Here is a 47,197-nt window from a genome sequence, read left to right on the forward strand (position 1 = left end):
TACAGGCCTGGCTATTCCTGGAAATGTGGCAGGCATGCTAATTCTTTTTTTTCTTCTGGTCACAGGTCTCCTGCCGCTTTCATGGGTGGAAAAAGGAGCTGGGCTCTTTGTAAAACATTTAGGCTTTTTCTTTATACCGATTTGTGTAGGCATTATGGCAATTGGTCATATGGCAATGACACAAATGCTTTATTTGTTAGTTATTATTATATGCAGCACTTTGGCCGGCTTAGTGGCCACAGGCAAGGTATCTCAAATAATTGGGGAAAAAAGGAGGGGAGAAAATGGCTCTATTAATAATAGGAGGTTATATCCTGTTAACCGCGGTAGTTTACTTCGTTACAAGAAAAATGTATAAATCACTGCCGTCCCCATTTACTACGCCAGTCTTCTTAAGCACCATTATAATTATTATGGTTCTGGTTATAACAGGTGTACCTTACAGTGCTTATGAACCTTCTAAAGACGTGATCTCCTATGCTTTAGGACCAGCGACTGTCGCCTTGGCTGTCCCCGTTTATAAAAATAGAAAAATAATAATGAAACAAGGGAAAAACCTCGCTTTCAGTCTCATTGCGGGCTCAACTGCAGCTGTATTAATAAGTTTGGCACTTGCTGAGCTTTTTAATATTACACAGCAAACCTCAACCGCCCTTTCCGTCAAGTCAGCTACTGTGCCAATTGCTATGGAAATTGCTGCCCTGAAGCAAGGGGATATGACTTTAACAGCCGTTTTTGTGATGGTGACCGGTCTGATTGGAGCGATGTTCGGACCTCGCCTTCTAACCCTCACAAAAGTTTCCGACCCGGTTTCAAGAGGTTTGGCGATCGGTACGATTGCTCATGGAATAGGCACCGCCCATATTACCAGCGAGGGAGAAATTCAAGGAGCGGTCGCAGGGAGTGCAATGGCAGTGGCAGGGGTTTACTTATCTTTTTTATTTTGGCTTGTTTAAACCTTTTTAAATCACTCCTGGTGTTATATAGCAGGGGGTCAGACCCCCACAATATGGAAATTATATTTTTCCGATCATGTCCGGATCTCTTTCTATGCCGGGCATGCCGGGAACCCAGTTAGCAGGGACACCTAACCCCGTCTTATCAAAGTAAAGTATTCCTTCAAGAATTCTCAAAATTTCATATACATTCCGGCCGACTTCACGAGGATAAATCATTTTTGATCTGATTATTCCGTCAGGATCGATGAGGACCGTGGCGCGGAAGGCTGCACCTGCCTCCGGATCCAGCACCCTGTATGCGCGGCTTATTCTCTGGTTTCTGTCACTCAGCAGAGGAAACTGCACGCGCGAGGCAGATGAGGACGTCTCTTTAAATACTTTATGGGAATAAATACTGTCTGTACTAATTCCCCAGACGACTGCATTCAGTTTTTGAAAATGCTCATAAATAGCAGCAACTGCTGCTAATTCGGTCGGTCAGACGAAAGTAAAGTCGCTCGCATAAAAGAATAAAATGACCCACTTTCCCCGCGCGTCCCTTAAATTAACACTGCTCATTTCATTGTTAATCAAAGCTGGAGCAGAAAAAAGAGGAGCATAGTCATCACGTGTAGCCGTAAAAGGCAGTCGGCATGTATCCAATGATTCCACTGTCAGCTCTTCGTGTTTATTATTATTATCCATGTGCCCACCCCAAACAATTTGTATTTCCACCCATTATATGCAATGATCATAGTAGCGCTATTAGTCCAAAAAAATTCATAAATAACCACATAGTTTTCCAATAATTAATCACCCGGAAAAATAAATTAAAACTTTTCTTGACACTTCAAATATAGGAGGTGTATGATGAATGTAATCGGTTACGTAATCGATTACGCAGATAAATTAAATATTACAAATGAGGTCCTGGCCTATGGAAAACATAAGCATGAAAGATGTGGCTCAAAAAGCCAAAGTCTCTACTGCCACGGTTTCTCACGTCATTAATGAGACTAGGTATGTGGCAGAGGAAACAAAGAAAAAAGTTTATAAAGCAATGAAAGAACTTGATTACCAGCCGAATTCCGTGGCGAGAAGTCTAAGAAGCCGTAAGTCGAATATTATAGGTCTGCTCGTCCCCCTTGTTGCTTCTGATACATCTAATTTTTTCTTTATGTCAATTGCAAACGGAATTGAACAGGTTTTAAAAGAAAACGGTTACAATTTAATTCTCAGTAACAGCAGTGAAGATCTCAGCATTGAACAGGACCAGATTAAAGTCTTTAACTCCCAGCTGATAGACGGGTTAATCATCGCCCCGGTTGATTCTCAGAAACACGATTATAAAGAAAATCTCCGCGGGAACTATCCGGTAGTCTTTATTGACAGACAGCCTAAGGAACTTACGAGCGATACGGTATTAATTGACAGCGGGGCCGGGACGTATAAGGCTATTGAGCTTCTAATTAGTAAAGGACACACGAAAATAGGGTTTATTACCGGTCCGTTGGGTATTACAACGAGTGATGAGAGGCTCCAGGCTTATAAAAATGCTCTGAAAAATAACAATCTGTCTTATGACGAATCACTGGTTAAAATAGGCAGCGCAACGTTCGATAAAGGCCATTCTTTTACAAAAGAACTGGTTGAGGAAACTGGAGCCACAGCTATTTTTGCTGCCAATAATATTATGACTATGGGGGCTGTGCATTATCTTCAGGAAAAAGATATACCTATTCCTGATAAAGTGGCCATAATTGGATTTGACGATTATGACTGGCTACGGATCACCTCGCCGCCATTATCTGTAGTAAAGCAGCCATCTTACGAAATGGGTAAAAAAGCAGTAGAACTTCTCATAAAACGGATCAACGGTTCAAAGGATCCTTATGATGTTCACAGACTTCCGTCAGAACTTGTCGTTAGAGGGTCATGTTAAGCATTAAAAAACAATGATTAGCATGACTTATTTTTAAACCGTTTGCGTAATCGATTACGCAAACGATTATATTTTACTTTTTATGGAGGTGAACAAGTCGTCCTTGCAGTAACGAATCTATTAAACTATTAGATCAGGGGGAATTAACTATGAAAAGAATGTTTAAAACATTGGCTCCTTTAACTTTGTCTGTGGCGATCATGGCTGCATGCGGAGGAGAAGAATCAGGCGGCGAGACATCGGGTAATGAGGCGTCTGGAAATTCGAACAACAATGCTGACAGCGGAGAACAGGGAGACGTGGTTGAAACAGGCGAAGCTGAACAGGGAGTGGAAGCCTCCGGTGATGAATCTGTCACATTAGATATGTGGATTCACCAGACGGGGGAGGACGAAACTGATTTTTATATTAAACGTATTGATGAGTTTAATGAAGCTAACGATGACATTTATGTTAATGCTGAAATCATTATAGATGATGGAGCCAGTTCATACAGCGACAGTGTTAATGCTGCCCTTGTAGCCGGCAATCTGCCGGACATCCTGGCCTTGGATGGCCCATATGTAGCAAGCTTTGCTGAAGCGGATATTATTGCCTCTGTAGAGGAGTATATAACTGATGAAGACAGAGAGGATTTTGTAGATTCAATTATTCAGCAGGGAACTTATAATGGGGAATTATATTCTTTAGGTGCCATGGAAGCCTCTGTGCCTCTCTATTATAATAAAGATATTTTTGAAGAAGAAGGAATTGAAGCTCCAACAAGCATTGAAGAAGCATGGACATGGGATGAGTTTCTGGAAGTTGCCCAGCAGTTAACAACTGAAAATCGCTACGGCCTAAATCTTTTCATGAACTACGGAGTAGGTGAGTGGCTGACCTTTATGGGAGCGCCGTTTGTATGGTCCAATAATGGCGAGTTGATATCTGAAGACGGCACGACTGTGGATGGTTACTTAAACAGTCCGGAAACAGTTGAGTCATTAGAGTTTGTGAAAACTCTGTTCGAAGAAGAAGTAGTCAGCCTTACTCCGGGAGAGATGCAGTTTGAAGAAGGAAACGCAGCGATGGCTCTGGGAGGACCGTGGATTGCAGTATCTGCAGAAGATGCGGACTTTGAATGGGGTATGATGCCTTATCCTTATAAAGAAGTTCCTAAATCACCTTCAGGAAGTATGGCATACGGAATTACGACGTTGAGTGAGCATCCGGAAGAGGCGTATGAAGTAATGGCCTGGATGACAAATGAAGAGTCTACAATCGGGCTTTCTGAAGTAACGGGGATGCCTCCTGCAAGACATTCAGCATTTGAAGCAATGGATCACTATGATGAACTTCCTTGGTCTGTAATTAGAGATCAAGTTACTGAAACGGCACACGCAAGGCCACAAACGCCAGCTTATCCTGTATTGACAGATGCCTTTGCCCAGGCATTTCATGCAGCTGCATTAGGGGAAGATGTGGAAGAAATTCTGAATCAGCAGGTTGATCGTGTAGAGCGTGAGCTCAGACGCTTTCAAGATTAATTACTATTAAAGGGCCTGAAGTGAAAACTTTCAGGCCCCCCTATTTATAAAAACAAAGACCGCTTGGAGTGATCCATTATGGTGACTCGAAAACGATACAGTTTAAAAACAAGGGAAGGCAAAGAAGCACTCACAGGATATTTCTTCCTGCTGCCGGCACTGCTGCTTTTAGGAGTATTTTTGCTGTACCCGATGGGAGCTGCATTTTATTACAGTTTCACAGACTTTTATATTTTAAGACCTGGTGAAAAGAATTTTATAGCCCTTGAAAACTTTCAGATGATTTTAGGCGACGCTGAATTTCGTCAGGCTTTCAGAAATACATTATATTTTACTTTCCTTGTCGTCCCTATTCAAATAGCTGTCGCTTTAGGGCTCGCACTGCTTGTGAACAAAAAACTGAGATTAAAAGTGTTTTTCCGGACAGCCTATTTTTCTCCGGTCGTGATGTCTCTTGTCGTAGTGTCTATTCTGTGGACCTTTATGTATAACCCGAATGAAGGGTTAATTAATGAAATGCTCGGATTGTTAGGCATTCCCCCTCAGCCTTTTTTAACAAGCCCGGACCAGGCAATGAACTCTATCATTGTCATGAGTGTATGGCAGGGGGCAGGGTTTCAGATGATGATCTTTCTTGCTGGGCTGCAGAACATTCCAGACCATTTGTATGAAGCCGCAGACATAGACGGGGCAAATACTTTTCATAAATTTTTGCATGTTACTTTGCCTGGTTTGAAGAATATTTCCTTATTTATATTTATAACGATCACGATTGCTGCGTTCAAGCTGCTTGTTCAACCGATGATAATGACACAGGGCGGCCCTTTAGGCTCTACGAAATCCCTGGTTTATCATATTTACGAAGTTGGGTTCAATTACCGCGATGTAGGTTACGCTTCAGCTATGGCAGTGGTTTTTACAGTGATGGTATTAACTATCACCATTATCCAGCGAATATTGGTTAAAGAGGAGAGGGGATGAAGGCTATGAAAAAGCCAGTATTAACGAAAAAAATTCTTTTATATGTAACTATGAGCTTTCTGGCTGTCATCTTCCTGTTTCCTCTCGTGTGGATGGTTATGTCATCTCTGAAAGGAGACGTGCAAATTTTCAGGGATATGACTTCCATTAAAGCTTTCCTGCCTCCGATGCCAAATGAAGTGGACGGCAGTTATTTTCAAAACTACATAATGGCCTTTGAGAGAGTTAATTTATTCCGCTACATTATGAACAGTTTAATTTATACCATCGGTATTATTATCTTCGGCCTGATAGTTAATTCAATGGCTGGTTACGCACTTGCAAGGTTCCAGTTTCCTTTGAGGAATTTCTGGCTCGCGGTAATTATAGCTACTCTGATTATTCCTCCGGAAAGTATTTTCCTGCCGCTTTACGTCTTAGTTTTTAATCTTGGGTGGGTAAATACGTATACAGGACTTATCGTTCCGTTCATTGCAAATGCATTTGCTATCTTTCTTTTCCGGCAGTTTTTCCTGGACTTTCCGAGAGAGCTGGAAGAAGCTGCTAAGATTGACGGCTGTTCACAAATTGGTATCTTTTTCCGAATTATTGTCCCTTTGTCAAAGCCTGTTTTTGCAACCGTAGCTATAGTCTTATTTATCAATCACTGGAATGATTTTCTCTGGCCGCTTGTTGTTGCAAATGATGACAGTATGAGAACGATTCAAATCGGTCTGCAGTATTTTATGAATCAGCCGCCTATTCAATGGGGGCAGGTAATGGCAGCTCTTACAGTGGCCACCGTGCCTATGCTGTTAATATTTATTTTCTTGCAGCGTTATTATGTTCAGGGCCTTGCCCATACCGGTTCTAAAAATTAAACTACCGATTTTATTAATCACAAAAGGAGAGCTTTATATGGAAGAGCAACTTAAACACGAGTCACCAGCACAATCGTTATATAATGAGCCGTATCGCCCGCACATCCATTTCACTCCTGAAAGCCAATGGATGAATGACCCGAACGGAATGGTTTATTATGAAGGAGAGTATCACCTGTTTTATCAGTATCATCCTCATGGAAAAACGTGGGGCCCGATGCACTGGGGACACGCTGTGAGTGTTGACATGTATCAGTGGAAACATCTTCCGATAGCCATGGAGCCTGACAGCCTTGGTATGATTTTTTCGGGAAGTGCCGTTGTTGACTGGCACGATACAACCGGATTTTTCAATGGAAGTCATGGCCTGGTGGCTTTATATACAAGCGCAGATGGAGATTTTCAGCAGCAAAGTATTGCTTTCAGTAAGGATAAAGGAAGGACATGGCACAAGTATGAGGGGAATCCAGTCATCCCTAACCCGGGGATTAAAGATTTCAGAGACCCTAAAGTATTCTGGCATGAAGCTTCAAAGAAATGGATCATGGTTCTTGCTGCAGGCCAGGAAATAATGTTCTATAGGTCATCAGACCTTAAAACGTGGGAATATACGAGCAAATTTGGAGAAAATCAAGGTGCTCACGGCGGGGTTTGGGAATGCCCTGACCTGTTTCAGCTCCCTGTAGCCAACTCTGACAAGACGAAATGGGTTCTGGAAGTAGATGTTCAGGCAGGGGCAGCGGCAGGAGGATCAGGCGGCCAGTATTTTATCGGCCAGTTCGATGGAAAAGAGTTTGTTAATGAGGCACCCAAAGAAAACGTGTTATGGGTAGATTATGGAAAAGATTTTTACGCTGCTCAGTCGTTTTCTGATATGCCGGACTCCCGAAGGGTATGGTTAGCCTGGATGAGCAATTGGCAGTATGCTAACGAAGTTCCCACTCATCCATGGCGGAGTGCCATGTCGCTGCCGAGAGAAGTATCCTTGACCGAAGGAGAGGACGGCAAAATTAAATTGCTTCAACAGCCGGCTTCTGAAATTAAGGGACTCATTAACAAAGAGTTTATAAACAGTACGGTTCAGCTGTCTCATGTAGAGAAGATATTATGTCTTCAGCCGGATGCCCCCTTCAGCCTGACATTTAAAATGAAAACAGACGATTTATCCCGTGTGGCTTTTTCTTTCTATAACAGTGGTACAACTAACGGTTGCAATCTCGTTATTGACAAGGAAGCAGGTGAAATTACATTTGACAGAGAAAAAATGAAAATGAGTCATTTCCATAAAGATTTTCCTGCAAAAACATCAGCTCCTTTTGATACAGAAAAAGTGTATTTGAAGATTGAAGCGATCGTGGACAGGGGGTCAGTTGAAATTTTTATTAATGACGGAGAGCAAACACTAACGAACCTGGTACTCCCTGAAGGGGAATCATTTTCAATTTCAGGCGCTAGTAATAATGGAGAGTTAGAGGTAGACTGTAAAGGACATAGTTTTATTTCGATATGGAAATAAGTAGTCATCATATGATGATTACTTTTTCTTTTAGGAAGGTGAATTTATTGGAAATGTCAGGTACCTCAGGTTTCATTTACCGGATGGCCGATTGGTTAATGAAACTTGCCTTAGTTAATTTGCTGTGGATTTTTTTTACAGCAGCCGGACTTTTATTGTTTGGTTTTTATCCGGCTTGGATTGCCGTTTGCAGGCTCATATCTTTATGGAAGGATGGGAAAGAACCCCCCATTGTTAAAACTTTCTGGTCTGTTTACCGGCAGGTTTTTATAAAAGGTAACCTCATTGCTTTTTTAGGTTGTGTTTTTATAATAATTTTAATAGTAAACCTTAATATTATCAGTTTTTTTGAAGGATTTATTTTTTACTTTTTCAGCACAAGCACGTTAATTGTTTTAATGGGGTTTGCGGTGTGGATGATGATTTTTGGGCTGGCAGCGGCTGAGAAAAAAAAAGTAAGTTTTACGAAGGTAAGTTTTATTGAACCGGTTAAACGGATTGTGCTGGCTCCTGGAAAAACACTGTTATTCATTATGGGCCTCTTTGCTGTCTACTTTTTAAATGGATTTATCCCAGGGCTTCTTCCAGTTTACAGCGTCAGCCTTACAGGGTTTATATGCGTGAGTTTGTTCACTGAAGGGTCTGAACTTCCAGCTTAATACAGGAAAAATGCGCCTATGGGCTCGCCCCTGGGCGCATTTTCTATAATTCATCTAAAAACGTTTGAATGGACTTCCAAAAGTCCGGACTTGATTGAAGGTTATTATGATTATAGCCTTCCAGCCAAACTTTTTGGCTTTCTCCTTTCCAGGCAGCCAGGGTGGCTGCTGAATGTTCAGTTGGGATGATTTCATCTTCTGAGGCGAGTAAAGCGAGTAAGGGGCTCTCAATTGATTCAGCTTTATCACTGACCTTAAATGGATGCCTAATAAGCCTCTCTACAGGAATAAGAGGGTACCTGTCTTTCATTACCCGTGTACGTGAATCGTATGGAGATACGAGCACGGTTCCCGCAACGTTTCTTTCTTTAGACAAATGGGTGGCTGGTGCTGTCCCCATACTTCGGCCCATGACAGCAATATGCTCTGAGTCAATCTCTTCCCGTTCAGAAATGAAATCATAGATCGCTTTAGCGTCATGAAAAAGGGCAGCTTCAGAGGGGGTTCCCTCGCTTAATCCGTATCCTCTGTGATTCACGAGCAGGACAGACCAGTCATTCAACTGTTCAAATTCCGGAAGGGTCCTTGAAACCTCTTCGGAGTTACCCCCGAAATAGATCAGGAGCCGGGAAGGGGAGTGATTCGAATTATTTAAGAGCCAGCCGTGCAGGCTGGTACCATCTTCTGTTTCTATAAAAAGCTCTTCAGCTTTTTTATTTTCGGCGTTAATTTCCTGTGCCTTCTCTCTTGATAGGTCCGGTTCCTGGAATAAGTCATTCTCCTGGTTTACGTAAAACAAAAAAACATACAACCCGTAGAGTATGAAAATTGTCAAAAACAAATAGATTATGTATTTGAGTATTTGATTAACAGACATTTATGATCACCTCTATCATAATTACCCATAAATGATACTTTTTAACCCGTAAAAATTAATATCACGGAGACATTAAGGAGCTTGCTGAATCCGCCTCCGGATTAAAAAGTCAGCCAGGAGGGGCTTTGTTAGCTTATACAGCAGATGAGCTGCTTTAACATCAAAAGAAAAAAAGCCATTCAGTTATCTGAACAGCTTTTGATCTCCATCAGCTAATATATTACGTGCAAGCCAATGCGCTCTTTTAAAACGATGTTTATAAAATTTTGCTTAAAAATTCCTGGGTCCGGGGGTGCTGGGGGTTATCGAAAATATTTTCAGGAGAACCTTCTTCCATAACAACTCCTTCATCCATAAAGAGAACTCTGTCGCCCATTTCACGCGCAAACCCCATCTCATGGGTAACCACCACCATGGTCATTCCTTCTTTTGCCAGGTCTTTCATTGCTTCCAGAACGTCCCCGACAAGTTCAGGGTCCAATGCGGAAGTAGGTTCATCGAACAGCATGACCTTTGGGCTCATTGCGAGAGCTCTTGCAATGGCTACCCTCTGTTTTTGCCCGCCGGATAAACTGCCTGGATAAACATGCGCTTTATCAGATAAGCCTACTTTTCCTAATAAATCGAGAGATAATTTCTCTGCTTCCTCGTTTGAGAGATCTTTAACTTTTAAAGGGCCTAATGTTACGTTTTTTAACACGGTCATATGAGGAAATAGGTTAAAATGCTGAAATACCATTCCTACTTGTGAGCGGAGTTTATTTATATCGATTGTAGGGTCTGTTAAACTTTCGCCGTCTATAACAATATCACCGGCAGTAATTTCTTCAAGAAGATTTATGCAGCGTAAAAAGGTACTCTTGCCTGATCCAGAGGGACCAATCACACAGACCACCTCTTTTTCATTAATTTCTGCGTCAATTCCTTTAAGGACTTCCACCTTCCCAAATGATTTATGCAGATCAGTAACTTTAATCATTAAACATCCAACCTCCGTTCAATACGGCGTAAAATAATCATTGCGGGTACAGTAATAATAAGATAAGCGAAGCACAGCATAATATAAGGTATAAAAGGGTCTCCGGAAGTACTTACGTACTGTCTCATTAAATAAGTGACTTCACCTAAGGATATTACCGCAAAAATTGAAGTGTCCTTTAAACTAATAATGAACTGGTTCCCAAGAGGAGGAATCATTCGTTTAAACGCCTGCGGCCATATGATATACCTCATCGTCTGGGTGGAACTTAATCCAATAGAGCGGCCGGCTTCCATTTGCCCTTTATCTATTGATTCCACGCCTCCGCGGACAATTTCAGCAATATAAGCCCCGGCATTTATGGCGATAGCAATAATCCCTGCCGTTAAAGCGTCAAAGTTAATTCCAAAAAAATCAGATACAGCAAAATATAGGAATAATGCCTGAACAAGAATAGGTGTACCGCGGACTAATTCAATATAAACAGTTGCAATTCCGTATATAATTTTACTTTTAGATAAACGGGCAAGTCCAAAAATGCTGCCTAAAATAAACCCGAAGAATACTCCTGTAAACGTGACGATCAATGTTAACTGGAGTCCCCGGGCGATGAAGGGGAGCGTATTGCGGTAATGAGGACTCGTAAATATCTCCGTCAGGTTTTCAATCATTGGATGTGCTGCCTCCTTCTTGAGTATGTAGGATATAAAGCGCCACGAAAACCACATTCGCGGCGCTTTACTGGATAAATTACTAAATTAATTTAATCTTCGTCAGGTCTTTCTCCAAACCATTCTTCATAAATGTCGGCGTAAGTCCCGTCCTCTCTCATTTCTGCAAGAGCTTCATTTACTTGTTCAGTAAGTTCAGACCCTTCAGGGAATGCAATACCGTATTGTTCACCTGTTAATCGTTCGCCAACAGTTTTCATTTCTCCTACTGCTTCTGTATCCATGTAATATAGAACGTTTGGAACATCGTAGATTACCGCATCCACTCGTCCTGCAGTTAAATCTTGATATGCATTTACAATATCAGGGAAAGTCCGTACTTCAGCATCGGTGTTTTCCACTAAATATGTTTCACTCGTAGTAGCAGCACGCGTTGCTACCGGCCTTCCGTCTACATCGTCGATAGACTGTATTTCTTCTTCGTCCGCCCGCACAGCTAAAATTAAGCCTGCATCGTAATACGGATCTGAGAAATCAAAGTTTTCTGCCCGCTCTTCTGTAATAGTCATACCTGCTATTCCAATATCATAACGGCCTGTTCCCATCCCGGAAACAATTCCATCAAATTCGACCACTTCAAGATCAATAGTAAAACCTACACGGTCGGCAATTTCATTAATTAAATCAATATCAAATCCTTCCATCTCTCCAGTGTCCGTATTTAAATATTCAAACGGAACATAATTGGAGTCTGTGGCTACCGTGTATTCCGGCATATCTCCATCTGCAGCTGAATCACCGCAGGCTGCCGCAAAAGAAGCAAGTACCACTAACATAAAAATAACTGACAGTTTCTTCACATTTTTTCCCCCTTAAAGTTTTAGATTAATGTATTTTAAATAGTACTAATATTAGCACTATTTAAAACAGAAAAATTAGTAAAATAGTATTCTATTACAACTTGTATGTTAAAAATGATTTTAGCATAGTTATTCATAGTGCGCTAGTTTTTTTAATTTTCTAACTAAACTATAAAAGAAGTATAGTATTGATATAAAAGCTTTTTCATAGTAATAATTAATGATTTGAAATATTCAGATTTGCCATTAATTTATAAAGGGTGTATTTAAAGTGCTGGGCTGGGACATTTTCAGGCAGCCGGGAAATTAAGGGTTATTGCCTTTTCCCTTTTGAAAAGCACGGGAGTAATCTTTCAAGTAAGGGATTTTTGATCTGGCGTGCTTCAATGTTTCGCAGGTTATGTCCCCGTAAATAATCTTTTCCTTATCTGATGGAGCTTCTGACATGACAGACCCTTCAGGGGACACCAATTTACTTTTCCCGCAAGCGCCATTTCCTGCGGCGTTAACTCCAAATATATAAACGGTGTTATCCAGAGCTCTGCAAGGAAGCTGGATATCCCATCTGTTTTCGGCTTCGAGGCTCCATACTGACGGGGCAAAAATAATATCAGCCCCTTTCAAAGCTAATTCTCTTGCCGGTTCGGGAAATTCTATATCATAACAAATCAGCACACCAACCGTTCCAGAACCTGTTTTAAAAACAGGATATGATTTTTTCCCAGGTGTAAATGTCTTTTCTTCCTGTCCCCATAATAGAGACTTTCGGTATATGCCAAGGAGTTTGCCGTTATTGTCAATGATGGCAGAGGATATAAAATAATTACTCCCGTATCCAGAGGGAGTGTAGCTCATTTCAAGGAAGGGAACAATAAGGACCGATTTTGTTTCCTTAGCCAGCTGTTGGAATGAACCAATCATTCTGCTTTCGGCTGTATCTGCCAGAAGCCGCACATCTTCCCGGTTAAAATGGTAGCCTGAGAGCCATAACTCAGGTAAACAAATAATTTCCGCTCCCTGTGAAGCTGCCTCTTGCACAAGTTTTACTGCTTTTAAATAGTTTTCACTTTTCCAGGAAGGCTTAGACACCATTGGAATGCCTGCTACTTTTGCCATATTAATTCCCCCCGTTAGTTTTTTATAAGAAAGACAGTAAATGAACAAATTTAAAATGTCAAAAGATGTTCCTAGATAGCTCAGTTAATTATCAACAAAAAAAGCAGCCCTGTATCCCTAGTAACAGTAAGAGCTGCTGAGTCAATATAGATTATACTATGATGTTTTTCTCTTTATTATATTGCTTATTCCTGCCGGAAGAAGAAGCATGAGTGGAATAAAACCATACGTGTCTATTAAAACGGGCAGGGCGAGTCCGGACACGAGCATGAGCCATCCGCCTGCTTTAGCATTATTTCCGGCTAATGAAGCTCCCACAATAGCAGCTGTACTGATCATAATAGCACCTAACGTTTCCCCGGCTAAAAACGATTCGCCGTAAACTGCTTCATCTGTTGTACCGTAATACAGCGCATAAAAGGTAAAAATAATACCTAATGAGCCGCCTGTAATACCTAAATAAAGAGTAGTGGTTCTAGTCATTTATAAAAGCTCCTTTACATCTTTACCTGTATTTTTGACACAAATATAAAGGAGTATTCTAAAATGTCCGTGTGGTAACTGAGCAACTGGCTATTTGGGAGTAAAGTTTGCCAGAAAAGCCGTTTTTGAAAAGGAATAAATTAATAGTCCGAGCCATATAAATGAAAAAGAGACCGCATGAACTGCTGTAAAAGGCTCTCCATAAAATATCACTCCCAGTACCAGCATGATGGTAGGTGCTATATACTGAAGAAATCCAATAAACGAAAGAGGAATTTTAAGTGCACCTATACCGAACAAAAGTAAAGGGACAGCAGTTACTGCGCCTGTTCCGGCAAGCAGAAAAGCAGTACTCGGTTCTTCAATGTAAAAGGCTGAGAACGGATTGCCGCGGATCCAAATGATGTAACTTAACGCCGCAGGCATTAATAGTAATGTTTCTATCGTCAGTCCTGTCATCGCCCCGATTTTAGTCTGTTTTTTTACTAATCCGTACATTCCGAAACTAAATGCAAGCACAAGAGCAATATAAGGTACCTCTCCAAATGAAAATGTCATAATACTGACTCCTGTGAGCGCTGAAAATACTGATATTTTCTGCCAGAAAGTCAATTTTTCTTTGAAAAACAGTACCCCAAGCAAAACATTCAGCAGAGGATTAATATAATATCCAAGACTTACCTGCACGATGTGTTCATTTGCAACTGCCCAAATAAAGAGAACCCAGTTAATACTGATAAAGAAAGCAGACAAGGCGATTCCTGCAATAATTTTAGGGTGGGTAATTAAATAGCGGATATCGTAAATGAGCTGGCTCATTTTTCTTACAGCAAAGAACATTAAAATCATAAATAAAAGTGACCAGACTATTCGATGGGCGAGCACCTCAAAAGCTGGAATGTGTTCTGTCTGTTTCCAGTATATAGGGAGAAAACCCCAGATAAGATAAGCAGATACTCCAGCTGACACGCCCTTAGTAACTTCACTTTGTCCCTGGTTCATTCGTTTTCCTCATTTCCTGTCTTCGTTAACAAAAATAAGTGTACTCTTTATTCGGGGCTGATGTAAACGATAAACGTTTTTCTTGTCAGGTCCACCGGCTGAGACTATGCTACTCTATTTATGTTTATTTAAGTAACGTCATTGATAAATGTTTTATATTTTGATATTTTCTGATATATTAGTCTTAGATAAAAAGTTATGACTGGCGATTTGAAATATATAACGGGAGGATAAAGACCTATGCACAAGGTTAATCCGAATTTAAAAAGTCTGATGAATTTACCTGAGCAAACGACAGAAGAACTGAAGAGCCGTTTCAAAAAACTGTCAAAGGATTTGGAGTTCGCCAGAAGTGCCTTTGAATTTGAAAACACTTCAGATATAAAAATGCAAATGGTCTATATTATTGAAGAATTAAAGGGGAGAAGAGATGAGACAGAGGATTAAATTTGTAATTCTCTGTTTTTTCTCAGATTTTTTGTAGCACACTTTATGAGTCTATAGTATCGGCCAGCGCCATTTTCCTTTATTATTTTACGATTTCAGTTTAAACTGTAGTTTGAACTGGAAAAATGATAAAGAAAAAAGGAGGTAAAAGGATGTTCTATACGACTCACTCCCATATTTTTACTTGGGTAGTAGCCATCGTATTATTTATTGCAGCTGTGGCGTTATTCAAAAAAGGAATGGCAAAACAGGTTAAAATCTTACATATGGCATTAAGGCTGTTTTATATCCTGATAATTATAACTGGGGGAATCTTATTCTTTCAGTTTGCAGGGATCAATCATATGCTGTACGGCCTGAAATTTGTGTCCGGACTGGCTGTTATAAGCTTTTCAGAAATGTACATGATTCGGATGAAAAAAGGCAAACCGCTGAATGGAATGCTTATCGGGCTGGTTGTTTCATTGCTGGTAACGTTGTATTTAGGGTTTGGGCTGCCTATAGGGTTTAATTTTATGCCTTTATAAAAAGGTGGTTTATATGAAAATTATAGTCGTCTCAGATACCCATATGCCTAAAAAAGGAAAAATACTTCCCGTCAGGTTAACAGAGGAATTAGCCACCGCTGACCGTATCATACATGCAGGCGACTGGCAGACTCCGGAAGTGTATAACCAGTTAAAAAAATATGGACAGATAGATGGTGTCTGCGGAAATACAGATAATGAACAAATGAGAAGAATAGTACCTGATAAAAAAGCTTTAACTATTGAGGGGTTTAAAATCGGCATTGTCCATGGCCATGGAACCGGTAAAACGACCGAAAAGAGGGCTGCAGAGTCTTTTTCTGAAAAAATGGACTGTATTATTTTCGGCCATTCTCATATACCATATTTACGTTATGTAAACAAGACTCTGTTGTTTAATCCAGGGTCTGTCATGGATAAAAGAAAGATGCCTTACTTTTCATTTGGGATTTTGACTTTGTCAGATTATATTCACGCTGAATTTATTTTCTTTTCATAAAGAGACTGAGATATAAGGATAGTAACCTGAAAGACATCCGAAACAATATTTTAAATATTGGTCGGATGTTTTTTTGTTAAAAGCAGGGATTTCAATCCATTAGATGGGCGTTTGTTTACTGTAAAAATAGAATCGTTTCTATTTAAATAAGAGTCAATTTTAATCTGCCGGTTCACTGTCGGCAAAGGCTTACTCCAAAGACCCAAGTGCAACAATCGATTAAAGGACCTTAGTAACCCCTTCACATCCTGGGCCAGATCCGTGTGGAAGTTCGCTATGTTTTCTTGAAGCGACAGAAAAAGTTAAATCACCGACTTTTAAATGCTTCATAACTCAATTCGATTTATATCGAGAAGTAGTTAATGAGACCGGAGGAAGCGAGACTGTCTCTTCCTCTGAAAGCTGCGCTCTGGAGCAGCATCCGTCGAGACAAATCGGTGAATAGTCACTGAAGCAATGCTCTTTCCTGTGGAAAAGGAAGTCAGGCAAGACCCTGCAGAGCAAAGCTCGAAGCGGCTTGCCGACTTCTCCACGGAAAGCGAGTTTGCGTAGGAATCATCAACTCCTTTATACAGATTAACTAATAAATATAAAAGCGTTCTCTAAATATAAACTCTTTTTCAGTGGCTTCGTTTTCTTTACCCAAGGGCTTCAACTGACTTCCTGAAGGAGGACGCTCTTTTTATAGTCCCTTTTCTTCCTAACAAACACTTTTTGTTGAATGGTGCATAAATTATATAGACGATTGACCATTAAGGGGAGATTATTATGCAGGGAAAAATGCGTCATTACTTTTGGGGAGTTCATACTGCCAGAGGATTCTTTTCTTTATATGAATCAAATTTACAGGATGTAGATGAAGTGGTAGTTATTAAAGGGTCGTTAAGGGTTATTAAGTCCAAAATACTGGAAACAATCGCCAAAGAAAATGCGGCCAAAGGGCATGAAGTGGAGTGTATTCATTGCGCGTCTGACAACAATGCTCTTGATGGTGTAATTATACCCGCTCTTAAAACAGCTTTTACAGTTAACGACCTGGAACATACAGGGCGCACGAAAGTGATTAATTCAGATACCATTCTTAATTTATCCCGGCTTATTGAGAAGGACATCAGACGGATGTATGTACAAAATATCAACAGGATTATTCAAAAAGCACACCGGTCTTTTAAAAGAGGTTTGGAAATCCACGATGGTTTAGAGGAAATATATATAAACAGCATGGATTTTCATAAAGCCGACAAATTGACTGGTTATTTAGTTCAGGAGATAATTGGAAAGAAACAAAACCCTGGAAAAAAAGGTCGTACAAAACACCGTTTTTTTGGTGCGTCAACTCCGCGTGGTGTAGTTGACTATATTCCTGATTTAACAGCAGATGTAAAAAAACGATATTTGATTAAAGGGCGGGCCGGGACTGGGAAATCGACCTTACTAAAAAAAGTAGCTCGTTTTAGCGATGAGGCTGGGTTTGATGTGGAAATGTATCACTGCGGTTTTGATCCCCACAGTATTGATATGGTGATTATAAGAGAGCTCGGGGTCTGTTTATTTGACAGTACCGATCCCCATGAATATTTCCCTGAACAAGAAGAGGATCAAATTATTGACCTTTATACAGAAACAGTCATGCCTGAAACGGATCAGAAATATGCAGTGGCAATCAGCGAATTAACAAAATTATATAAATCATATATGAAGCAGGGAATCACTTATCTGAAAGAGGCTAAAACGGTAAATGACCAGTTTGAGAGAAGTATTTTAAATGAAGCTGAGAATCTAAATGTAAAAGATATTTATGATGTTTGCAGAGAAGTGTTAGAAAAGCAAGGTGAAAGTTAAGATACGGACAGATAATATGAGGAGTTGGGGTAAGAGGTCAGTAACGTGTAGAAGGGAGTCCCCAAAGAATTGGGAACTCTCTTTATTTATTTAATCGTTTTATTACATTTTCAAGTGTGTCAGGCTGAAGAAATTCAACTGGAGAAGCATCTTTATCAAATGAAAATGACTCCCCTTCGATTAGTACTATGTATCTTCCGTTTTGTTTAGCGATATGTATGCTGGCACTGAAATCGGAAAGGAGGCCTTTAATGTCAATATGATCCAATTTTAATTTCAAAGGCATTTCAGGCTGATTTTCAACAAGCGGGGAAGATGCTTCAATCACCTGTTCTTCCGTCCATTTTTCCTGCATTTGTCTCTCGGCAGTATTTGACCAGGCTTCGATATATTCTTCTTCCTCAATTCTCTCTTCACTGTCTTCTTCATACGTTTCAGAAATGTACTGCTGATGAGATTCTATGACACGGTCTTTGACCATGTCCGTAATCGTCTGGGTGTATTCAACATATTTAAGAAACTCTTCAAAATATCTGGAATGGGAGGACTGATGAATTTTAAGTTCCCATTCTTCGGCCATTCCTTCCTCAGGCATATGAGGGTATTGGATGGACTTCATATTTTTAGTTGTAATAGCCATTTCAACTTTTTTAATAAGTGACTGCTCATCGGTAATAGAAGCGACTTTCTGTTCGAAGTCACATTTTAAAACAAATATATAAGGTTCATCTGAAAACTTAGTAAGTTTAGCGCGGAGAACAATAAGAGCCCCGCCCCGAATCGAACTAGTGTTCAAATAGCCTCTGACTATTTTTTCACTTTGTTCTTTGAAAGTATCTAATGAATCTGCCACCCTGAGTCTCTGAAAAAGATTATAATTTGGATTTGAATCAAGCTCGTAACCGGGTTCCACTGTAAAATATCCTATTTTAGTGGGTACTTGCTCGCTCTTAGGATGACGCTCTACTTTCCGTTTAGCTATTTTCCCTAATTCCCCGTCTAAAAAATCTTTTAACGGGCTGGATAAATAGGTCTCTTTATCCAGGGTCTGATAGTGGTTAAATACTTTTTCTGCCTCTTCTCCGCCTCCTGTTACTTTAATTACAAAGAAAGATAAATACTCTATAGTAAAGTCCATTGTGAAACCTCCGGCTCATTTTATCAACCTCAGTATTATAACATAGGCGAATAAAGACTAACGAAAAAGTCGCAATAATTTATTACAATAATTTTCCTTTAACGTAGTCTGAATCTTGTTTTAAAACATTTTAATATTATACTGTTAATTTTTTTATAATCTTATCGTTTTTTAGTGGATTATCACCAATAACCCTAACATTTAAGCGTTTTCTAAAATAAACAAATATTGTAATAAATACGAAAAAATATAATTTTCAAAAAATATTATTTACTTTCTTTTTAGAATATAGTAATTTAGGTAATGGATTTGTAATATTTTTATTATTTTATATTATAAGTTACGGACTATTTAAAGGAGGACTCTGACATGTTAAGAAGTAAAGGCTTAAAAGCAGGGATGTTTTCACTTGCTGCAGCTGTGGCGCTGGCTGGTTGTGCCAGTGAACCGGATGAAAGCGGGGAAAACACTGGGGCAGAAACACCGGAAAATAACGAAAACGAACAGAATGATGGGGGTGAAGCAGCAGGAGGAGAAGGCGGGGACTTAATTGTTGCCGTGTTATCAGATGCAAACTCTTTGGATCCTCATACCTCAAGTGACGTACCGTCCGGTAACATTCAAACCAATCTATATGAAACACTTGTCAAGTATGATGATAATATGGAATTGGAACCGGGACTTGCCGAAGAGTGGGAAGCTGTAGAAGATGATGTGTGGCATTTCCACTTGGTTGAAGGAGCAGAATTTCATGACGGGACGTCATTTAACGCAGAAGCAGTTAAGGTGAATATTGAGAGGATTCTGGATGACGAACTCGCTTCTCCGCGTAAAATTCTTTTTGAAATAGTGGAAGAAGTGAATGTGGTTGATGATTATACAGTTGAATTTGTAACTGAAGATCCATTTGCACCGCTCCCTGCTCATATGGCACACTATGCTGCCAGTATTGTAAGCCCGGAAGTGATTGAAGAGGATTATGCGAATATGGAAGACGGGGCACAGCCTGGCGACTATGTTAACGAGCATCCTTATGGTACAGGCTATTTCAAATTTGAAAGCTGGGATACAGGTGATGAACTTGTATTAACTAAAAACGAAGATTATTGGGGAGAAAATGCGAAAGTAGATACTGTCACTTTCAGTGTGGTCCCTGAGGATTTAACACGTATTGGAGAACTGGAAACGGGGGCTGCTCATATTATTGACCCGGTTACGCCAAGTGATATGTCACGTGTGGAAAATACTGATGGCATTAACGTGTACCAAAGAAATGCCGCAAGTATTACATATTTAGGTTTTAATGTGGAAAAAGAACCGTTTGATGATGAGAGAGTCCGTCAGGCGATTTCTTTAGCACTTAACAAGGAAAATATGCTGGACGGGGTTCTTGAAGGTACGGGAGATGCAGCTCTCGGTCCAGTAAATAATACTAACTTTGGCTACAGCGAAAATGTTGACCAGCTGGAGTACGACCCTGAAAGAGCAAAGGAATTGCTAGCGGAGGCAGGCTATGAAGATGGGTTTGAAACAACCATATGGACCAATGACAGCCGGGAAAGAATGGATATCGCCGAATTGGCGCAGGCTGACTTAGCTGCGATAGGAGTAGATATTGAAATTGAAGTTGTAGAATGGGGAGCCTACCTTGATCAGACTGGTGCGGGCGAGCATGATATGTTTATTCTCGGTCTATCTCTCGGGACAGGTGATGCAGATTACCCAATGCACATGCTTTTCCACTCTGAGAACGTTGGTACAGGCGGTAACAGGTCGTTCTTCGCAGATGATGAGTTTGACGCGATGATTCATGAAGCCCGTGTTGAACAGGATGAGGATACCCGTTTAGAAATGTATGAAGAAGCAACGAACTATCTTCTTGATAAATCGCCGATGGCGTTCTTGTATCACCCTGACCATATCATGGGATATTCAGACAATGTTGACGGTTTCTGGGCAGATCCATCCGGGTTATACCAATTAAAAGATGTCACCATTCAATAGTTACCAAAAAGAGTCTGGCTTTAGCCAGGCTCTTTTTAGTGATTACAAAAGATTAATCAAGTAATGTTTGGACCGTGACAAAGGTATAACCTTGCTTCTGTAGCTCATCGATAATCCTTGGGAGGGCTTCTACCGTTCCATCAAGCATCCCGGGGTTTACATCAATGTTATGTTGAAGAATAATTCCGCCCGGTTTTATATTATTTTTGACTCTGTTGAAAATCTCATCGCCTGAAAGGCCAGTCCAGTCCAAGGTATCAACAGACCACATAACAATCCGAAATCCTTTTTCCTGAAGAAAATCTTCATCAGCTCTGGTTAGTTTTCCGTATGGAGGTCTGAATAAATCAGGCAATCTGTTAACAGCTCTGCTCATACTCTGCTGGGTTTTGAAAAGTTCTTCCCTTACCTCGCTGGACTGAATAGCAGTAAGGTCAGGATGGGTGAAAGAATGGTTCCCTAATCCATGTCCTTCTTTTACAATGCGTTGCATAAGTTCAGGAAACTGATCTACCTGCCTTCCAACAACAAAGAATGTAGCAGGAACTCCTTTATCCTTTAAAATATCAAGTATTTGCGGGGTATATGTGGCGTCCGGGCCGTCATCAAATGTAAGGGCAATTTGCCTGCCGGCTGAATCTCCTGAGCCGATTCTTCTGGCAGTTCTTTTGTTAGGGTTTTGAATCGTTGTTCTTTTCGCACTTGCATCATACTCCACTCTTAACCCCAGTCTTCTTGCGACATCCACTAACGGGACGAATGTCTGGCCGTCTACGTGAATAGAGGGTGTTGCCCACGTATCTCTTTCCCACTGGTCAGTTCCTGCTTTCTGATAATCGATGTATTTCGTTCCTGTCGGGTTGGCAAAACGCGTGCCGCCTAATCGGAAAACTATTGAATCATATTTTTCATTCCAGTTTACTTCTGTCCCTGTATGCTTAAAAAACATAGCAGGCACCATCATATGTCCGTCTCGCATCACATAGTTCGTCTGGACAGGCTGGTTATCCACATAAACTGGCGCTTTAAGTAACTCAGACTCTTTCGCTGATACTGAAGCGGATAGAACAGCCAGCATTGTCAGGAATGTCACTAAAAAGACAACAGCTTTCCTTATTCCTGGCCGGCACAAAGGTCTCATGGATGGTGTTTTTTTCAGCTTCATAATATACTCCTTTTATCATCAGTTTTTTGTAAATTTAATTTGCCCACTTAAAGAAGTTTTTAATATAAAAAAGTTTGTTTGATTAAATCAGCTGGAGGTAATAAAAATGAACAAGTGATGGAATAAATTATTGGGCTTATTTTAAATCCCTTTAGAAAAGAGGTGGATAGAGATTATGGCAGACATAAAAAATGCAGGAGAAGCAGGCCTCAAAAAAGCAGTTTTTGGAATGGGCTGATTTTGGGGACCTGATGCCCAGTTTGGGTGTCATAAAGGGGTCATAAAAACTGAAGCAGGATATACAGGAGGGACAACAGCACATCCTGTATACAGGCAAATGGGTGATCATACGGAAGCTGTTCAAGTGGTTTACGATCCAGCGGAAATAACTTACGAAGAGCTTCTCAATGAATTCTGGAAAAGCCACAGCGGTAAAAAACACGGCTACGGGGGAAGACAGTACATGTCTCTTCTCGTCTGTTTTGATAACTCGCAGAAAAAAACGGCTTTTAGCGTAAAACAGAAGTGGGAGGAGATAAAAGGGCACAAGATTGAAACAGAAATTATTTCACAGAAACCTTTTTATCCAGCGGAAGACTTTCATCAAAAATATTATTTAAAACAGTATAAGTCAGCATTGGAGAAACTGTCTGAATTATATCCATCCCATAAAGGCCTGGTTCATTCAACCTTGGCTGCGCGTTTAAATGGATTTGTTAAAGGCTTTGGTACAATGGAAGGGATAAAAATAGAAATCAGCCAATCGGACGGGGCAGACGTTGAAAAAGAACGCTTGCAAGAAGCCGTTTCTTCAATTAAATGGTGAACAAGGGTTTAATCTCTCCTCTGATCATATTTACCTTCAATAAGGAATAGAGTTAAAAGAAGGTGTTTAATAGACAGCAGGGAGGGCGGTCAGTTGATCATTCATGTGGTGTCGACTGGAGAATCTTTATTTAGTATAGCCCGGGATTATGGGGTAACAGTGCAGGAAATAACAAGTGCTAACAGGCTGGACGACATGACCCCGCTTGTCGTCGGTCAGGCTCTGGTTATTCCAACTGAAGGCAGATTTCATTTGCTTGGGCGCGGAGAAAGCTTACAGATGATCAGTCAGAAATACGGGATTCCGGTCAATCAGTTAGCGGCAGTAAACCAAGTTATTCGGACTGAATTTATCCAACCGGGCCATTCATTGTATATCCCGGATTATATGCGCCAGAAACCGGCGATAGATGTAGGAGCTTATGTTGACCTTAAAATAACAGGTGAGGAGTCAGCACAGGCAGTAGATGAAGTAGGCGGGTATTTAACTTTTTTACAAATTTTCAGTTATGAACTGAATGCAGATGGATCGCTGACACCCTTAAATGACCAGGAAATTATTAATACAGCTTATCAAAATAATGTTGTTCCGTTAATGGTTATTACTAATATTGACGAGGGGGCTTTTAGCACAGAGCTTGCTTCAACAGTGCTGCAAAATGAAGACTTGCAAAACAGGATGCTCGACGAAGCGCTTGCCATAATGGATGAAAAAGGTTATTTAGGGCTTGATTTTGATCTGGAATACCTCGGCCTTGAAAATCGGGAAGCATATAATCAGCTGATGGTGCGGGCTAAGGCTAGGCTTGATGAAAAAGGTTATTTTCTTTCAAGTGCTTTGGCACCTATAGTCGAACCGGGCATGACTGGCGTTCTTTATGAAGGGCATGATTACGCCTTTCATGGAGAAACGGCTGACTTTGTCTTTCTTATGACTTATGAATGGGGATGGACAGGAGGCCCGCCAAGAGCTGTAGCACCCCTTAATGAAGTAAGGCGTGTGGTAGAATATGCTGGTTCGGTGATGCCTTACGATAAAGTGATGATGGGGATCCCGCTTTATGGATATGATTGGACTCTGCCATTTGTAGAAGGAGTATCGAGAGCAAGGGCAATTGACCATCAGGAAGCAATTCGGCTAGCCGGTGATTATAACGCGGCAATAGAATATGATGAAACGGCTCAGTCTCCATTTTTCAGGTATGTTGATGAGGAAGGAGCAGAGCATGAAGTGTGGTTTGAAGATGCGAGAAGCATACAGGCGAAATTTGATCTTGTGAAGGAGTTAGGCTTGCGGGGCGTGTATTACTGGGTGCTAGGTTGGGACTTTCCGCAAAACTGGCTGCTTCTAGAAGATAACTTTCAAATAAATAAACGGGTTTAACCCCTCTGCTCAAGGGTAATTTAATTACTTTATGAGCAGTTTTTTTTATTTTAAAAAGCATGAAGAAGTGTCACAAGACTTGGAAAAGGTCTGATATAATAGAAAATTGAGATTAATTTACAAGTGCTTAATAAGGGGATAAATGGAATGGACAGTGAGACGAAAGAACCGAATAAGTTATATAGACTTCTAATTTGGCTCAAAAGAAGAGCTGTGAAAATACCTGCGTTCGACCACAAACTTACTTACATAATTATTTCTCTTTGGCTTATTACTGCCATTGGAATTATGACAGGGGTGGCGGGTACACCCACCGGGTTAGGCAGGCATATAGATCTTGCCATCGCTTTAACTGCTCATACGCTAATATTTATGCTGGCTGCAGTTATTATCGGTTTTTTGTTCTCGGTACTATATTTGCCTATTCCAAGGTTATTTACAGGATGCTTGCTGTACAGCAGTTATATAACTTACTTTATATTAACTGAGGCCAACCTTGGTCCTTTATTTTCAGGGATTATTACAGGTGTGTGGATGGGTGTCGGTTTATGTGCAGGGTTAATTATTACTCTTCTGAAAAGCAATTTAACAGCCTGGAAAAAAACTGGTTTGTCAGTACTCCCGGCAGCTATTATCTTATTCCTGTTTTTATGGAGGCCGGAGATCGAGCATGCTGACGTAGCTGAATCATTCAGAGATAATGGCTATATTACCCCGCTGTCAGTTGAAAACCCTTCTGAACAGGGTTCGCACTCTGTTACAACATTTACATATGGAAATGGAGAGGACAATCACCGGGATGAATTTAGACATGGGGTGGAGTTAATTTCTGATTCGGTGGATGCCTCGGCCTATATTAATGAATGGAAAAGATACAGGACATTCTTCTGGGGATTTGATGAGACATCCCTCCCCTTAAATGGCAGAGTTTGGATGCCTGAGGGAGAGGGAACGTTTCCACTTGTACTTATGGTGCATGGAAATCATACGATGGAGAATTTTTCAGACGGGGGATATGGGTATCTTGGCGAACTGCTTGCGAGCAGGGGATATATTGCTGTCTCAGTAGATCAGAACTTTCTTAATTATTCTAATTGGACAGGGATTCCTTCAAATGATATGAAGTTAAGAGCATGGTTGTTGATGCATCATTTATTGCAGGTGGAGGCCTTCCATGAAACACCAGATACTCCGTTTTATGATAAGGTTGACCTCCAGCGGGTTTCTTTAATCGGTCATTCCCGGGGAGGGCAGGCTGTGGCTATGGTAGCTGATTATGAAAGATGGTTTTCTGAAGAAGATTCCTTGAATGGTATTGAAGATATCGGGATTGAAGGAGTTGTAGCGATAGCACCGACTGACCGCCAAGTAGATGATATGAGAGCGGAACTTGATAATGTGTCTTATTTGACTCTGCATGGGGCAAGAGACGGGGACGTACACAATTACCATGGTGACAGGCAATATGGACGTGTCTCGATCCCTGGGGATAACGGGCACTTTAAAGCAGGTGTCTATATCGCTGAAGCCAATCACAGCCAGTTTAATACTGATTGGGGACGGATGGATATGAGGCTTCCCGGTGGAGTTTTCCTTAACAGAGCGCAAATGATGAGTGAAGAGGAACAACGGCAGGTGGCTGAAGTATATATATCCGCTTTTCTTGAAAGTGCTGTAAAGGAGAATGACCAATATCTACCGTTGTTCAGGGATGTAAGGTATGGAAAAGAATGGCTGCCGAACACGCAATATATTACGCGGTTTGAAAACAGTGAGTTTATGCCTCTGGTTAACTATAACAGAGCGGAAAGTAAGACCGATCTTGCCGGGGGAGTAACTGCTGTAGGGGTCGGCTTCAATAAATGGGAAATACAAGCAGCTGAAAACCGCTCAGGGAATAAAAAGCGCACCCGGGGAATGGCGTTCAAGTGGGAGGATACAGCCAGATACCATTTATACTTTAATGAAGATTTCCGAGCAGACAACTTTAATAAAAGTTTTGAAAGTATACGGCTGTCTATTGCAAACAAGGACCGTGACATGGAAAAAGATGCAGGGGAAGGCTATCATGTGCCGCAGTTAGATGTGGAAATGGAAACAGTATCCGGAGAGACGGCAAGGGTTTCACTGGAGGCAGTTAAAACGATTGAACCGCCTATTGCTACTCAATATACGATAAACCCGTGGTTTGAAGACATCATGCGTGAAGGGAAATATGAGGAAGCAATCGAACCGGTCTTCCAAAACTATGAACTGCCTGTTAATCTTTTTAAGGAAGCAGTTCCTGATTTCCCAATCGAAGAAGTAGAAAGGATTTCTTTATATTTTGCTGACGGGCCTGGTGAGCTGATGATGGATGAAATTGGCTTTTTTGTCCAGCCTGACTGAATGTTATTGGAGGGGTATCCCAAAAGTCTAATTTTTGGGGCCCTCCTTTTTCGTGCAGTTAAATTTTCAATAAGGAGCGGCAGAACGCATAACGATTGCGTGTAAGTAAAATAAATACACTAATGTTAAGATATGTAAACAATGTTTTGGGTTAATTTTAAAAAAAGGCGGACGAGGCATATAATGACCTTGTTCCCTTTTTTTTCCTATTTAGCTTTCACCCAAACTTTTAGTTACTTTCTTTTTTGAACCTTAACTTTCGCCACACTACCCTGAAACTGAGGATCCTTTTTCTTCTCAATCGGCACCTTTTGTCTTCCTTTTGAGGTTTTTGATTTCTTTCGAAATAGTTGTTTAGAAAACTTGTCCCAACTGTCGTACATATTGGCGCGCATAAGAAGAAGGAATTCCCACAATGTTTTATTTGTTTTAGTTTTTAACTGAAGAATCAGGGCTAAGCAATAAGCAGTTAAAGAGAGGAACATTTGGTTCCACACCCCTTGAGGCTTGGTGCTCCATGGTTTGACCAGACTTAAATGCTGTTTAACCCATTTGAAGAACGTTTCGATTTTCCAACGGTATCTGTACAAGTCCATGATTTCCTGACTGGTTAGGTCCCACCTTGAAGTCATAAGGCGATAGAGACGGTCTTTGTCATCTTTAAACACAATAAGACGAACCGGCTTATCTGAAGAACCAAATAACACTTTTGAATCGCTTAGAATAGAGGGATGATCAACACTGTATTCTCCAATTGTCTGTACTTTAAGGCTTTGTGTGATGCGGGCGACAAAGAGAAGGTTCTTGTCTAACCAGGTTTTAAGATTTTGCTTAGATGGATAGCCCCGATCCATTAGGTAAGTCGTGCCTAAATCTTCAATAAGTTCGTCTGAACTCTCAAAGTCACTTACATTTCCTGTCGAGGGAAGAATTTTATCAGGATAACAGCTGTCTTCTGAAACCACTCTCACACGCGTATGCATTTTGACCACGTGCCATTCCTTTGACACATAAGCCCACTTACAAAGTCCCGAAGGAAGCTTGAGATGCGTGGAATCCACGATGCTTAACTGACCTATTTTCTTAGTGATTCCTTTTTCCTTTTGAGTAAGCTCTTGAAGCATACTGACGACTTTCAGAAAGAGGTCCTGTGCCCATTCAGTTGGTAAATCATTAATTCTCCGGCTAATTTGACTGCCGCTTATTGTTTCTAAATCTAACGATTTTTTGAGAGAGCGATTAGCCTCAAGCATCCACTCCATATGCTGGTACGAGCGCCAGTTATCAAGATTAGCAGCGATAAATATTTTCATTAAAGCTTCTGCCGATAGCTTGTCGTTTCCGTAATTCAACAGAGGACATCCATAAACTTTCGAAGGAAGTAAATCTAAGCATTGACTTATGAGTGCTTTATGACCTATACTTTTCATTCTAGGTTGCTCCTTTGTAGAGGATTGGGAACAAGTATTGGTCTCTCCTCTACAATAGGAGCTTTTTTTGTGTTTGTAAACTAAAAATTACAATATATTCCATTCGTGCAAGGCTACTGGGCAGAACGCCCCTCAAACACTAATCCCCCGCAGGTTTCCTCTGAAAACGGTGTCATTTAATTCCTGATAGTAAAGTGGTCATTCCATTTAAATTGTGCAGTGTTTGAACCCAGATAAAAAGCTGGAATAGTTTTAATTTTTAGAATATAAGGAAAGGGAATATAAAGTTTATTATTTAGTATGATTTAGGAGGTTTAGTAATGGGGTTAAATGTCACTCAAAAGTTAATTAAGGAGCATCTCATATCAGGTGAAATGTCCCCGGGTGAAGAAATTGGCCTTAAAATTGATCAGACACTGACACAGGACGCGACAGGAACATTAGTAATGCTTGAATTGGAAGCGATGGAACTGGAAAGAGCCCAAACGGAAGTGTCTGCCCAGTATGTTGATCATAATATTATCCAGGTTGACAGCAAAAACCCAGATGATCACCTGTTTTTGCGGAGTGCCACAAAAAAATTCGGCATGTTTTACAGCCAGCCGGGGAATGGAGTGAGCCATCCTGTTCACATGCAAAGGCTTGCAAAGCCGGGCGCTACTTTGCTCGGTTCAGACAGCCATACGTGCGCAAACGGCAGTATGGGTATGCTGGCAATGGGAGCAGGAGGCATTGATGTGGCTATGGCGGTTGCTGGTGAACCTATTTATATTAAAATGCCTGAAGTATGGGGGGTTAGATTAGCCGGAGAACTGCCGGACTGGGTGAGTGCAAAAGATGTCATCCTGGAGCTCCTCAGGCGGCACAGTGTTAAAGGAGGCGCAGGTACTATAATTGAATATTACGGTCCAGGTCTGGCTTCTTTAAGTGCAATGGACCGCCATGTGATTGCCAACATGGGGGCCGAGCTTGGGGCGACCACCTCTGTTTTTCCATCCGACGGGGAAATAAAACGCTACATGGCTTCGCAGAAGCGGGGTGAGGAATGGAAGCCTCTAACAGCGGATACGGACGCTAAGTATGATAGACAAGAAGAAATTGACCTTTCTTCACTCGTACCCCTTATTGCAAAGCCTTCAAGTCCGGGCAATGTTGTACCCGTTGAGGAGGTAGAAGGAGAGCCGATTTACCAGTCTTATATAGGGTCCTCTGCCAATCCGGGCTACCGTGATTTTGCTGTCGTCGCAGAAATTGTAAAAGGAAAGTCAATTGCGAGCGGCGTCTCTTTTGACATTAACCCTTCTTCAAGGCAAATTCTCACAGACTTAATAAATGAAGGACATATTACAAGTCTTCTTTCGGCAGGGGGAAGGCTTCATCAGGCAGGTTGTAACGGGTGTATTGGAATGGGGCAGGCACCTGCTACAGGAAGAAACAGTTTACGAACGACACCGAGAAATTTTCCAGGACGTTCAGGAACAAAAGAGGACAGCGTGTTTTTATGCAGCCCGGAAACAGCAGGAGCTTCAGCATTAACTGGTAAAATTACAGACCCGCGTAAACTTGAGCAGGATTATCCGGAAATCTCTGAGCCTGAGAAACCGGAGGTCGACCTCAGCCTTCTTGAAACGCCGGTTCCTGAAGAAGAAGCAAAACAAACAGATTTGCACAAGAGTGATAATATTACGTCGATCCCTGATATGGAACCGCTGCCTGAATTTATAGAAGTGCCGGTCCTCTTATACCTTAAAGATGATATTTCGACAGATGAAATACTCGCAGGAGGCTCCCGGGTGCTTCCGTACCGAAGCAACCTTGCGGAAATAAGCAAGTTTTCATTTGAAATAATTGATCCAAATTATTATGACCGGGCCACCGCCCTCATGGAGGAAGGCGGACATGCAATCGTTGGAGGGACTAATTATGGTCAAGGCTCCAGCAGGGAACACGCGGCGCTTGCCCCGCGGTATCTGGGGCTCAGGGTGGTACTGGTAAAAGATTTTGCAAGGATTCATTGGCAAAACCTGGTTAACTTCGGCATTCTTCCAATTACCTTCAAAGACGATGCTGATTATGACAAGCTCGAAGAAGGCGATTTTATAACACTGGAGAATATAAGGGAAGTGCTCCTGAATGAAGAGGAAATATCAGCAAAAGTCCGGTCAAAAAAACTGGACATTCCTTGCGAACACATGATGTCGAAACGTCAAATTGACATTGTGCTCGCAGGTGGATTAATAAATTGGGTGAAAGAAAGGTCGTGACTTTTCTTTTTGCTGACGAGCTCTATAAAAATATCACATCTGCTAAAAAAATTAAAATGATGATCAACTGAAGCAGGCCTTTTGCCAGTGTACTTGTTAAAAAGCCAAGCAGTGTACCGAGCGCGCTTTTAACCGACAAGCTGAATGACTTGTTTTGCAGATACTCAGCAGCAAAAACAAGTAAAAAAGGAACAACTATAATACCGAGCGGAGGAATGATGAAGCTGCCGATTATAATGCCAATCGTAGCTGCAGTCATTCCTTTTTTTGACGACCCGTACTTTTTCACAAAGTACATATTAGCCGCATAATCAGCTGCAAAGATAATAACTGTCAGCAAGACTAAAGAGCTCCATGTCCACCACGAGACAGATGCTTCAAGAAAAAAATGACTGAGAGCGACTCCTGCCCATATTAATAATACAGCTGGAATAACAGGATAAATAAGCCCCGCAAAACTTAAAATAAATAGAAATGCAATAAGAATCCAAATAAGTAAATCCACTAAATACACACCCTTCAAAGATGAAATTAAACAATAAATTGACTATACTGCTAAAAAAGCAACAATAAGCACCAATTATCAACAATATTCATGATATTTGATTGTATACCGAATTTGCAATACTTTTCTGACAGTTGGAATTAGTATAAAATATTTTTTCATGTTACACTTATCAAAATATTTAAAACATAAAAGACTTGTTTTAAATATGAAAGTCTGGTAGATTATTTTACCAAGTAATTTGATAGATTTTATTTAAGGAGGAACGCTGTCATGACACATCCAAGAATACCATCACCGCAAGGGTTATATCATCCGGAAAACGAGCATGAAGCATGCGGTATAGGTTTAATCGCTCATATTGACGGGACGAAATCTCATGATATCGTTCAAAACGCGATAACGATTCTATGTAACTTAGAGCACAGAGGAGGCCAGTCTGCAGATGTGAGCACTGGAGACGGAGCAGGTATTCTTACTCAGATCCCGCACCGTTTTTTCGAGAAACAGTTTCACAAAGAAGATTTGGAACTCCCTCCAGAAGGCGAATACGGAATAGGAATGGTGTTCTTTCCCCAAGACCATAAAAGCCGTAAAAAAAGCAAAGAAGTATTTGAAAAGATTATTAAAGAAGAGGGACAGAAAATCCTTGGCTGGCGTACGGTGCCTGTAAATGATTCATTTGTAGGTAAAGATGCCAAAAAAACAAAACCGTATATCAGGCAAGTGGTTATTCTTCCTTCTGATAATATTAAAGACCAGGATGAATTTGAAAGAAGATTGTTTATCATCCGCAAACGTACAGAAATTGAGATTTCTAAAACGACAGCTACCAACGATTTTTATATCAGCAGTTTATCTACCAGAACAGTCGTCTACAAAGGGATGCTTATCCCTGAACAGCTGGATTCATTTTATATCGACCTGAACCATCCGGATTTCAAATCGGCGATGGCCTTTGTCCATTCCCGGTTCAGTACGAACACATTTCCAAGCTGGAAAAGATCTCATCCGAACAGGTATACGATTCACAACGGGGAATTCAACACGATCCGCGGGAACGTTAACTGGATGAAAGCAAGGGAAAAGATGTGCGCCTCAGAATATTTCAGTGAAGAAGACCTGGAAAAAATACTTCCGGTCATCGATAAAAACGGCAGTGATTCTTCTATGTTTGATAATGCCTTTGAATTTCTCCACTTATCAGGAAGGTCTCTCGCTCATACGGCAATGATGATGGTTCCTGAGCCTTGGGCCAATGATGAAACCATCCATCCCGATAAAAGGGATTTTTATGAATATCACAGTACCTTAATGGAACCCTGGGATGGTCCGGCAGCTATCGCATTTACTGATGGAAGGCAAATTGGAGCCTGTCTTGACAGGAACGGCTTAAGGCCTGCCCGTTATTACGTAACAAAAGACGGTATGATCGTCCTTGGTTCAGAAGTAGGGGCCTTGGACATTTTTTCCGATGATGTCCTTTATAAAGACCGTCTGAAGCCCGGGAAAATGCTGCTGGTCGACTTGGAAGAAGGCAAGATTATTCCGGATGAAGAGATAAAGCTTCAGATCGCCAATGAACAGCCTTACAGAGAATGGCTTTCTGAACATATGATCCGGCTTGATGAACTGCCAAAACAGAGAGCTGTTAAAGAAATAAATGATGAAGAACAGCTTCTTGACCATCAGCTGGCATTTGGTTATACAACAGAAGAATTAAATAAGATTATTAAGCCTCTTGTTACAGGCGGAAAAGATCCTGTTGGTTCTATGGGTTATGATTCCCCGCTGGCTGTACTTTCTAAACAGCCTCAGCTGTTATTTAACTATTTTAAACAGCTTTTCGCACAAGTGACCAACCCGCCGATTGATGCGATCAGAGAAGAACTGATCACCCAAATAGGCACGACTATCGGAGGAGAAGGAAGCCTGGTTAACCCTGCACCTGAAAGCTGCAGGCACATTTGGCTCGACACCCCGATTTTAAGAAACGATCAGCTCGAAACGTTACGGAACCAGGATATGAGCGGTTTTAAAGCAGCGACCTTATCTACGCTGTTTGACGTTAGCGGAAGTCCTGGCGAAATGGAAAAAGCTCTGGACAGGCTTTTTACTGAAGCTGATCAAAAGGTTGAGGAAGGCGCTACGTTACTCATCCTCTCAGACCGGGGAGTAAATAAAGACCATGCCGCCATTCCTTCGTTATTAGCTGTTTCAGGCTTGCACCATCATTTAATCCGAAACGGCGCGCGTACAAAAGTGAGCTTGCTGCTGGAAACAGGAGAAGCCCGGGAAGTCCATCACTTTGCAAGTCTTTTAGGCTACGGAGTGGAAGCTGTTAATCCATATCTGGCCTTCGATACAATTAATCATTTGATCAACATTGAGGAAGTTGAGAATCAGCCACTGGATGAAGCGGTTAACCAATATATTAAAGCCGTCACTGACGGAATTATAAAAGTGTTATCCAAAATGGGTATTTCCACAATTCAAAGTTACCGTGGCGCCCAGATTTTTGAAGCAGTCGGCATTACTCAGGAAGTCATAGATAAATACTTTACGAGAACTGCTTCAAGACTTGGCGGAATCGGTCTTGATATCATTGAGAAAGAAACATTAATGAGGCATGAAACAGCTTTCGGAGAAGATCGCGGAGCTCAGAAAGTGCTGGAATCAGGAGACGAATTTCAATACAGGGAAAATGGAGAAGACCATCAGTATAATCCTGAAACCATTCATCTCCTTCAATATGCGTGTCGTACGAACAATTATGAGTCGTTTAAAAAGTATTCCAAATTGCTCACAGATGAAAAAAACAACTTACAGTCTCTAAGAGGCTTAGTAAAATTTAAGAAAAGAGAGCCGGTTCCTATCGAAGAAGTGGAATCAATCGAGGAAATTTGCAAAAGGTTTAAGACAGGTGCCATGTCTTACGGTTCAATTAGTGAAGAAGCACATGAAGCACTTGCAGTGGCGATGAACCGTATAGGCGGACGCAGCAATACCGGAGAAGGCGGAGAGAAAATCGAGCGTTTTACACCTGACGAAAACGGCGATTCCCGCAGAAGTTCTATCAAACAAGTGGCCTCTGGAAGATTCGGGGTTAACAGCCATTATCTTGTAAATTCAGACGAAATTCAGATTAAGATAGCTCAAGGAGCAAAACCTGGTGAAGGGGGACATCTCCCTGGCAAGAAAGTCTATCCATGGATTGCGGAAGTCCGAGGCTCCACCCCAGGTGTTGAATTAATCTCGCCCCCTCCTCATCATGATATTTATTCGATTGAGGATTTAGCAGAATTAATTCACAACCTGAAAAATGCCAACCCGCAGGCGCGGATCAGTGTCAAACTCGTTTCTGCTGTAGGGGTAGGCACCATTGCAGCCGGGGTAGCAAAAGGCCGGGCAGATCTTGTGTTAATAAGCGGTTATGACGGCGGGACAGGTGCAGCCCCAAGGACGAGTCTCAAACATACCGGGCTGCCATGGGAAATTGGCTTAGCTGAAACTCATCAAACGCTTCTGCTTAATAAGCTGCGCGACCGCATTGTAGTAGAAAGTGACGGTAAGATGATGACCGGTAGAGATGTTATTGTTGCTACTTTACTGGGCGCTGAAGAATACGGCTTCTCTACAGCACCATTAGTTGTATTAGGGTGTGTCATGATGCGGGTCTGCCATTTGGATACGTGCCCTGTCGGTGTAGCGACACAGAATCCGGAATTGAGGAAAAAATTCCCTGGTAAGGCTGACCATGTTGAAAACTTTATGTTATTTATCGCCCAGGAAGTTAGAGAACTAATGGCTGAGTTAGGGTTCCGTACCATAAATGAAATGGTTGGACGTACGGATATTCTTGAAACGAATGAGGCAATTGATCATTGGAAAGCAAAAGGTGTCGATGTATCCGCTCTCCTTCACCAGCCGCATGTCTCTGGAAATACGACACTTTATGCTTCAAAAGAACAGGATCATGGATTGGAAAGTTCACTTGATATGCAGGAACTGGTGCCAATGTGTGGAGATGCCCTTGAAGCAAAAATCCCTGTTAAAGAGACATTATCCATTCGGAATATTAATCGTGTAACTGGAACCATCCTCGGCAGTGAAATAACAAAACGTTACGGCTTGGAAGGACTGCCGGAAGATACAATCCGTTTAACTTTTAAAGGCTCCGCGGGTCAGAGTTTTGGAGCTTTTATACCGAAAGGAATGTCGTTAAAGCTGGTCGGTGATGCAAACGATTATGTAGGAAAAGGGTTATCGGGCGGCAAAATTATCGTTCGGCCTTCAAGAAAGCGTACATTTAAGCCTGAAGAAAATATAGTAGTTGGAAATGTGTGTTTCTACGGTGCTTCCGGTGGTGAAGCCTATATAAACGGCATGGCCGGAGAACGTTTCTGTGTCCGGAACAGTGGAGCTAAAGTTCTCGTAGAAGGTGTTGGCGACCATGGCTGTGAGTATATGACAGGAGGAAAAGTCATTGTCCTTGGTCCTACCGGGCGAAACTTTGCCGCAGGTATGTCCGGAGGTGTTGCTTATGTTCTCCATGAGTCTGACGAATCGTCATTTGAATCAAAATGCAACCAGGACTTAGTACATCTGGAGCAGCTGACAGATCAAGATGAAATTGATGAGTTATATAAAACGATTAAGACGCACATTGAACACACGTATAGTGATAATGCCAAGCGTATTCTAAGAAACTGGGAAGAAATGGTTCCTAAATTTGTGAAAGTTATTCCGAAAGATTACCGTAAGATCCAGAATCGTATTCAGGAATTATTAAATGAAGGCAATGACCAACATGAAGCTGAAATGCAGGCATTTGAAGAAAGCAAAATTAATGTGGAAGCACTGAAAAATTAAAAAAGGGAGGGTATCTGCTATGGGAAAAACGACTGGTTTTATGGAATATGATCGTCAGTCACAACACGAAAGAAACCCTTCTGAAAGAACGAAGGATTGGGAGGATTATACAGAGCCTTTATCAGAAGAGGAACTGAAAAAACAAGGGGCACGCTGCATGGATTGCGGCGTCCCTACTTGCCATACCGGAATGGAAATCGAAGGGGCTACCACAGGCTGTCCTGTCTACCACCTGATCCCCGAATGGAATGACCTTGTTTACCGGGGAAAATGGAAAGAAGCCTTGAAGAAAGAACATGAGAAGAATAACTTCCCTGAATTTACGGGCATGGCTTGCCCGGCTCCTTGCGAAGGAGCCTGTGTATTAGGTATTAATGAACCGCCTGTTGCTATACGAACGGTGGAAAGGTCTATTATAGAAAAAGGATTTGAAGAAGGCTGGGTCGTACCTGACCCTCCTGAAAAACGAACAGGAAAGAAAGTAGCGGTTGTGGGTTCCGGACCCGCAGGGCTTGCAGCGGCGGACCAGCTGAACAAAGCAGGACACTCGGTAACTGTGTATGAGCGGCATGACCGAATTGGCGGACTGCTCACTTACGGAATTCCTGAAATGAAACTCCCATACAGTGTAGTTGAACGACGCGTCAATATTTTGAAAGAAGAAGGAATAGAGTTTGTAACAAACACTGAAGTGGGTAAAGATTTGCCTTCGTCTGAGTTGGAAAACAGTTTTGACGCCGCCATCCTTTGCGGAGGGGCGACCGTTCACCGTAATATTCCTGCAGATGGAAGAGAACTGAAAGGGATTCATTATGCAATGGATTTTCTTCATTCAAATACGAAAAGCCTTCTTGATTCAAATCATGAAGACGGAAACTACATTTCGGCTGAAGGCAAAGATGTCATTGTCATCGGCGGAGGAGATACCGGTACGGACTGTTTATCCACTTCATTGAGACATGGGTGCAAAAGTCTGACTCAATTTGACATCTATACTAAAAAAGGAGCCGTCCGGGACGAAGTGGCGAATCCTTGGCCCCAATGGCCGGTCATTCATAGGGTGGAATACGGCCAGAAGGAAGCAGAGGCAGTTTTTGGCAAAGACCCGCGAGCGTATGCTGTTATGACAAAGAAATTTACAGGTGACAAAAATGGACATGTAAAAGAAGTCCATACGATCGATGTGGAAACAACCTTTGATGAAAACGGCCATAAAATCCGTAAAGAGATTCCTGGAACCGAAAGAGTGTGGCCGGCAGACCTCGTTCTTCTGGCAATTGGTTTTGCAGGACCTGAACAGGAAATGGTCCAGGAGCTTGGGGTAGAAACAGAAGACAGAACAACTGTTAAGGCAGAATATAACAAATTCGCCACAAATGTGGACGGCATATTTGCCGCAGGCGATATGCGCCGCGGCCAGAGTTTAATTGTATGGGCAATAAATGAAGGAAGAGGCGCAGCCCGTGAATGTGATAAATATTTAATGGGGGCGACAAGACTGCCGTAAGTCAGCCGTTATGAATAGTATAAAACAATAAGGTCATCTATTAACGGGGCTGCCCTGGAAGTCTAACTTTGAGGGCAGCCCCTATGATCGGTTTATTTGAATAACACATACGGAGATCGTAAGGGGAGCGGAAGAAGGCTCTCCTTATAAAAGAAATTGCAATTTAACCTGTGCTTCAGCCAATTAACAGCATTATTCCTCCTGCCAAGGAAAGGATTAGAATAATCATATTAAACTTCTTCTGAGGAATGAAAGGAAGGAATTTTATCCCGAGATAAGTGCCGGTTAATATAGCAGGGACGAGCCACATGTTTATAATGAGTGTTTGCGTAGTAATGAGGCCTAAGCTCCCGTACATAGGAACTTTAATAAGATTAACCGATAGAAAAAACCATGCGCCTGTGCCTATAAACTCTTTTTTGGGAAGTGAAAGAGCAATCAGAAAAATAGACATTACAGGTCCGGCCGCATTTCCGACCATAGTTGTAAAACCAGCCAACGTTCCCATAACGGCAATAAACCATATAGAAGCCGGCAGCATGCCGGGCAGAGGAGCACCTTGCTTTTCTTTAAAAAACTGGAGACAGATCATTAATACTATAATAATTCCAAGAACGACTTCCACAGGTCTGCTGGAAGTAAAAAAATACAAAAATATAAAGCCGGCTGCGAGTCCTCCGAGCACCCAGGGAATCAAAGAGAAAAGAGTCTTCCAGTTCACACTCTTCCGGTAATAGATTACAGCAATTATATCTGCTGTGATAAGGAGCGGGAGAACGATGCCTATAGATTCCCGGGCGGGAAAGATAGAGGCCATCACTGCAACCACAAGGATTCCCAATGCTGGGAGCCCTGTTTTTGATAGACCAATCAAGACAGCGCTGATCACGGCCATTATTATATGTATTCCTTCTAATTCAAACACTTACGTCACCTCCATATGAAGATTTAATTATGTATATAACGTTATAGGAGTTTGCATGAATTGAAAAGAGAACATTACTTTTAAAAAACGAAAAAAAACTGTTTTACAGGCTTCATAGCCTGCAAAACAGCCAAGATTAAGTTTATATCGTTTATTTATCGGAATTTGATACTCTGTCAACCTGTCTGTCCAGGCTGATCGGTTTGTCAACCCGGTCATCAATTTTGATCGTAGTGACCACACGCTTAGCCTGATTCTCAATTTCATTTAAATGAATCACCTGGGCCACATCCATCAGTTTGTCCAGTTCGCCTTCAATAATTGTTGATGTCGGTGTGACTTGATAATTTAAACCGTTTTGCTCAATGACTGAGACTGCTTTCTCTACATCACTGTTAAAGCTTTCAGATTCTGTTCCAACAGGAACGACACTTATTTCTAATAATGGCATGAGTTAAAGCCTCCTTTAAAACTAAAGTTGTTTTTGTTTGGCATTGCCATGCACTATATTTGAGTGAATAGCTTACATCCATCCTATTTCCAGATTTTGAACACTTTAAACGTTGTTCTCAGTATTAATACTCCTGGCCTAATTCCTGTAATTTTTTCATTAAGTGAGGGGTTTGCCTCAGGATAAATAAACTGGTTTTGGATGAATGCCTGAAACTTCTATTAACAGAGATAAGTTTCTTAGCTATAAGTGACCTGATTGCAGGGGTGATATGCTCTATAACACATATATGATCTTTATTGGATTTTCTAATTAAAATCCATAACGTCTGTTTTTCATTTTTAGGAAGATTTTTAAGATAGTAAAAAGTCTCCCGCTCATTGACGGGGAGGTCGCCAGCTTCAATTTTCATTACATGTCACCTCTGTAATTTTTGAAAGAAATCCTTGTCTTAAGTATAATTGGTTTTACAGAAAAAAAGCACAAAATATCGCCAACAGATTTAAGGAGGCACAATATGAAAGCGTTTGTTCATAAAGGGAAAAAAGGGCTTGAAGGCACTCGATACAGAGATATGGAAGAAACTGAACCAAAGCAAGGAGAAGTGAAAATCAGTTTAAAAACAGCCGGACTCAACCACAGGGATCTATTCGTACTTGAGAGACATAAGGAATCTGACCCGCCCCTGATTATAGGGTCAGATGGTGCTGGAGTTGTTGAATCAGTAGGAGACGGTGTGACTCGTGTTTCGCCAGGAGACGAAGTTGTAATTAATCCGAGCCTTGGTTGGATGGACAGGAGTGAGGCTCCCCCTGAAAATTTCGGTATAGTCGGACTGCCGGGGCATGGGACCTTTGCTGAGAAAATAACTCTTCCTGAGGATAATGTAGAGCTAAAACCGGTACATTTAAAGTGGGAAGAAGCAGGGGTCTTTTCTTTAGCCGCTCTGACAGCTTACAGAGCACTCTTTACAAGAGCACAGGTTAATCGCGGCGATACTGTTCTGCTTCCGGGTGTAGGCAGCGGAGCCGTGACGTTTTTACTTCTCTTTGCAAAGGCTGCTGGAGCCAGAGTGATTGTTACCTCACGCTCAGAAGAAAAAAGGAGAAAGGCGATTGAACTTGGGGCAGACGAGGCTATTGACAGTGAAGGAGACTGGAATGAAGCGTTAAACGATGAACAAGCCGATATTGTAATAGAAACAGTAGGGGCAGCTACATTTGACAAGTCTCTTAACCAGTTGCGTAAAGGAGGCACGCTGGTGACTTTTGGTGCTTCTGCGGGCGACGAGATTAAACTGGATCTGAGAAGCTTCTTTTACGGACAGTATAATATGCTTGGAAGCACGATGGGAAGCAGAGACGAATATCAGGACATGCTGAAATTTATTAGTAAAAATAATATTAAACCGGTAATGGATACAAGTTATCCACTAAAGGATACCAGGCATGCTTTAGAGCGCTTGAATGAAGCAAAACAATTAGGAAAGATCGCTTTAATTATAACTAATTAATCCGGATTTATCTGAGGCTGGGACAGAACTAAAGGCAAGTTTGTAAAAAAGACGAACAATTATATTTTAGACATTTTATAAGATGTGTTACTTTTAGTCTTACCAGTTATTCAATAGCCCGAGCTTTTTTAATTGAAGTACAAAAGGCAGCGCCACAGGGGTTAAGGCTGAAGATCTAATTTAAGCGGATATAGAAAGAATGCTCTGCTAAATACCTCGAAATGAGCTGCCCTGTCTTTATTGTAAAGACAGGGCAGCTCTCGTTCATTTAAAAGAAAAAGGGGAAAAATAAAGTTCTTAGTCCGAAATAAGGGAATCTTCTTCTACGGAACCTTCTGAATCTGCGCGGAATCCCATAACCCAAACCAGGTCCATAACCTGGACCAGGCCCAAAACCGTATGGCCCCCCTCCAAATGCTCCTGCCCCAAATTGGCGCGAACCTTCCATATGTCCATCGTCCTCAGGCATCAGTAATGTTACTCCTTCATGGTCTGCATCTTCAATAATACCTTCGGCTATACTGCCATCCATCATTTGAAGCTGAATAAAATACAAGTGGTATTGCTGGCACATTTCCTGCATATGCTGCTGGTGATGTTCGCTGTGAGCCTGATCTTCATATCCCATAGGGTGATTAGTGTGCTGCATAACTCTCAATCCTCCTTCTCAAGAGCCAATATATGCAATCGCCTAAAAATAGGTGAGTATCATGTTTCCTGAAGGAATGCTTTGCTCTGTGAATAAATTCATCTCTTCTTACCAGATACTAGTTTAAAAAGGTATGAGGTGATGGAAAATGGGCTTATTTCAAGCAATATCCAATTGGAATGCTAACAGGCAGGAAAAGCTTTTAAACCAAATGAAGGAGCAAGGCATGTGTCCTGACTGCCATGGGAAAGGTTTTAATATACCCGTGAGCGAGTTTTATATTTCACCTGATTACTTTGAGTGCGAGGGCTGTGATGGAAGTGGAAGTTATAATGACTGGTACAATAACAACACTTATGTATAATTTAAGGTTCCCTTTATACTGGGGAACTTTTTTTATTAACGTGTCTTTTCGCCACCAGCTGTCTTCATCATAAACAGCTCGCGGGGATAGGGAAGAGCCGGTAATTTTCCAATATTATTTTTTGAATAAATTTACTTGCTTGAAATATATTCTAAAGTATTCAGCTGATTCTTTTACAGGAGGAACTTGTATGCCCTATCGCGTGAACCCTTATTTAATTACCCGAAGCCTTCATCCGGAAAATCAGGAAACTCCTATTCATTTTCTGCGCCAACCTGCCATTCCCGAAGAGTATTTTTTTAAAAGAAATCATTTTTTTTACCCAGTTCCTGGACAGAACAGCTATCAGTTACAGGTAAAAGGAAAAGTGACCAAGTCAGTTAATTTTCACTATGATGAGTTACAGCGAATGCCTTCGAGAAAGCTTAAGATGGTTCTGGAATGTGCGGGTAATAAAAGGTCTAAGTTCAAACCGAAGGTATATGGAGAGCAATGGGAAGATGGGGCAATAAGTCAAGGGGAATGGCAAGGGATTCCTTTAAATACTTTGTTGGCTGTGACTGGAGTTGACCCGGATGTAAGAGAAGTTGTATTTGAAGGGTATGATACTGGAAGAAGGACAGACATAAATGAAGTTGTGCCCTTTGCCCGAAGCCTTCCGCTACAAAAAGCTTTACATCCTGATACTCTGATTGCGTACAAATATAATGGTAAACCAATTCCTTTTAAACATGGTTTCCCTTTACGGCTTATTGTTCCAGGTTGGTATGGAATGGCTTCAGTAAAGTGGCTAAAAACAATTACACTTATTGACGAGACGTTTAAAGGGCCATTCCAAACGATTGATTATGTTTATTACCCGGATGAAAATAGCAGTTTAAAAGCATACCCAGTGAGTATTATAAATGTTAATTCTATTATACAGCAACCTTTGGACCGTTCTGTAATTGAGCAGGACGCAGAGCATATTATAGAAGGGATTGCATGGACAGGTAAAGGAGATATTAAACAAGTTCAGGTTAGTTTTGATAAAGGGAAGGTGTGGCGTGAAGCAATTCTTACTAATACTTCTTCCACTGCCTATGGGTGGACCAAGTGGCACATTAACTGGAAACCTCCGGAAATAGGAGAATATACGATTCAGGCTAGAGCTGTCGATTCAGCAGGTCGCCGGCAGCCGGAAAAGGCGTTGTGGAATAAAAAAGGGTACGGTTTTAACGCGGTTTCCGAAATAAACGTGAAAACAGAATAACTGCTTTTAAATTTAAGCCTGTGGACACACAGGTTTTTTATGTCTCCTTTTTAACAGAGTTGAATTTATCATAATTTATTTACAAATACATAGAATAATTCAGTGGACATGTTTTTAAATAAAGGTTATTGGGGGTTTGCCGGTATGGTATCCAAAGGCAAAGCTTATTCACTATTATTTTTGTTCATCTCTGTATTAATTAATGAGTCAATATTCCGGATTGCTTCCGAAGGTTCGCTTTCTATCACCGGGTTATCAATTTCCTTTCTATTCTCCTTGTCGATAGCTCTCGGTATTTTTACTTTAGCAAGTTTATTTAACGCCCGGATAAATTACGTGATATTTAGTGGTTTTCTCGTTTTGACAGGATTGCTGTTTTCTTCCCAGCTCATATATTTTAAGTTTTTTAAGACTTTTTACAGCCTTTATTCTACAGGGAACGTCTTACAGGTAGCAGAATTTTGGAGAGATATTATTGAATTGGGACTCGGAAACTTTGCCTGGATCGCATTATTTTTTTCACCAGCAGTTTTTTTGTTTTTATATGGAAAAAAGTTAATGACATTTCATAAATTAAAAGGCGGGTTGATGACAGTATTAGGATGCAGCTTTATTATTTCTTATTTTTCAGCAATATCTGTTATTTATATTAATGGACAGGACACTAATTCACCTTATGAGCTGTATTTCAAACAGGGAGGAATAGTCCGGTCTGTAGATCAGCTTGGTTTATTAACTGCTATGAGATTGGACTTGCAGCGTCTCGTTAGTGATTATCCATCCGGATTGGCGGTAAAGGTTCCCGGTGAACTGCCTGCCCGGGAAGAGGGGGAGGGTGAAGGTTTAAAAGAAGATGAGTTACAGATGCTGGATATTGATTTCGAAACACTGATAGCTGAAGAAGAGGATGAGCATATTAAACAGATGCACAGGTACTTTCACAATGTGCCCCCTTCTCGAAAAAATGAATTTACAGGCAGATTTGAAGGATATAATCTCGTCCTTATCACAGCAGAAGGCTTCTCTCCTTATGCGGTTCATAAAGAGGTGACCCCAACCCTCTATAAAATGGTGAATGAAGGGTACAAGTTTACAAATTTTTATAACCCGCTTTGGGAAGTAAGCACTTCTGATGGAGAGTACGTGGCCACTACAGGTCTTCTGCCTATGAACGGTGTATGGAGCTTTTATAAATCAGGAAGCAACCTCATGCCTTTTGCGATGGGAAACCAGCTGAAAAAAAGAGGGTACAAAACAGTGGCTTACCATAATCATACGTATTCCTATTATCGGAGGGATGTATCGCACCCGAATATGGGTTATTCCTACAAAGGGATAGGGAACGGCCTGGAAGTAGAAGAGATTTGGCCGGCGTCAGATCTTGAAATGATGCAAAAGACAGTACCTGAGTATATAAAAACACAGCCTTTCCATGCGTATTACATGACCGTGAGCGGACACATGCAATATAATTTCAGCGGAAACAACCAGGCTAATAAAAACCGTCATTACGTTGAACACCTCCCTTTTTCAGAACAGGCAAAAGCTTATTTAGCTACCCAGGTTGAATTGGACCATGCTTTGGACTATTTATTATCACGGCTGAAAGAAGAAGGCATCGCGGAGCAGACCTTGATTGTTCTCAGTGCAGACCATTATCCATATGGACTGGAAAAGAAGACGATAGAGGAACTGGCAGGTGAGCCGGTAGAAAGGAATTTTGAATTATATAAAAGCCCGTTGATCATGTATACAGACGGGATGGAACCGGTAACTGTCGATAAGCCTGCATCAAGCCTGGATATTATACCGACTTTATCTAATCTGATGGGACTTGAGTTTGATTCAAGGCTGATGATAGGAAGAGATATCTTTTCAAATTCTGACCCCCTTGTCATATTTTCAAATAAAAGTTTCATAACAGACAAAGGGCGGTTTAACTCAGAAACAAATACATTTACACCTGTTCCAGGAGCGGATGTCAGTGAAGGTTACGCAGAGAAAATATCAGCTGAGATAACAAATAAGTTCAATGTTTCTGCTAACATACTTGAGCTGGATTATTACAATAAAGTAATTTCAGATTGAGTACACAAACGGCACGGGTTATTTATATAAATGTCGTGTTCTAATATCTCTGTCCCAAGTTATTTTAGACATAATTAAAGCACCCCGTATTTTAGCGCATTTCTAAATTTGGGGTGCAAGATCCTCAGGTCCGGCAGCAGTTTACCGCATTTTTTATTGTTATAAAATTACCTCGACCTCCACATCTTCTCCTTCTGCCTCCCAATCTTCTTCCGCAGCCCAACTGGACACTTTCAATTTCTTCAGCATTTGAATTTTCCAGTATGTAAAAGAAACGTTCGCTGTGCGACGTCCCGGTGACCGTCGCACTCGCCTGCAGTACATATTTGTTCCCTTTCATGTAAAAGATATCAAATGATCAAAATGACACTGTAAAAGGAGGGTTACCATTGGATCTTAATTTTATTTGGAAGGCTGTACTGATTGTGTTTGGAGGAGTGCTGGTTTTACGACTCGCAGGAAGAAAATCAATTTCCCAATTGACTGTCGCTCAGACGGTTATGATGATCGCCGTCGGTTCCTTAATTATTCAGCCTGTAGGCGACAGAAATATTTGGATCACTCTCCTGATTACATTCATACTCGTATTAACTCTTTTGTTTATTGAGTACATCGTATTAAAAAACGATACGCTTGAAAATTTTTTTTACAGTAAATCTGTCCTAGTAATCGAAAACGGCCAAATTAATTTAAAGAACCTGAAAAAATTGAGACTCACGGTAGATATGCTGGAATTGAGGTTAAGACAGCAGGGCATTCAAAATTTTAGTGATTTACAGTGGGCTACTATCGAATCCAATGGTCAATTAGGCTATATGCTAAAACCCGAAAAGCAGACTGCTACAAAAGAAGATATACATATACTTATCACCATGCTTAAGGAACACTTTCCAGACATAGCGGGTCACCCAACTGCTGACAGCTCCTCTGAACCAGCTAATCTATTTACGGAAGTAGCGAACAACAGCCATGCTGAAGAACCTGAAGATGAACTGAAATAAGGAAGCGGGATGACGTTATATGAATAAATCTTTTTTCATAACCCTCGCCAAATGGGTATTACCGGCAGGGATTATCGGTCTGCTGATTGGATCTGCCACCGCCTTACTTTTAACTGTGAATGATGCTCTTGGTAACGTGAGGGAGCAAAACTCATGGCTCATTCTTTTTCTTCCACTTGGAGGCTTGCTGATTGGATTTTTATATATGAAATTAGGTCCGAGTTCAGGGTATGACTTATATAAAGGTAACAACCTCGTCATAGAAGGCGTACAGGGAAAGACAAAAGTGCTGCGCAGACTCGGCCCTTTAGTTTATTTAGGCACTTTTATCACTGTATTTTTTGGCGGCTCAACCGGAAGAGAAGGAGCTGCCATTCAAATGGGAGGGAGCGCAGCCGAAACAGTCATCAGGTTTTTCAAAATAAATGTGATTGACAGAAAGATTCTGCTCATGAGCGGCATAAGTGCAGGCTTTGGAGCAGCTTTCGGCACACCGATTACTGGCGCTGTTTTCGGAATGGAAATGTCCGCAATTGGAAAAATGAAATATGAAGCCCTTATCCCTTGCCTCACAGCCAGTTTCATTGGGCATTATGTAACCGAGAATGTCTGGGGAGTGGAACACGAAGAGTTTGTCATTAAAGCCCTGCCAGAACTATCGGTTATGTCATTTGCGAAAGTGGTGTTATTAGCAATTATCTTCAGTCTGCTAAGTATGTTTTACTGTCAGCTCAGGCATGGCATTCATTTTCTTTCAGAAAAGTATACGAAGAAAAATCATATGGTAAGAGCATTTGCAGGCGGGTTAATTATTGTCCTTCTCACCTTCACAGCAGGTACATATGAATATAACGGCAGGGGGCTCGATATGCTTGAAGCGTCCTTTGACAGTGACGTGCCTCGTTTTGCTTTCCTGGCTAAACTCGTTTTTACTGCAGTAACAATGGGCAGCGGTTTTGTTGGAGGGGAGGCGATTCCACTCTTTTTTATGGGAGCCACTTTAGGGAATACTCTCTATCCATTTTTTGATTTCCCGCTGTCTTTCCTGGCAGCGTTAGGTTTAATTACCGCTTTCTGCGGTGGTGCCAATACGCCGGTTGCTGCCTTTTTGTTAAGTGTGGAGATGTTCGATGGAAAAGGAATAGAATATTTTTTTGTTGCGTGTATAACTGCTTTTATTTTCTCAGGCCATCACGGATTATGGCCATCCCAGAAAATTTACGAACCGAAAAGCCGGCTCTTTCGCCTCACCAATGGAGACACTATTAAAAATGTGGAACAAAAAAAGAAAAAACATTAGCAGGAAAAAGGACTCTCTTAAAACCATTTTTGTTTATTGGGGAGGGCAGTTTTTTTTACCTTAGTAAAAAATAAAAAGAAAGACGGATGATACGATCCCATCCTGCATAAATATAATTAAGCAGACAACTACCGACCTTTTGAAAAAACTTTCAGTAGATATAAGGCAGATATTCTAAATCGAATGAGCTTGCAGGTAATTTACTAAGTTAATAGTGCTGGTAACTTAATGCATTAATTTTCTGCAAGCCCTATAAGTCCTGCGGTGGTATGTCAATTGACAATTAATCAGGTATTAAATTATTAAGTCCCATTTTTCCTGAAAAAGGCCGTAAGAAACTAGCCTAGTAATAAAATGGAAATTACTAGGAGATTTAAAAGGGTGTACACTGACAGCTTTTTGTCAGCTCTCCACGCTCCTTTCCGGCGAGAAGAGTTGATGGCTGCG

General features: G+C 41.2%; 40 protein-coding genes and 2 pseudogenes (1 of these 42 cut by a window edge). 26 read left to right on the plus strand and 16 right to left on the minus strand.

Annotated elements, in window-relative coordinates:
* Both BMW59_RS08545 and BMW59_RS08550 read left to right on the plus strand, forming a co-directional pair.
* On the plus strand, positions 1-358 hold the 3' portion of the coding sequence (locus BMW59_RS08545) for a CidA/LrgA family protein (protein WP_093050404.1). The gene continues 83 nt to the left of window position 1, outside the view; the window shows 358 of its 441 coding nt (coding positions 84-441); its start codon lies off the left edge, out of view; it ends in the stop codon at positions 356-358.
* A complete protein-coding gene (locus BMW59_RS08550) occupies positions 285-956 on the plus strand; it encodes an LrgB family protein (RefSeq protein WP_093050246.1) in 672 nt (223 codons plus the stop codon). Before BMW59_RS08545 ends, BMW59_RS08550 begins: the two co-directional genes overlap by 74 nt.
* A gap of 60 nt (positions 957-1,016) precedes the next feature.
* On the opposite strand, the gene BMW59_RS22035 is transcribed toward BMW59_RS08550, so the two are convergent.
* Positions 1,017-1,643, minus strand: coding sequence for a peroxiredoxin (locus BMW59_RS22035; RefSeq protein WP_245733007.1), 627 nt, complete (start codon positions 1,641-1,643; stop codon positions 1,017-1,019).
* 232 nt (positions 1,644-1,875) lie between these two features.
* On the opposite strand from BMW59_RS22035, the gene BMW59_RS08565 reads away from it, so the two are divergent.
* From BMW59_RS08565 to BMW59_RS08590, 7 genes and pseudogenes are all read left to right on the plus strand, one after another.
* Complete coding sequence (locus BMW59_RS08565) at positions 1,876-2,880, plus strand: LacI family DNA-binding transcriptional regulator (protein WP_177174249.1); 1,005 nt, start codon at positions 1,876-1,878, stop codon at positions 2,878-2,880.
* Positions 2,881-3,029: 149 nt separating this feature from the next.
* Entirely contained in the window at positions 3,030-4,406 is a 1,377-nt protein-coding gene (locus tag BMW59_RS08570; protein ID WP_093050255.1) for an ABC transporter substrate-binding protein, read from the plus strand.
* A gap of 78 nt (positions 4,407-4,484) precedes the next feature.
* Complete coding sequence (locus tag BMW59_RS08575) at positions 4,485-5,387, plus strand: carbohydrate ABC transporter permease (RefSeq protein WP_093050258.1); 903 nt, start codon at positions 4,485-4,487, stop codon at positions 5,385-5,387.
* 5 nt (positions 5,388-5,392) lie between these two features.
* Entirely contained in the window at positions 5,393-6,247 is an 855-nt protein-coding gene (locus BMW59_RS08580) for a carbohydrate ABC transporter permease (RefSeq protein WP_093050410.1), read from the plus strand.
* Between the two features lie 37 nt (positions 6,248-6,284).
* A pseudogene (locus tag BMW59_RS22405) lies at positions 6,285-7,236 on the plus strand (glycoside hydrolase family 32 protein); the annotation flags it as partial.
* Positions 7,209-7,763 (plus strand): GH32 C-terminal domain-containing protein, encoded by a 555-nt coding sequence (locus tag BMW59_RS22410; RefSeq protein ID WP_425441263.1) that lies wholly within the window; start codon positions 7,209-7,211, stop codon positions 7,761-7,763. The pseudogene BMW59_RS22405 and the gene BMW59_RS22410, both read left to right, overlap by 28 nt.
* On the plus strand, positions 7,754-8,422 hold the full coding sequence (locus tag BMW59_RS08590) for a DUF624 domain-containing protein (protein ID WP_093050264.1): 669 nt from the start codon (positions 7,754-7,756) through the stop codon (positions 8,420-8,422). Before BMW59_RS22410 ends, BMW59_RS08590 begins: the two co-directional genes overlap by 10 nt.
* A gap of 43 nt (positions 8,423-8,465) precedes the next feature.
* Here BMW59_RS08590 and BMW59_RS08595 read toward each other — a convergent pair whose 3' ends face one another.
* From BMW59_RS08595 to rarD, 7 genes are all read right to left on the minus strand, one after another.
* On the minus strand, positions 8,466-9,299 hold the full coding sequence (locus BMW59_RS08595) for an alpha/beta hydrolase (RefSeq protein ID WP_093050267.1): 834 nt from the start codon (positions 9,297-9,299) through the stop codon (positions 8,466-8,468).
* A gap of 256 nt (positions 9,300-9,555) precedes the next feature.
* A complete protein-coding gene (locus BMW59_RS08600; RefSeq protein WP_093050270.1) occupies positions 9,556-10,278 on the minus strand; it encodes an amino acid ABC transporter ATP-binding protein in 723 nt (240 codons plus the stop codon).
* A complete protein-coding gene (locus BMW59_RS08605) occupies positions 10,278-10,949 on the minus strand; it encodes an amino acid ABC transporter permease (RefSeq protein ID WP_093050273.1) in 672 nt (223 codons plus the stop codon). Before BMW59_RS08605 ends, BMW59_RS08600 begins: the two co-directional genes overlap by 1 nt.
* A 92-nt stretch (positions 10,950-11,041) precedes the next feature.
* Positions 11,042-11,809, minus strand: a complete 768-nt coding sequence (locus tag BMW59_RS08610; RefSeq protein WP_245733009.1) for a transporter substrate-binding domain-containing protein — start codon at positions 11,807-11,809, stop codon at positions 11,042-11,044.
* Positions 11,810-12,115: 306 nt separating this feature from the next.
* A complete protein-coding gene (locus tag BMW59_RS08615) occupies positions 12,116-12,925 on the minus strand; it encodes a nitrilase-related carbon-nitrogen hydrolase (protein WP_093050276.1) in 810 nt (269 codons plus the stop codon).
* Positions 12,926-13,081: 156 nt separating this feature from the next.
* Positions 13,082-13,408 (minus strand): hypothetical protein, encoded by a 327-nt coding sequence (locus tag BMW59_RS08620; RefSeq protein WP_093050279.1) that lies wholly within the window; start codon positions 13,406-13,408, stop codon positions 13,082-13,084.
* A 90-nt stretch (positions 13,409-13,498) separates the two neighbouring features.
* Positions 13,499-14,410: an EamA family transporter RarD gene (gene rarD / locus BMW59_RS08625; RefSeq protein WP_093050282.1), complete on the minus strand. Its 912-nt coding sequence runs from the start codon at positions 14,408-14,410 to the stop codon at positions 13,499-13,501.
* A 240-nt stretch (positions 14,411-14,650) separates the two neighbouring features.
* Between rarD and BMW59_RS08630 the strand changes: the two genes are divergently transcribed.
* From BMW59_RS08630 to BMW59_RS08645, 4 genes are all read left to right on the plus strand, one after another.
* A complete protein-coding gene (locus BMW59_RS08630) occupies positions 14,651-14,857 on the plus strand; it encodes a hypothetical protein (RefSeq protein ID WP_093050285.1) in 207 nt (68 codons plus the stop codon).
* A gap of 152 nt (positions 14,858-15,009) precedes the next feature.
* On the plus strand, positions 15,010-15,384 hold the full coding sequence (locus tag BMW59_RS08635) for a YisL family protein (protein WP_093050288.1): 375 nt from the start codon (positions 15,010-15,012) through the stop codon (positions 15,382-15,384).
* Positions 15,385-15,397: 13 nt separating this feature from the next.
* Positions 15,398-15,883 (plus strand): metallophosphoesterase family protein, encoded by a 486-nt coding sequence (locus BMW59_RS08640; RefSeq protein WP_093050291.1) that lies wholly within the window; start codon positions 15,398-15,400, stop codon positions 15,881-15,883.
* A 768-nt stretch (positions 15,884-16,651) separates the two neighbouring features.
* Positions 16,652-17,725 (plus strand): hypothetical protein, encoded by a 1,074-nt coding sequence (locus BMW59_RS08645; protein WP_093050294.1) that lies wholly within the window; start codon positions 16,652-16,654, stop codon positions 17,723-17,725.
* 82 nt (positions 17,726-17,807) lie between these two features.
* Here the strand turns inward: BMW59_RS08645 and BMW59_RS08650 are convergent, their stop codons facing one another.
* Positions 17,808-18,863: a DUF3900 domain-containing protein gene (locus BMW59_RS08650; protein ID WP_093050297.1), complete on the minus strand. Its 1,056-nt coding sequence runs from the start codon at positions 18,861-18,863 to the stop codon at positions 17,808-17,810.
* A gap of 369 nt (positions 18,864-19,232) precedes the next feature.
* Between BMW59_RS08650 and BMW59_RS08655 the strand changes: the two genes are divergently transcribed.
* The gene (locus BMW59_RS08655) at positions 19,233-20,867 is read left to right on the plus strand and encodes a glutathione ABC transporter substrate-binding protein (protein ID WP_093050300.1); all 1,635 of its coding nucleotides are present in this window, start codon (positions 19,233-19,235) and stop codon (positions 20,865-20,867) included.
* Between the two features lie 52 nt (positions 20,868-20,919).
* Here BMW59_RS08655 and BMW59_RS08660 read toward each other — a convergent pair whose 3' ends face one another.
* A complete protein-coding gene (locus BMW59_RS08660; RefSeq protein ID WP_245733011.1) occupies positions 20,920-22,032 on the minus strand; it encodes a polysaccharide deacetylase family protein in 1,113 nt (370 codons plus the stop codon).
* A gap of 250 nt (positions 22,033-22,282) precedes the next feature.
* Here BMW59_RS08660 and BMW59_RS08665 point away from each other — a divergent pair.
* The 3 genes and pseudogenes from BMW59_RS08665 to BMW59_RS08675 form a co-directional block, all read left to right on the plus strand.
* Positions 22,283-22,858: pseudogene (locus BMW59_RS08665) on the plus strand (peptide-methionine (S)-S-oxide reductase MsrA); the annotation flags it as partial.
* A 93-nt stretch (positions 22,859-22,951) separates the two neighbouring features.
* The gene (locus tag BMW59_RS08670) at positions 22,952-24,241 is read left to right on the plus strand and encodes a glycosyl hydrolase family 18 protein (protein ID WP_093050306.1); all 1,290 of its coding nucleotides are present in this window, start codon (positions 22,952-22,954) and stop codon (positions 24,239-24,241) included.
* A 147-nt stretch (positions 24,242-24,388) separates the two neighbouring features.
* On the plus strand, positions 24,389-26,629 hold the full coding sequence (locus BMW59_RS08675) for a poly(ethylene terephthalate) hydrolase family protein (protein ID WP_093050309.1): 2,241 nt from the start codon (positions 24,389-24,391) through the stop codon (positions 26,627-26,629).
* A 233-nt stretch (positions 26,630-26,862) separates the two neighbouring features.
* On the opposite strand, the gene BMW59_RS08680 is transcribed toward BMW59_RS08675, so the two are convergent.
* A complete protein-coding gene (locus BMW59_RS08680; protein ID WP_093050312.1) occupies positions 26,863-28,059 on the minus strand; it encodes an IS4 family transposase in 1,197 nt (398 codons plus the stop codon).
* A gap of 320 nt (positions 28,060-28,379) precedes the next feature.
* Between BMW59_RS08680 and BMW59_RS08685 the strand changes: the two genes are divergently transcribed.
* The gene (locus BMW59_RS08685) at positions 28,380-30,323 is read left to right on the plus strand and encodes an aconitate hydratase (protein ID WP_093050315.1); all 1,944 of its coding nucleotides are present in this window, start codon (positions 28,380-28,382) and stop codon (positions 30,321-30,323) included.
* Positions 30,324-30,345: 22 nt separating this feature from the next.
* On the opposite strand, the gene BMW59_RS08690 is transcribed toward BMW59_RS08685, so the two are convergent.
* Complete coding sequence (locus tag BMW59_RS08690; protein WP_093050318.1) at positions 30,346-30,828, minus strand: DUF456 domain-containing protein; 483 nt, start codon at positions 30,826-30,828, stop codon at positions 30,346-30,348.
* Between the two features lie 273 nt (positions 30,829-31,101).
* Here BMW59_RS08690 and gltB point away from each other — a divergent pair, with 273 nt between their 5' ends.
* Together gltB and BMW59_RS08700 are read left to right on the plus strand one after the other, a co-directional pair.
* Positions 31,102-35,700, plus strand: coding sequence for a glutamate synthase large subunit (gene gltB, locus BMW59_RS08695; RefSeq protein ID WP_093050321.1), 4,599 nt, complete (start codon positions 31,102-31,104; stop codon positions 35,698-35,700).
* Between the two features lie 19 nt (positions 35,701-35,719).
* Entirely contained in the window at positions 35,720-37,207 is a 1,488-nt protein-coding gene (locus tag BMW59_RS08700; protein WP_093050324.1) for a glutamate synthase subunit beta, read from the plus strand.
* 175 nt (positions 37,208-37,382) lie between these two features.
* Here the strand turns inward: BMW59_RS08700 and BMW59_RS08705 are convergent, their stop codons facing one another.
* The 3 genes from BMW59_RS08705 to BMW59_RS08715 form a co-directional block, all read right to left on the minus strand.
* Positions 37,383-38,132: a sulfite exporter TauE/SafE family protein gene (locus BMW59_RS08705; protein WP_245733013.1), complete on the minus strand. Its 750-nt coding sequence runs from the start codon at positions 38,130-38,132 to the stop codon at positions 37,383-37,385.
* Positions 38,133-38,283: 151 nt separating this feature from the next.
* Complete coding sequence (locus BMW59_RS08710; protein WP_093050327.1) at positions 38,284-38,583, minus strand: MTH1187 family thiamine-binding protein; 300 nt, start codon at positions 38,581-38,583, stop codon at positions 38,284-38,286.
* Between the two features lie 124 nt (positions 38,584-38,707).
* The gene (locus BMW59_RS08715) at positions 38,708-38,995 is read right to left on the minus strand and encodes a hypothetical protein (RefSeq protein ID WP_093050330.1); all 288 of its coding nucleotides are present in this window, start codon (positions 38,993-38,995) and stop codon (positions 38,708-38,710) included.
* Positions 38,996-39,100: 105 nt separating this feature from the next.
* Between BMW59_RS08715 and BMW59_RS08720 the strand changes: the two genes are divergently transcribed.
* On the plus strand, positions 39,101-40,096 hold the full coding sequence (locus BMW59_RS08720; RefSeq protein WP_093050333.1) for a zinc-binding dehydrogenase: 996 nt from the start codon (positions 39,101-39,103) through the stop codon (positions 40,094-40,096).
* 268 nt (positions 40,097-40,364) lie between these two features.
* Here BMW59_RS08720 and BMW59_RS08725 read toward each other — a convergent pair whose 3' ends face one another.
* Complete coding sequence (locus tag BMW59_RS08725) at positions 40,365-40,745, minus strand: hypothetical protein (RefSeq protein WP_093050336.1); 381 nt, start codon at positions 40,743-40,745, stop codon at positions 40,365-40,367.
* Between the two features lie 148 nt (positions 40,746-40,893).
* On the opposite strand from BMW59_RS08725, the gene BMW59_RS08730 reads away from it, so the two are divergent.
* The 5 genes from BMW59_RS08730 (at position 40,894) to BMW59_RS08750 (ending at position 46,750) form a co-directional block, all read left to right on the plus strand.
* Positions 40,894-41,109 (plus strand): hypothetical protein, encoded by a 216-nt coding sequence (locus BMW59_RS08730; protein ID WP_093050339.1) that lies wholly within the window; start codon positions 40,894-40,896, stop codon positions 41,107-41,109.
* Between the two features lie 190 nt (positions 41,110-41,299).
* A complete protein-coding gene (locus tag BMW59_RS08735; RefSeq protein WP_093050342.1) occupies positions 41,300-42,361 on the plus strand; it encodes a sulfite oxidase in 1,062 nt (353 codons plus the stop codon).
* Positions 42,362-42,505: 144 nt separating this feature from the next.
* On the plus strand, positions 42,506-44,449 hold the full coding sequence (locus tag BMW59_RS08740; protein ID WP_177174251.1) for an LTA synthase family protein: 1,944 nt from the start codon (positions 42,506-42,508) through the stop codon (positions 44,447-44,449).
* A gap of 389 nt (positions 44,450-44,838) precedes the next feature.
* Entirely contained in the window at positions 44,839-45,450 is a 612-nt protein-coding gene (locus BMW59_RS08745; protein ID WP_093050348.1) for a DUF421 domain-containing protein, read from the plus strand.
* Positions 45,451-45,469: 19 nt separating this feature from the next.
* Positions 45,470-46,750 carry a chloride channel protein gene (locus tag BMW59_RS08750; RefSeq protein WP_093050351.1) on the plus strand — a complete coding sequence of 427 codons (1,281 nt, stop codon included), beginning with the start codon at positions 45,470-45,472 and terminating at the stop codon, positions 46,748-46,750.
* Positions 46,751-47,197: the final 447 nt, after the last annotated feature.

This window comes from Salipaludibacillus aurantiacus (assembly GCF_900111295.1).
GTDB classification, from domain to species: Bacteria; Bacillota; Bacilli; order Bacillales; family Salisediminibacteriaceae; genus Salipaludibacillus; species Salipaludibacillus aurantiacus.

Coding starts and splice junctions, on each gene's coding strand:
- BMW59_RS08550 (WP_093050246.1), top strand. CDS start 285: ATGGCTCTATTAATAATAGGAGGTTATATCCTGTTAACCGCGGTAGTT.
- BMW59_RS08565 (WP_177174249.1), top strand. CDS start 1,876: ATGGAAAACATAAGCATGAAAGATGTGGCTCAAAAAGCCAAAGTCTCT.
- BMW59_RS08570 (WP_093050255.1), top strand. CDS start 3,030: ATGAAAAGAATGTTTAAAACATTGGCTCCTTTAACTTTGTCTGTGGCG.
- BMW59_RS08575 (WP_093050258.1), top strand. CDS start 4,485: ATGGTGACTCGAAAACGATACAGTTTAAAAACAAGGGAAGGCAAAGAA.
- BMW59_RS08580 (WP_093050410.1), top strand. CDS start 5,393: ATGAAAAAGCCAGTATTAACGAAAAAAATTCTTTTATATGTAACTATG.
- BMW59_RS22410 (WP_425441263.1), top strand. CDS start 7,209: ATGTCGCTGCCGAGAGAAGTATCCTTGACCGAAGGAGAGGACGGCAAA.
- BMW59_RS08590 (WP_093050264.1), top strand. CDS start 7,754: ATGGAAATAAGTAGTCATCATATGATGATTACTTTTTCTTTTAGGAAG.
- BMW59_RS08595 (WP_093050267.1), bottom strand. CDS start 9,299: ATGTCTGTTAATCAAATACTCAAATACATAATCTATTTGTTTTTGACA.
- BMW59_RS08600 (WP_093050270.1), bottom strand. CDS start 10,278: ATGATTAAAGTTACTGATCTGCATAAATCATTTGGGAAGGTGGAAGTC.
- BMW59_RS08605 (WP_093050273.1), bottom strand. CDS start 10,949: ATGATTGAAAACCTGACGGAGATATTTACGAGTCCTCATTACCGCAAT.
- BMW59_RS08615 (WP_093050276.1), bottom strand. CDS start 12,925: ATGGCAAAAGTAGCAGGCATTCCAATGGTGTCTAAGCCTTCCTGGAAA.
- BMW59_RS08620 (WP_093050279.1), bottom strand. CDS start 13,408: ATGACTAGAACCACTACTCTTTATTTAGGTATTACAGGCGGCTCATTA.
- rarD (WP_093050282.1), bottom strand. CDS start 14,410: ATGAACCAGGGACAAAGTGAAGTTACTAAGGGCGTGTCAGCTGGAGTA.
- BMW59_RS08630 (WP_093050285.1), top strand. CDS start 14,651: ATGCACAAGGTTAATCCGAATTTAAAAAGTCTGATGAATTTACCTGAG.
- BMW59_RS08635 (WP_093050288.1), top strand. CDS start 15,010: ATGTTCTATACGACTCACTCCCATATTTTTACTTGGGTAGTAGCCATC.
- BMW59_RS08640 (WP_093050291.1), top strand. CDS start 15,398: ATGAAAATTATAGTCGTCTCAGATACCCATATGCCTAAAAAAGGAAAA.
- BMW59_RS08645 (WP_093050294.1), top strand. CDS start 16,652: ATGCAGGGAAAAATGCGTCATTACTTTTGGGGAGTTCATACTGCCAGA.
- BMW59_RS08650 (WP_093050297.1), bottom strand. CDS start 18,863: ATGGACTTTACTATAGAGTATTTATCTTTCTTTGTAATTAAAGTAACA.
- BMW59_RS08655 (WP_093050300.1), top strand. CDS start 19,233: ATGTTAAGAAGTAAAGGCTTAAAAGCAGGGATGTTTTCACTTGCTGCA.
- BMW59_RS08660 (WP_245733011.1), bottom strand. CDS start 22,032: ATGAAGCTGAAAAAAACACCATCCATGAGACCTTTGTGCCGGCCAGGA.
- BMW59_RS08675 (WP_093050309.1), top strand. CDS start 24,389: ATGGACAGTGAGACGAAAGAACCGAATAAGTTATATAGACTTCTAATT.
- BMW59_RS08680 (WP_093050312.1), bottom strand. CDS start 28,059: ATGAAAAGTATAGGTCATAAAGCACTCATAAGTCAATGCTTAGATTTA.
- BMW59_RS08685 (WP_093050315.1), top strand. CDS start 28,380: ATGGGGTTAAATGTCACTCAAAAGTTAATTAAGGAGCATCTCATATCA.
- gltB (WP_093050321.1), top strand. CDS start 31,102: ATGACACATCCAAGAATACCATCACCGCAAGGGTTATATCATCCGGAA.
- BMW59_RS08700 (WP_093050324.1), top strand. CDS start 35,720: ATGGGAAAAACGACTGGTTTTATGGAATATGATCGTCAGTCACAACAC.
- BMW59_RS08710 (WP_093050327.1), bottom strand. CDS start 38,583: ATGCCATTATTAGAAATAAGTGTCGTTCCTGTTGGAACAGAATCTGAA.
- BMW59_RS08715 (WP_093050330.1), bottom strand. CDS start 38,995: ATGAAAATTGAAGCTGGCGACCTCCCCGTCAATGAGCGGGAGACTTTT.
- BMW59_RS08720 (WP_093050333.1), top strand. CDS start 39,101: ATGAAAGCGTTTGTTCATAAAGGGAAAAAAGGGCTTGAAGGCACTCGA.
- BMW59_RS08725 (WP_093050336.1), bottom strand. CDS start 40,745: ATGCAGCACACTAATCACCCTATGGGATATGAAGATCAGGCTCACAGC.
- BMW59_RS08730 (WP_093050339.1), top strand. CDS start 40,894: ATGGGCTTATTTCAAGCAATATCCAATTGGAATGCTAACAGGCAGGAA.
- BMW59_RS08735 (WP_093050342.1), top strand. CDS start 41,300: ATGCCCTATCGCGTGAACCCTTATTTAATTACCCGAAGCCTTCATCCG.
- BMW59_RS08740 (WP_177174251.1), top strand. CDS start 42,506: ATGGTATCCAAAGGCAAAGCTTATTCACTATTATTTTTGTTCATCTCT.
- BMW59_RS08750 (WP_093050351.1), top strand. CDS start 45,470: ATGAATAAATCTTTTTTCATAACCCTCGCCAAATGGGTATTACCGGCA.